Origin of the sequence: Rhodococcus jostii NBRC 16295, from assembly GCF_001894825.1 — a bacterium.
GTDB lineage: Bacteria > Actinomycetota > Actinomycetes > Mycobacteriales > Mycobacteriaceae > Rhodococcus_F > Rhodococcus_F jostii.
Genome location: NZ_BCWY01000005.1, coordinates 111115 through 168785 on the forward strand (window position 1 = coordinate 111115; position 57671 = coordinate 168785).

At 68.2% G+C, this 57671-nt stretch carries 48 protein-coding genes, 1 tRNA gene and 1 other RNA gene (2 of these 50 only partly in view); 25 read left to right on the top strand and 25 right to left on the bottom strand.

Annotation, left to right across the window (positions count from 1 at the left end; translation table 11 throughout):
* Positions 1-145: the 3' end of a COG4315 family predicted lipoprotein gene (locus RJ1_RS05765; RefSeq protein WP_073359005.1), read on the top strand. It extends 371 nt beyond the left edge of the window; the window shows 145 of its 516 coding nt (coding positions 372-516); the start codon falls outside the window, past its left edge; its stop codon occupies positions 143-145.
* Here the strand turns inward: RJ1_RS05765 and RJ1_RS05770 are convergent.
* The 4 genes from RJ1_RS05770 to RJ1_RS05785 form a co-directional block, all read right to left on the bottom strand.
* Positions 120-803 carry a YoaK family protein gene (locus tag RJ1_RS05770; RefSeq protein ID WP_073359006.1) on the bottom strand — a complete coding sequence of 228 codons (684 nt, stop codon included), beginning with the start codon at positions 801-803 and terminating at the stop codon, positions 120-122. The two genes, RJ1_RS05765 and RJ1_RS05770, sit on opposite strands and share 26 nt — an antisense overlap.
* 85 nt (positions 804-888) lie before the next feature.
* A complete protein-coding gene (locus RJ1_RS05775) occupies positions 889-1848 on the bottom strand; it encodes an alpha/beta hydrolase (protein ID WP_073359007.1) in 960 nt (319 codons plus the stop codon).
* A gap of 179 nt (positions 1849-2027) precedes the next feature.
* A tRNA-Ser gene (locus RJ1_RS05780) sits at positions 2028-2115 on the bottom strand.
* 59 nt (positions 2116-2174) lie between these two features.
* Entirely contained in the window at positions 2175-2669 is a 495-nt protein-coding gene (locus tag RJ1_RS05785; protein ID WP_073359008.1) for a hypothetical protein, read from the bottom strand.
* 124 nt (positions 2670-2793) lie between these two features.
* On the opposite strand from RJ1_RS05785, the gene ffs reads away from it, so the two are divergent.
* Positions 2794-2888, top strand: an RNA gene (ffs, locus tag RJ1_RS05790) — signal recognition particle sRNA small type.
* A 43-nt stretch (positions 2889-2931) separates the two neighbouring features.
* A complete protein-coding gene (locus tag RJ1_RS05795) occupies positions 2932-4230 on the top strand; it encodes an aspartate aminotransferase type Ic (RefSeq protein ID WP_073359009.1) in 1299 nt (432 codons plus the stop codon).
* A gap of 50 nt (positions 4231-4280) precedes the next feature.
* On the opposite strand, the gene RJ1_RS05800 is transcribed toward RJ1_RS05795, so the two are convergent.
* Positions 4281-5117 carry a DUF1206 domain-containing protein gene (locus RJ1_RS05800; RefSeq protein ID WP_073359010.1) on the bottom strand — a complete coding sequence of 279 codons (837 nt, stop codon included), beginning with the start codon at positions 5115-5117 and terminating at the stop codon, positions 4281-4283.
* 85 nt (positions 5118-5202) lie between these two features.
* The gene (gene fepB, locus RJ1_RS05805; RefSeq protein WP_083400547.1) at positions 5203-6216 is read right to left on the bottom strand and encodes a Fe2+-enterobactin ABC transporter substrate-binding protein; all 1014 of its coding nucleotides are present in this window, start codon (positions 6214-6216) and stop codon (positions 5203-5205) included.
* A gap of 73 nt (positions 6217-6289) precedes the next feature.
* Here fepB and fes point away from each other — a divergent pair, with 73 nt between their 5' ends.
* Both fes and RJ1_RS05815 read left to right on the top strand, forming a co-directional pair.
* Positions 6290-7501, top strand: coding sequence for an enterochelin esterase (gene fes / locus RJ1_RS05810; RefSeq protein ID WP_073359012.1), 1212 nt, complete (start codon positions 6290-6292; stop codon positions 7499-7501).
* A 99-nt stretch (positions 7502-7600) separates the two neighbouring features.
* The gene (locus RJ1_RS05815) at positions 7601-8194 is read left to right on the top strand and encodes an HhH-GPD-type base excision DNA repair protein (RefSeq protein WP_073359013.1); all 594 of its coding nucleotides are present in this window, start codon (positions 7601-7603) and stop codon (positions 8192-8194) included.
* A gap of 65 nt (positions 8195-8259) precedes the next feature.
* Here RJ1_RS05815 and RJ1_RS05820 read toward each other — a convergent pair whose 3' ends face one another.
* On the bottom strand, positions 8260-9606 hold the full coding sequence (locus RJ1_RS05820; protein ID WP_073359014.1) for an ammonium transporter: 1347 nt from the start codon (positions 9604-9606) through the stop codon (positions 8260-8262).
* A 199-nt stretch (positions 9607-9805) separates the two neighbouring features.
* On the opposite strand from RJ1_RS05820, the gene RJ1_RS05825 reads away from it, so the two are divergent.
* The 4 genes from RJ1_RS05825 (at position 9806) to RJ1_RS05840 (ending at position 17013) form a co-directional block, all read left to right on the top strand.
* Positions 9806-12115 (top strand): DNA polymerase III subunit gamma and tau, encoded by a 2310-nt coding sequence (locus RJ1_RS05825; RefSeq protein WP_073359015.1) that lies wholly within the window; start codon positions 9806-9808, stop codon positions 12113-12115.
* A 311-nt stretch (positions 12116-12426) separates the two neighbouring features.
* Entirely contained in the window at positions 12427-13641 is a 1215-nt protein-coding gene (locus RJ1_RS05830) for an acetyl-CoA C-acetyltransferase (RefSeq protein ID WP_025431690.1), read from the top strand.
* A gap of 29 nt (positions 13642-13670) precedes the next feature.
* Positions 13671-15809, top strand: coding sequence for a 3-hydroxyacyl-CoA dehydrogenase NAD-binding domain-containing protein (locus RJ1_RS05835; RefSeq protein ID WP_073359016.1), 2139 nt, complete (start codon positions 13671-13673; stop codon positions 15807-15809).
* A gap of 157 nt (positions 15810-15966) precedes the next feature.
* The gene (locus RJ1_RS05840; RefSeq protein WP_073359017.1) at positions 15967-17013 is read left to right on the top strand and encodes a type IV toxin-antitoxin system AbiEi family antitoxin domain-containing protein; all 1047 of its coding nucleotides are present in this window, start codon (positions 15967-15969) and stop codon (positions 17011-17013) included.
* Positions 17014-17036: 23 nt separating this feature from the next.
* Here RJ1_RS05840 and RJ1_RS05845 read toward each other — a convergent pair whose 3' ends face one another.
* Both RJ1_RS05845 and RJ1_RS05850 read right to left on the bottom strand, forming a co-directional pair.
* The gene (locus tag RJ1_RS05845) at positions 17037-18338 is read right to left on the bottom strand and encodes a class I SAM-dependent methyltransferase (protein ID WP_073359018.1); all 1302 of its coding nucleotides are present in this window, start codon (positions 18336-18338) and stop codon (positions 17037-17039) included.
* Positions 18335-19786, bottom strand: coding sequence for an FAD-binding oxidoreductase (locus RJ1_RS05850; RefSeq protein WP_073359019.1), 1452 nt, complete (start codon positions 19784-19786; stop codon positions 18335-18337). Before RJ1_RS05850 ends, RJ1_RS05845 begins: the two co-directional genes overlap by 4 nt.
* Positions 19787-20034: 248 nt before the next feature.
* On the opposite strand from RJ1_RS05850, the gene RJ1_RS05855 reads away from it, so the two are divergent.
* From RJ1_RS05855 to RJ1_RS05875, 5 genes are all read left to right on the top strand, one after another.
* Complete coding sequence (locus tag RJ1_RS05855; protein WP_073359020.1) at positions 20035-20469, top strand: SRPBCC family protein; 435 nt, start codon at positions 20035-20037, stop codon at positions 20467-20469.
* Between the two features lie 118 nt (positions 20470-20587).
* The gene (locus RJ1_RS05860) at positions 20588-20929 is read left to right on the top strand and encodes a YbaB/EbfC family nucleoid-associated protein (RefSeq protein WP_073359021.1); all 342 of its coding nucleotides are present in this window, start codon (positions 20588-20590) and stop codon (positions 20927-20929) included.
* A gap of 9 nt (positions 20930-20938) precedes the next feature.
* Complete coding sequence (gene recR, locus RJ1_RS05865) at positions 20939-21547, top strand: recombination mediator RecR (RefSeq protein ID WP_005248644.1); 609 nt, start codon at positions 20939-20941, stop codon at positions 21545-21547.
* A complete protein-coding gene (locus RJ1_RS05870; protein WP_073359022.1) occupies positions 21544-22116 on the top strand; it encodes a TetR/AcrR family transcriptional regulator in 573 nt (190 codons plus the stop codon). Before recR ends, RJ1_RS05870 begins: the two co-directional genes overlap by 4 nt.
* A gap of 81 nt (positions 22117-22197) precedes the next feature.
* A complete protein-coding gene (locus RJ1_RS05875) occupies positions 22198-23655 on the top strand; it encodes an MFS transporter (RefSeq protein WP_073359023.1) in 1458 nt (485 codons plus the stop codon).
* Between the two features lie 125 nt (positions 23656-23780).
* Here RJ1_RS05875 and RJ1_RS05880 read toward each other — a convergent pair whose 3' ends face one another.
* Together RJ1_RS05880 and RJ1_RS05885 are read right to left on the bottom strand one after the other, a co-directional pair.
* The gene (locus RJ1_RS05880; protein WP_073359024.1) at positions 23781-24107 is read right to left on the bottom strand and encodes an ArsR/SmtB family transcription factor; all 327 of its coding nucleotides are present in this window, start codon (positions 24105-24107) and stop codon (positions 23781-23783) included.
* On the bottom strand, positions 24104-24550 hold the full coding sequence (locus tag RJ1_RS05885) for an SRPBCC family protein (protein WP_073359025.1): 447 nt from the start codon (positions 24548-24550) through the stop codon (positions 24104-24106). Before RJ1_RS05885 ends, RJ1_RS05880 begins: the two co-directional genes overlap by 4 nt.
* Positions 24551-24754: 204 nt before the next feature.
* On the opposite strand from RJ1_RS05885, the gene RJ1_RS05890 reads away from it, so the two are divergent.
* Entirely contained in the window at positions 24755-25771 is a 1017-nt protein-coding gene (locus RJ1_RS05890) for a type IV toxin-antitoxin system AbiEi family antitoxin domain-containing protein (protein ID WP_073359026.1), read from the top strand.
* A gap of 84 nt (positions 25772-25855) precedes the next feature.
* Here the strand turns inward: RJ1_RS05890 and RJ1_RS05895 are convergent, their stop codons facing one another.
* From RJ1_RS05895 to RJ1_RS05905, 3 genes are read right to left on the bottom strand one after another with little or no spacing between them, the layout of a single operon-like run.
* A complete protein-coding gene (locus tag RJ1_RS05895; RefSeq protein ID WP_073359027.1) occupies positions 25856-26566 on the bottom strand; it encodes a type 1 glutamine amidotransferase in 711 nt (236 codons plus the stop codon).
* Positions 26559-27812 (bottom strand): Mur ligase family protein, encoded by a 1254-nt coding sequence (locus RJ1_RS05900; protein ID WP_073359028.1) that lies wholly within the window; start codon positions 27810-27812, stop codon positions 26559-26561. Before RJ1_RS05900 ends, RJ1_RS05895 begins: the two co-directional genes overlap by 8 nt.
* A 25-nt stretch (positions 27813-27837) precedes the next feature.
* Positions 27838-28755: an EamA family transporter gene (locus RJ1_RS05905; RefSeq protein ID WP_073359029.1), complete on the bottom strand. Its 918-nt coding sequence runs from the start codon at positions 28753-28755 to the stop codon at positions 27838-27840.
* 72 nt (positions 28756-28827) lie between these two features.
* On the opposite strand from RJ1_RS05905, the gene RJ1_RS05910 reads away from it, so the two are divergent.
* Complete coding sequence (locus RJ1_RS05910; protein WP_073359030.1) at positions 28828-29721, top strand: LysR family transcriptional regulator; 894 nt, start codon at positions 28828-28830, stop codon at positions 29719-29721.
* Between the two features lie 58 nt (positions 29722-29779).
* On the opposite strand, the gene RJ1_RS05915 is transcribed toward RJ1_RS05910, so the two are convergent.
* From RJ1_RS05915 to leuA, 4 genes are all read right to left on the bottom strand, one after another.
* Positions 29780-30160 (bottom strand): SHOCT domain-containing protein, encoded by a 381-nt coding sequence (locus RJ1_RS05915; protein ID WP_073359031.1) that lies wholly within the window; start codon positions 30158-30160, stop codon positions 29780-29782.
* Positions 30161-30391: 231 nt separating this feature from the next.
* Complete coding sequence (locus tag RJ1_RS05920; protein WP_073359032.1) at positions 30392-35878, bottom strand: ATP-binding protein; 5487 nt, start codon at positions 35876-35878, stop codon at positions 30392-30394.
* Positions 35879-36294: 416 nt separating this feature from the next.
* Positions 36295-38034, bottom strand: coding sequence for an aa3-type cytochrome oxidase subunit I (gene ctaD / locus RJ1_RS05930; protein WP_073359034.1), 1740 nt, complete (start codon positions 38032-38034; stop codon positions 36295-36297).
* A 159-nt stretch (positions 38035-38193) separates the two neighbouring features.
* The gene (leuA, locus tag RJ1_RS05935; protein ID WP_073359035.1) at positions 38194-40002 is read right to left on the bottom strand and encodes a 2-isopropylmalate synthase; all 1809 of its coding nucleotides are present in this window, start codon (positions 40000-40002) and stop codon (positions 38194-38196) included.
* Positions 40003-40205: 203 nt separating this feature from the next.
* Between leuA and RJ1_RS05940 the strand changes: the two genes are divergently transcribed.
* Positions 40206-41231: a hypothetical protein gene (locus RJ1_RS05940; RefSeq protein ID WP_073359036.1), complete on the top strand. Its 1026-nt coding sequence runs from the start codon at positions 40206-40208 to the stop codon at positions 41229-41231.
* Between the two features lies 1 nt (position 41232).
* Positions 41233-41583, top strand: coding sequence for a DUF8021 domain-containing protein (locus tag RJ1_RS05945; RefSeq protein WP_073359037.1), 351 nt, complete (start codon positions 41233-41235; stop codon positions 41581-41583).
* A 127-nt stretch (positions 41584-41710) separates the two neighbouring features.
* Here the strand turns inward: RJ1_RS05945 and RJ1_RS05950 are convergent, their stop codons facing one another.
* Positions 41711-42676: a pirin family protein gene (locus RJ1_RS05950; protein ID WP_073359038.1), complete on the bottom strand. Its 966-nt coding sequence runs from the start codon at positions 42674-42676 to the stop codon at positions 41711-41713.
* A 150-nt stretch (positions 42677-42826) separates the two neighbouring features.
* A complete protein-coding gene (locus RJ1_RS05955) occupies positions 42827-43237 on the bottom strand; it encodes a DUF732 domain-containing protein (RefSeq protein WP_073359039.1) in 411 nt (136 codons plus the stop codon).
* Positions 43238-43522: 285 nt separating this feature from the next.
* On the opposite strand from RJ1_RS05955, the gene RJ1_RS05960 reads away from it, so the two are divergent.
* A complete protein-coding gene (locus RJ1_RS05960; RefSeq protein ID WP_073359040.1) occupies positions 43523-44311 on the top strand; it encodes a putative protein N(5)-glutamine methyltransferase in 789 nt (262 codons plus the stop codon).
* A 71-nt stretch (positions 44312-44382) separates the two neighbouring features.
* On the opposite strand, the gene RJ1_RS05965 is transcribed toward RJ1_RS05960, so the two are convergent.
* Complete coding sequence (locus RJ1_RS05965; protein ID WP_073359041.1) at positions 44383-45096, bottom strand: M24 family metallopeptidase; 714 nt, start codon at positions 45094-45096, stop codon at positions 44383-44385.
* Entirely contained in the window at positions 45093-45797 is a 705-nt protein-coding gene (locus tag RJ1_RS05970; protein ID WP_073359042.1) for a helix-turn-helix transcriptional regulator, read from the bottom strand. The genes RJ1_RS05965 and RJ1_RS05970 overlap by 4 nt, the downstream gene beginning before the upstream one ends.
* Before the next feature lie 85 nt (positions 45798-45882).
* Here RJ1_RS05970 and RJ1_RS05975 point away from each other — a divergent pair, with 85 nt between their 5' ends.
* The 3 genes from RJ1_RS05975 to ggt all read left to right on the top strand — a co-directional run bounded on the left by RJ1_RS05975 (position 45883) and on the right by ggt (position 50018).
* Positions 45883-46320 (top strand): DoxX family membrane protein, encoded by a 438-nt coding sequence (locus tag RJ1_RS05975; RefSeq protein WP_073359043.1) that lies wholly within the window; start codon positions 45883-45885, stop codon positions 46318-46320.
* Between the two features lie 169 nt (positions 46321-46489).
* Positions 46490-48010 carry an FUSC family protein gene (locus RJ1_RS05980; RefSeq protein ID WP_378382139.1) on the top strand — a complete coding sequence of 507 codons (1521 nt, stop codon included), beginning with the start codon at positions 46490-46492 and terminating at the stop codon, positions 48008-48010.
* A 37-nt stretch (positions 48011-48047) separates the two neighbouring features.
* Positions 48048-50018 (top strand): gamma-glutamyltransferase, encoded by a 1971-nt coding sequence (gene ggt, locus RJ1_RS05985; RefSeq protein ID WP_073359044.1) that lies wholly within the window; start codon positions 48048-48050, stop codon positions 50016-50018.
* A gap of 19 nt (positions 50019-50037) precedes the next feature.
* Here ggt and RJ1_RS05990 read toward each other — a convergent pair whose 3' ends face one another.
* Positions 50038-51048, bottom strand: a complete 1011-nt coding sequence (locus tag RJ1_RS05990) for an LLM class flavin-dependent oxidoreductase (protein ID WP_073359045.1) — start codon at positions 51046-51048, stop codon at positions 50038-50040.
* Positions 51049-51251: 203 nt separating this feature from the next.
* On the opposite strand from RJ1_RS05990, the gene RJ1_RS05995 reads away from it, so the two are divergent.
* Complete coding sequence (locus tag RJ1_RS05995) at positions 51252-53636, top strand: glutamate--cysteine ligase (protein ID WP_073359046.1); 2385 nt, start codon at positions 51252-51254, stop codon at positions 53634-53636.
* Positions 53637-53644: 8 nt separating this feature from the next.
* On the opposite strand, the gene RJ1_RS06000 is transcribed toward RJ1_RS05995, so the two are convergent.
* Positions 53645-54655 (bottom strand): iron-siderophore ABC transporter substrate-binding protein, encoded by a 1011-nt coding sequence (locus RJ1_RS06000; protein ID WP_073359126.1) that lies wholly within the window; start codon positions 54653-54655, stop codon positions 53645-53647.
* A gap of 464 nt (positions 54656-55119) precedes the next feature.
* Here RJ1_RS06000 and RJ1_RS06005 point away from each other — a divergent pair, with 464 nt between their 5' ends.
* Positions 55120-55419, top strand: a complete 300-nt coding sequence (locus tag RJ1_RS06005; RefSeq protein WP_073359047.1) for a DUF4193 domain-containing protein — start codon at positions 55120-55122, stop codon at positions 55417-55419.
* 9 nt (positions 55420-55428) lie between these two features.
* Positions 55429-55863, top strand: a complete 435-nt coding sequence (locus tag RJ1_RS06010) for an SRPBCC family protein (RefSeq protein ID WP_073359048.1) — start codon at positions 55429-55431, stop codon at positions 55861-55863.
* Positions 55864-56049: 186 nt separating this feature from the next.
* Here the strand turns inward: RJ1_RS06010 and RJ1_RS06015 are convergent, their stop codons facing one another.
* Positions 56050-57671: the 3' portion of a flavin-containing monooxygenase gene (locus RJ1_RS06015; RefSeq protein WP_073359049.1), read on the bottom strand. The gene runs 202 nt beyond the window's last position; 1622 of the gene's 1824 nt are visible here — the last part of the coding sequence; its start codon lies off the right edge, out of view; its stop codon occupies positions 56050-56052.

Consider the following 57671-nt stretch of genomic DNA (forward strand, 5'->3'; position numbering starts at 1 on the left):
TCAGCTCACCGTCAACGGCCGTCCCGTGTACCGCTACAAGGACGACACCGAACCCGGGGACGCGTACGGGCAGGCCGTCGGCAGCGTGTGGTGGACCCTCGACTCCGCAGGCAACCCGGTCACGACAACTGCGGGCGGCGAGTAGACCGCTCGATCCTCAGGTGGACGGTGGCGGTCAGCGCCGCCGACAGCGCGGCACCGAACCAGAGGGCGTCCAGCCCGATCCAGTGGTGCGCGAGTGCGCCCGTCACCGCCCCCACCACGAGGCCCACCCACAGCGCGAAGTGTCGTAGCCACGCCCACCGCGGCCCGCCGAACAGTGCCCCGGCCAGCCGATGTCCCATCTTCACGAGGGCACCCGTCATGTAGGTGAGGCCGATGGTGACCTCGCCGTCCCGCTGGAAGAAGGAGTTCTCGGCGCCCATCGCGAGCAGCATGGCGCCGACGGCCACGGTGCTCGCACCGAACGTCGCGGCGACCGAGCCGATGATCAGCAGTCCCGTCACCACCGCGAGCACCGTCGTCCGGACGGCCAGGTTCCGCCGGTCGGACAGGTGCACGACCACGGCGCCGAGGGCGCAACCGAGGACGAACGTGCCGATCACCGCCGCCGCGGTCAGGGCCGGTGCCCACGCGGCGTCCGCGAAATTGACGCTGAACCGCGTGAGGTTGCCGCTCATGAACGCGACGAAGAACCCGCCGAGCGTGATGAACCCCAGCGCGTCGACGTACCCGGCCAGTGTGGACAGCACCACCGCCACCACGAGCATCTGCCTGCTGTCGTCGATCGGCACACCCCACATCAAACACCGCGACGAACGACAGTGGCCCCCGATCCGGAGATCGGGGGCCACTTGTCGCGCAGGTCAGGCGATCCGAACCGCCTGGCTAGGAGGTGCCGAGGGCAGGCGCGAGGGTGCTGGCCCAGGACTCGTGAAGCCGGTCCTGCCAGTAGTTCCACGTGTGGAGGCCGTCATCGGTGATGTGCGTCTGCACGCTCGCGCCGGCGGCCTTCGCTGCGGGAACGAAGGAGCTGCTGCTCAGGCCCGACGCGGTTTCGAGTGGGACCGTCTGCGAGAACTTGACCGGGTCGAACGAGTCGCTGTCCGGGTCGACGGTGGGATCGCTCGCCGTCGAACCTGCACCGGAAGAGATGTACACGGACTTGCCGCGCAGCGCGCCGACGTTGAGCAGCGGGTCGTTGCGAAGCCACGCAGCCGACGGCCAGAAGCCCCACATGTTCAGCGAGTTGCCGCCCATCTGGGCGACGGAGACCTGAATACCCTGCGCGAAGCCGGGCGAGCTGGCCGTCGGGTACCCGCTGTAGGAGGCGACCGCCTTGTAGAAATCGGGGCGATGCGTGGCGAGGTTCAGCGCGGAGGTGCCGCTCATCGACAGACCTGCGACCGCGTTGTTCACCCCGTCGCTGCCGAACTGCGAAGCCATCACGGGGGGCAGCTCCTTGGTCAGGAACGTCTCCCACTTGACCCGGCCGAGCTTCGGGTCGTCGCGAAGCCAATCCGAGTAGAAGGTGCCGCCGCCGCCGAACGGAATGGCCACGTTGACGTGCTTGCCGGCGAAGAAGTTCTCCACGTCGGTCTCGATCAGCCAGCCGTTGTTGTCGTCCGGTGCGCGCAGGCCGTCGAGCAGGTACAGCGTCGGCGCAGGACCACCGCCCGCCGCCTTGAGCACCTTGACGGGAATGTCCTTGCCCATCGACGGTGAGTACACCGAGATCACGGCCGAGTCGGCATGTGCGATGCCGGTTCCGGCCAAGACGGACACGAGGCCCGATGCCAATACTGCGACGAGGCCCACGATCAGTGCGCGGGTGCGACGAATCGCCATACCAATGTCCTTTTATCTCGAAATCGACACACAGCACAGCGAACGCTGCACCGCAGACGATAACAGGGAGATAACGGATTGCGCCTGCTGTGGCCAGGACTTTCGGGTCCAGGGGGGCTGTACCAGCGACGAAAGAAGCCCCTGCGAACTGCTTGTCGGCAGTTCACAGGGGCTTCCTGTGGCGGAGGATAGGGGATTTGAACCCCTGAGGGCGTTAACCCAACCCGCGTTCCAGGCGAGCGCCATAGGCCACTAGGCGAATCCTCCGTGGAGGAGCATACCCAACGACTGCGGCTCACCGTTAAACGACCAGGTAGTCGCCCGTTCTATCCCCACTTCAGCTGCCCGACGGCGTGCTCGGCGAGGGGGACGGAGCGGTCGCAGGACGTGTCCGGGTTCGCGGTGGCGTCGAGACCGAATTTCGTCTCGATCGACAGGGTGCCGGAGTCGGTGGTGACCTCGAGGATGCACTGGTACTTGCTCTCCGCGAGGGCTCGGCCCTCGAGTCCGCCGACGTCGATCGTGCGCAACGGGTCCACCGGTTCCGGCGCGCTCGTGGTGGTGACGGTCACCGTGTTCAGCGCCTCGGGCTTGCCCCACGTGCAGGCGCGACGTTCGGGACTGTCGGTGGCGGTGCCCTCGCCGGCGCCTGCCGTGAGAAGCGGTGCGAGCGTCGTTTCGTCCGCGAGCGTGCACGGCTCGGCCGCGTCCCAGCTCACCGCGTCCGACGTGGCTGCGTCGTCGCTGCCTCCGCCGCACGCCGACAGTGCTGCCACGACGGCGGCGAGTGTCACCGCGTGTGCTGTCCTTCTGAATTTCATCCCGATCCTTTGCCGAAGGTGGCCGAATGCGGGGGCGACGGTAGCACTGGCCGTGGTCAGACGCGCGGTGTCTGCCCGGACCGGGGTGGGTCCCGACCGCGACTCCGGGCCGTCTACACTCTGTGGTGGATCCCGCGCGGCGCGCATCCTGTGAACTCCCCCAGGGCCGGAAGGCAGCAAGGGTCAACGGGCTCTGCCGGGTGCGCGGGGTCCCCTATCTTTCGCATACCCGACCCACGATGTCGGTGAGAGGCCGCTCCTGATGACCAACCAGACCCAGATCGGGTTGATGAGCCATGAGGAACTACTTTCGGAGCACGAGCGCCAGACTGCGAGTTACGCGCAGCTGAAGACCGAGAAGCTCACGCTCGACCTCACTCGCGGCAAGCCCTCGCCCGAGCAGCTGGATCTGTCGGCGGCGCTGCTGACACTGCCCGGTGACGGCGACTTCCGCGACGGCAACGGCACGGACACCCGCAACTACGGCGGGCTCACCGGTCTGCCCGAGCTGCGCGCCATCTTCGGTGAACTGCTCGGCATTCCGGTCGAGAACCTGCTCGCCGGCAACAACGCCAGCCTCGAGATCATGCACGACAACGTCGTGTTCGCCCTGCTGCACGGCACCCCCGACTCCCCGCGCCCGTGGTCGCAGGAGGAGAAGGTCAAGTTCCTGTGCCCGGCACCCGGTTACGACCGGCACTTCGGGATCACCGAGACCTACGGCATCGAGATGATCCCGGTGCCGATGCGCCCGGACGGGCCCGACGTCGGCGTCATTTCCGAGCTGGTGGCGAACGATCCGCAGATCAAAGGTCTGTGGGCAGTTCCCAACTACTCCAACCCCACCGGCGCGGTGTACTCGGAAGAGGTCACGCGGACGCTGGCGTCGATGCCGACCGCCGCCCCCGACTTCCGGCTGTTCTGGGACAACGCCTACGCCGTGCACCCGCTGGTCGGCGAGACGGCACCGTCGCTGGACATCCTCGGGATGGCCGCGGAGGCGGGTAACCCGAACCGGCCGCTCGTGTTCGCGTCCACGTCGAAGATCACGTTCGCCGGTGCGGGCGTCAGCTTCTTCGGTTCCTCGACCGCGAACCTGGCCTGGTACCAGAAGTACCTCGGTAAGAAGAGCATCGGTCCCGACAAGCTGAACCAGTTGCGTCATCTGCGGTTCTTCGGTGACGCCGAAGGCGTGCGCGCCCACATGGAGAAGCACCGCGAGATCCTGGCGCCGAAGTTCGCGCTCGTCCTGAAGATCCTCGAGGATCGTCTCGGGGCGTCGAAGGTGGCGTCGTGGACGGAGCCGAAGGGCGGGTACTTCATCAGCCTGGACGTCGTCGAGGGCACCGCGAAGCGCGTCATCGCTCTGGCGAAGGACGCGGGGATCGCGCTCACCGCCGCCGGATCGGCGTTCCCGTACGGCGTCGACCCCGACGACAAGAACATCCGGCTCGCGCCGAGCTTCCCCTCGATGGAGGATCTGGACAAGTCGATGAACGGTGTCGCGACGTGCGTGCTGCTCGCGGCCACCGAATCCCGCCTGGACCTGCCGAAGTCGTAGAAGTTGCCGTCCGGCCGCTCACCTCGTCGGGTGAGCGGCCGGACGTGTCTCTACATGCGGGCGTAGCGGGCCATCACGAAGCTGTACAGCCCGTACGCGGCGATGCCCAGTCCGGCGAGGACCAGGAGGAACTGCCCGAACGGCGCCGAGCCCAGGGTCTTCACCGCCCCGTCGATGCCGGTGGCCTTGGACGGGTCGGAGTTCAGGACCGCCACGATCACCAGCACACCGGCGCCCGCGATGACGAGGCCCTTGGCCACGTATCCGACCACTCCGAGCGGTTCGACGAACTTCGACGGGGTGCCCTTCAGGTCGTCCAGGAAGTTCTTTGCCGCCCCCTTGTAGACGTGGTAGATGCCGACGCCGATGGCGACCAGGCCGACGACGATCAGGACGAACTTTCCGCCGCCGGACTGCATCAGCCGGGCGCTGAGTCCGGCGTTCTGCTCGCCGCTGGACTTGCCTCCGCCGCGCGCGAACTGGACCGCCGAGAACGCGAACGCGAAGTAGACGACGGCCAGGCTGAACGCCTTGACGCGGTCCAACAGGGACGTCTTGTCGTCATCGCCGTCGGAATGCTCGGTGGCGTGCGGCCCGAGAACCGTTTCGGCGAGCCGCCACAGCGCCATCGCGACGAACACGATCGCCGCCACCCACAGCGCGAACCGGCCACCGGGTTCGGACGCCAGTGTGCCCAGCGCCCCAGACTGATCGGCGTTGCCGCCGCTGCCGAACGCGAGTTGGATGACGATGTACGCGATCAGCAGGTGGACGAACCCGCTCATCACGTGGCCTGCGCGCGCCACCCGCTCGAAGGTGGTGCTGTCTGTTGCACGATCCACTGCTCCACTGAAGCCGCTGGTTCGGTTGGCTTCGTTCTGGGCCATCGGGTGTCCTTCGGGTCGTGCGACGGACCGGAGTCCCTTGACCGTAGGCGTACCCGGTATCGGCCGCGCCGACACCGGGTGAGCGCTATCGCACTGCGTTCGAGACGCGGTCGATCAGGTTGGAAGCGCTGTAGTAATCGAGGCGGAAGCTGTCCTTCCCGAGCGCGATCACCTGCTTCTTCTCCACGGAAGGGGTCTGCTGCACCGTCGGATCCGCGAGGAACCGGTCGACGTCTTCTGCTTCACCGATGACGATGAAGGTGGTGTTGCCGGGCAGTGCGCGCGGCAGGTTCTCCTGCCCGACGGGCACGACGTCCTTGCGGCCGGCCATGATGCCCTTGTCGGCGGAGTTGATGTCGGCGGGCAGCTCGGCGAGCGAGAATCCGAGGCGTTCCAGCAGGATGCCCTGAGCCGATTCGGCGGTGAAGATCCGCGACTCCTCCGGCGAGTTGTACGCGAGCACATTCACGGGGTTCGCCGCGGCGATCTTGTCGGTGCCCATCGCCGACTTGGCGTCGTCGAGTTGCTGGTCGAATTTCGCGACGAGGGCTTCCGCCTGGTCCTCGGCTCCGATGGCTGCGGCGATCTGCCCGCTGAGGTCCTGCCACGACTTGTCGTCGTACCGGAGCACCACGACGGGCGCGATCTGCTTCAGCATGTCCACCTGATCGAGCGCCGAGTCGCCGCCCGTGGCGGACACGAAGATGAGGTCCGGATCGGCGGCGGTGATCTTCTCGACGTTGGGCTCCCCCTGGTAGAGCGTCTCGACGCCGCGCTCGGCGGCGATGTCGGCCCACTGCGTGAACAGGCCCTTCTCGTCGGTCACGTCGCTCGGTCTCTGCGCGCCGGTGCCGATCAAGGGGGCGTCGAGGGCGAGCAGTGAGCCGGTGAGGGTGACGCTGGTCGACATGATCCGCTCGGGCTTCTGCTCGATCGTCACGCTGCCGGTCTCGTCGGTGACGGTGCGCGGCCAGCTCTGGTCGGACACGGTGGTGGTGCCGGGGGTCGTGGCCTCGGGTTCGGGATCGGACGAGCACGCGGCGACGCCGATCCCGACGGCGAGGACAGCGACGGCTGCGAATGAGCGGCGAAGTTTCACGGTGGGTCTCTCTTTCGCACGAGTAACAAAGCTCATTTAGGCTAGCTTTACCTACATCGAAACGGGGAAGTGGATGCTGCAGCGAGTGCCGGGGCCCGAGCGTCGCGTCGTGCGCACCCGGTCGGTCGACGACCTCACGCGCGAAGACGTCCCCGCCTTCTGGGATCGGCTCGCCGCCGTCGGCAGCCCCCTGATCGAATCGGACGGCGCAGACCCCGGCTGTGTCGTCGCGACGTTCTGCTGGCGGGACCCGGAAGGCGACGAGCGCACGTCCCGCACGCGGCACGTCTACCTCGATGCCAACGGAATCACCGACCGCTCCCGGCCGGAACGAGCGGCGCTGTCGCGGCTACCCGGCACCGACCTGTGGTCGCTGTCGATCGAGGTCCCCGAGAACTGGCGTGGCGCTTACTGTTTCATTCCCCGCGTGGAACCGCTGTCGGGTCCGGGCGACACCCCGGGCTGGCAGTGGTGGCGGAGTGTGCTCGCCGGCGCACACCCCGACCCGTTCAACCCGCTGCCCACACGGGTGGTGCAGGCCGGCGACTGCTCCGAAGCGGTGATGCCCGGGGCGCCGGCGCAGCGCTGGTGGACGGACCGGCCGGGCGGCGGCAGGGCCCACGAGACGGCGTTCACGCTGTCGGGCACGCGACGGTCGGTGTGGGTCTACGAGCCGCCCGGCCTCGCGTCGGAGGATCGTCCGGTCGTGGTGATGCTGGACGGCCGGACGTGGGCGGTCGACCTGCCGATCGCGGGCGCCGTCGACGCGCTCGGACGGGCAGCAGGGCACCGGGTTCCGCTCGTCGTGATGGTCGACAGCGTCGGACCGGAATTGCGCACCGAGGAGCTGGGGTGCAGCGCCGAGTTCGCCGCCGGTCTCGCCGGCGAACTACTGCCGTGGCTGCGGCGGGAGTGGTCTGCCACCGAAGACCCGGCGTCGACGATCGTCGCCGGCTGCAGCCTGGGCGGACTGACGGCCTGCTTTCTCGCACTCACCGCGCCGCACGTGTTCGGGTGCGCCGTCAGCCTGTCCGGATCCTTCTGGTGGCCCGGGTCGGGGACGGGAACCACGTTCCAGGAGCGCGTCCGCACCACGGCACGGTCGGGCAGCCGATTCGGCATGGAGGTCGGAACACTCGAATGGATGCTCGTCGAACCCCACCGCGAAGTGCGCGACCTGCTGCTGGAAACCGGCCACGACGTGCGGTACCGGGAGTTCTGCGGAGGCCACGACGTCCTCCACTGGCGCGACGGACTGATCGGCGGAATCGCGGCGATGCTGTGACCTACCCAGCAGTAATGCAGTGATGTGGATAACTCTGTGGATACCGCTCGTCGAGGAGAAGACACACCCGCCCGATCGTGGGATGGCAGGATCGAACCCATGGCACGCACGCTGAATCTGGTAGGGGACCCGGACGCCGACGCGCTCCTGGCGAGTGATCCGCTGGCGCTGCTCATCGGGATGTTGCTCGATCAGCAGGTTCCGATGGAGACGGCATTCGCGGGTCCGAAGAAGCTGGACGACCGGCTCGGCGGGCTCGAGGTGCACCGCATCGCGGAGATGGATCCGGGCGAGTTCGCGGCGGTCTGCTCGCAGACTCCAGCGGTTCACCGGTTCCCCGGATCGATGGCTACCCGCATCCAGTCGTTGTGTGCGTTCCTCGTCGAGAACTACGACGGCAGCGTCGAGGCGCTGTGGACGAGCGGCGACCCCGACGGCAAAGAGGTGTTGAAGCGTCTGAAGGCGCTGCCCGGGTACGGCGACCAGAAGGCCCGCATCTTCCTGGCGTTGCTCGGCAAGCAGATCGGTGTGGAGCCGGAGGGCTGGCGCGAGGCGGCTGGCGACTACGGCACCGAGGGTTCCCGGCGTTCGATCGCGGACGTCGTGGACGACACGAGCCTCCACGAGGTCCGCGAGTTCAAGAAGGCCGCGAAGGCCGAGGCGAAGAAGGCGGCGGCAGCGAAGAAGAAGTAGCCGCTACTCAGTCAGTGACGAAGGAGCTGCGCGGTTACTCAGTCAGTGACGAAGGAGCTGCGCGGTTACTCGGACTCGGTCGGCTTCTGCTTCCGTTCGGCGTCGAGTTGCCGCCGGCGTTCGGCCTCGTGCATCCACGGGAAGACGCTGTTGCCCTGGCCGCCGCCGTGGGGTCCGTGCCCGAGCACGCCGTGCTCGTAGGCCGATTCCGCGTGCAGTGCGAGGTCGATGCCGGACGACTCGTCCTCCGCGCTCACCCGGAAACCGAAGATCCGGTCGATCAGTTTGCCCAGCGCGTACGTCACACCGAACGCGTACAGGGCGACGACCACGACGGCGAGCACCTGCTTGCCGAGCTGGGCGAACCCGCCGCCGTAGAGAAGGCCTTCCGGCCCGCCGGTCATGACCTCGGTGGCCAGCAGGCCGATCAGGATCGTGCCGACGATGCCGCCCATGAGGTGCACGCCGACGACGTCGAGTGAGTCGTCGTACCCGAGGCGGAACTTCCAGCCGACGGCGAACGAGCAGACCACACCGGCCACGGCGCCGACGACCACCGCACCGACCATGCTCACGGTGCCGCAGGACGGGGTGATCGCGACCAGGCCCGCGACGACGCCGGACGCCGCACCGAACGTGGTGGGGTGACCGTCGCGCTTCTGTTCGACGAGCAGCCAGCCGAGCAGGCCGGTGCACCCGGCGACGAGGGTGTTCAGGAAGATCGCGGCAGCGGTGCCGTCGGCGGCGAGCGCCGAGCCCGCGTTGAAACCGAACCAGCCGAACCAGAGCAGGCCGACACCGAGCAGCACCAGCGGAAGGTTGTGGGGACGCATCGACTCGGACCGGAAACCGAGACGCGGGCCCAGCACCAGTGCCAACGCCAGGCCCGACGCTCCGGACACGATCTCGACGACCAGTCCGCCCGCGTAGTCGAGGGCGCCGAACTGCGCGATCCAGCCCTGCGGGTTCCACACCCAGTGCGCGACGGGTGCGTAGACGACGAGAGCCCAGACGGGCACGAAGATCATCCAGGCGGAGAACTTGGCCCGGTCGGCGATCGCGCCGCTGATCAGCGCGGCGGTGATGATCGCGAACGTCAGCTGGAACGTGGCGAACAGGATCTCGGGGACCTGCCCGTGGACGGTGGTCGGGTCGATCCCCGCCATCCCCAGGTGTTCCAGCCCGCCGATCAGTCCGCCGCCGATGTCGTCGCCGAAGATGAGGGAGTACCCGGCGACGAGCCAGGCGACCGTGACGAGCGCGATCGACACGAAGCTCATCATGATCATGTTCAGTACGCCGGTGGAACGAACCATCCCGCCGTAGAACAGGGCGAGCCCCGGGGTCATCAGCAGGACCAGCGCGGTACTGATCAGAAGCCAGGCGGTAGCCCCGGCGTCGATTGCAGGCACAGCATTCTCCTCACACCCCCGGACGAAACCGGGCGCGGAAAATCACGATGACCGCGAGGGGTTTCGACTGTGATGCCGATGCGTTGCGAACGTGTTACGCAATGCGGTCACGTCCGGACTGTTGCGCGTGAGTACCGCCCCGAGCGGGTGCTTCGACCACCCGGGCCGAACTGTCGGGGCCCGCCGGTAGTCTTTCCGCGTGGCCCTGTACCGGAAGTACCGACCCGCATCCTTCGCCGAGGTGGTGGGGCAGGAGCACGTCACCGAACCACTGAGCACCGCTCTCGATGCCGGACGGATCAACCACGCGTATCTGTTCTCCGGTCCCCGCGGCTGTGGCAAGACGTCGTCTGCTCGCATCCTGGCCCGATCGCTGAACTGTGTGGAGGGCCCCACCTCGACGCCGTGCGGCCAGTGCCCGTCGTGTGTGGCGCTGGGCCCCGGCGGGTCGGGCAACCTCGACGTCACCGAACTCGACGCGGCCAGCCACGGTGGCGTCGACGACACCCGTGAGCTGCGTGATCGCGCGTTCTACGCGCCCGCCGAGTCGCGGTACCGGGTGTTCATCGTCGACGAGGCCCACATGGTCACCACGGCCGGTTTCAACGCCCTCCTCAAGATCGTGGAGGAGCCGCCGGAACACCTCATCTTCATCTTCGCCACCACCGAACCCGAGAAGGTGCTGCCGACCATCCGTTCGCGCACCCATCACTACCCGTTCCGGTTGCTCGCCCCGGCGACCATGCGGGGACTGCTGGAGAAGATCTGCCAGCAGGAGAGCGTGCCCGTCGCGGACCCGGTGTATCCGCTGGTCATCCGCGCGGGTGGCGGTTCTCCGCGTGACTCGTTGAGCATTCTCGACCAGCTCCTGGCCGGCGCCGGCGACGAGGGTGTCACCTATCCCCGTGCGCTCGCGTTGCTCGGCGTCACCGACGTCGCGCTGATCGACGACGCCGTGGACGCGTTGGCCGCCGGCGACGGCGCAGCTCTGTTCGGGACGGTCGACCGCGTGATGGACGCCGGGCACGATCCGCGCCGCTTCGCCGTCGACCTGCTCGAACGTGTGCGCGACCTCATCCTGATGCAGGCCGTGCCCGACGCCGCCGAACGCGGCCTGGTCGACGCCCCCGGTGACGTGCTCGAGCACATGCGGGCCCAGGTCCAGCGGGTCGGTCCCGCCACGCTCACCCGCTACGCCGAGGTGCTCCAGGCCGGTCTGGGCGAGATGCGCGGCGCGACCGCCCCCCGGCTGCTACTCGAGGTGATGTGTGCCCGGATGCTGCTGCCCTCGGCGTCCGACGCGGAGTCCGCCGTGCTGCAGCGACTCGAACGCGTCGAACGCGGACTTCCGCCCGCCGGGGCCGCGCCGTCCGCCGACGGGGAACGCCCCGCGGCGGCGCCGACGCGTGCGCCCGAACGGCCCGCGGAGCCGGAACCGGAGCCGAAATTCCAGCGACCGTCGATGCGCCAGGCCGCGGCTGCCACCGTGCCCCCGCCGCCCGAGCCGGAACCCGAACCGATGCCGCGGCCGGTACCGGAGCCGACGCCGGTTCCGGAACCCGAGCCGACGCCTGTTCCCGAGCCGGCGCCTGTTCCGGAACCCGAGCCGACCCCCGTTCCCGAGCCGGAACCGACGCCGGTTCCGGAACCCGAGCCGACGCCTGTTCCCGAGCCGGCGCCTGTTCCGGAACCCGAGCCGACGCCTGTTCCCGAGCCGGAACCGACGCCGGTTCCGGAACCCGAGCCGACGCCTGTTCCCGAGCCGGCGCCCGTCCCGGCCCCCGACGAGCCGGAGCAGTCGCTCGCCCACGAGGTGGAGGCGGAACCCGCAGCACCTGCCGCATCTGCAGGTCCGGATGCTGCCGCGCTGCGCGAGGCCTGGAATTCGCTGCGCGAGAAGGTGAGCCAGCGCAACAAGATCCTGCCCGCGATGCTGTCGGCCGCGACGGTGCACGATGTTCAAGGCAACCGACTGATCCTGGCGCACCCCGTGCCGAACCTGGGTGCGCGCATCGCGTCGCCGCACAACGCTCAGGTGATCGCCGAGGTCCTGTCCGAGATGTTCGGCGGCACCTGGGAAGTGGAGTATCAGGCCGGGGCTCCGTCGGCGCCGCCCCCGCCGGTCGCGAAGGCCGCTGCCGCGCCGACGAAACCGGCCGGTGCCCCCCGATTCTCCCGGCCCAGCCAGGAGAGGGCGGCGCAGCGTCCGCCGCAGCAGCAGTCCGACACGCGGCGCTCCGATTCGGGTCCGGGTGCGGCCCAGGCTCGTCCGTCGTCCGAACCGGACGACGACATCCCGCCGCCGGAAGCACCCGACTACCCGGACGATCCCGGGCCGGTCGACTACGAGGCCGTGTCGGCGACGCCGCCCGTCTCCACCCCGGAAGACGAGGAAGAGATGTTCGCGGAGGCCGCGGAGCCCGCCGACCCCTCGACGCGCCGCGACCCCGAAGATGTGGCGTTCGAACTGCTCAAGGACATGCTGGGCGCCAAGAAGCTCGAGGGCTGAACGCCCGACAGCTCTCCCGGCTCCTCGCCGCCCGGTCCCGCCGCATCGGGACATCCGCCCCTGTTGCCCGGGTCACACGGTGTTCCTCCGCTCGGGTCGGGGGGCGAGCGACGCGTCGTAACAGCATGAAAGGCCCGGCCCGGCTGGGCGGAGATCGGCCGGTCGTGATCGCCTGGGTCACGATCCAGGATCGCTTCGGTCCTTCCTCTCGTTTTGCAACACGTTCTAAGGTGGACGAGCCGGGGTATGCCCCGTGCAGAGCGCCGTGTGCACGGTCGGCGTCGACGCAGATAAGGAAGGAACACTCCACAGTGACCACAGAGGCATTCATTTATGAAGCCATCCGCACCCCGCGCGGCCGCGGTAAGAAGACCGGTTCGCTGCACTCGGTCAAGCCGATCTCGCTGGTCACCGGCCTGATCGACGAGCTCCGCGCCCGCTTCCCCGACCTTGACGAAGACCGCATCTCGGATCTGATCCTCGGCGTCGTCACCCCCGTCGGCGACCAGGGCATGGACATCGCCCGCGTCGCGGTCAACGACGCAGGACTGCCCGACACCGTCGGCGGCGTCCAGCTCAACCGTTTCTGCGCGTCCGGCCTCGAGGCCGTCAACACCGCAGCGCAGAAGGTGCGCTCCGGCTGGGACGAACTCGTCATCGCCGGCGGCGTCGAGTCGATGTCCCGTGTGCCGATGGGCTCCGACGGCGGACCGTGGGCACTCGACCCGGCCACCAACTACGACAACTACTTCGTTCCCCAGGGTGTCGGCGCCGACCTGATCGCCACCATCGAAGGCTTCTCCCGCGAGGACGTCGACGCGTATGCCGTCCGTTCGCAGGACCTCGCCGCGAAGGCGTGGACCGGCGGCTACTTCGCCAAGTCCGTCGTCCCGGTCAAGGACATCAACGGCCTCACCGTGCTGGACCAGGACGAGCACATGCGTCCCGGCACCACCCTCGCGAACCTCGCGGGCCTCAACCCGTCGTTCGCCGGCGTCGGCGAGATGGGCGGCTTCGACGCCGTGTCGCTGCAGAAGTACCACTGGGTCGAGAAGATCAACCACGTCCACCACGGCGGCAACAGCTCCGGCATCGTCGACGGCGCCGCACTGGTGCTCGTCGGATCGGAGCAGGCGGGCAAGGACATGAGCCTGACCCCCCGCGCCCGCGTCGTCGCGACGGCCACCAGCGGTGCGGACTCCACGATCATGCTCACCGGCCCGACGCCGGCGTCGAAGAAGGTGCTCGCCGCCGCCGGTCTGACCGTCGACGACATCGACCTGTTCGAGATCAACGAGGCGTTCGCGTCCGTGGTGCTCAAGTTCCAGAAGGACCTGAACATCCCCGACGAGAAGCTCAACGTCAACGGCGGTGCCATCGCGATGGGTCACCCGCTCGGAGCCACCGGCGCCATGATCACCGGCACCATGATCGACGAGCTCGAGCGTCGTAACGCCCGGTACGCCCTCATCACCCTGTGCATCGGCGGCGGTATGGGCGTCGCCACCATCATCGAGCGCGTCTGACCGCCCGGACCATCAGGAGACTTGAAGCAGTGAGCGAGCAGAACATCATCAACTGGGAGCAGGACGCCGACGGCATCGTCGTGCTCACCATCGACGATCCCAACCAGGGCGCGAACACCATGAACGACGCCTACATCTCCTCGATGAAGGCGACCGTCGACCGCCTCGTCGACGAGAAGGACTCCATCACCGGCGTCGTCATCACGTCCGGCAAGAAGACGTTCTTCGCCGGCGGCGACCTGAAGAACATGATCAAGGTCGGCCCGGAGAACGCCGACGAGATCTACAGCCACAGCGTCGCGATCAAGTCGGACCTGCGCCGCCTCGAGACGCTCGGCAAGCCCGTCGTCGCCGCCATCAACGGTGCCGCCCTCGGTGGCGGACTCGAGATCGCCCTGGCCACGCATCACCGCGTCGCCGCAGACGTGAAGGGCGTCAAGATCGGCCTGCCCGAGGTCACCCTCGGTCTGCTGCCCGGCGGCGGTGGCGTCGTCCGCACCGTGCGCATGCTCGGACTGCAGAACGCACTCATGCAGGTGCTGCTCCAGGGCCAGCAGCGGGGACCGGTGCAGGCCAAAGAGGTCGGGCTCGTCGACGAGGTCGTGTCCTCGGTCGAGGAACTGGTGCCCGCCGCGAAGGCGTGGATCAAGGCCAACCCCGAGGGCGGCGTCCAGCCGTGGGACAAGAAGGGCTACCGGATCCCCGGCGGCACCCCGTCCACCCCGGCGTTCGCAGCCAATCTGCCCGCGTTCCCCGCGAACCTGCGCAAGCAGCTCAAGGGCGCCCCCATGCCGGCACCGCGCGCCATCATGGCCGCCGCCGTCGAGGGCTCGCAGGTCGACATCGACAACGCGCTCGTCATCGAGGCCCGGTACTTCACGTCGCTGGTCACCGGCCAGGTCGCGAAGAACATGATCCAGGCGTTCTTCTTCGACCTGCAGGCCATCAACTCCGGCGCCTCCCGCCCCGAGGGCATCGAGAAGACCCCGATCACCAAGATCGGTGTGCTCGGTGCCGGAATGATGGGCGCCGGCATCGCCTACGTGTCCGCGAAGGCCGGCTTCGACGTCGTCCTCAAGGACGTCACCATCGACGCCGCGAACAAGGGCAAGGCGTACTCCGAGGGCATCGAGGCCAAGGCGCTCTCGCGTGGCAAGACCACCGAGGAGAAGTCGAAGAGGCTGCTCGACCGCATCACGCCGACCGCCGACCCCGCCGACTTCGCCGGAGTCGACTTCGTCATCGAGGCCGTGTTCGAGTCACAGGACCTGAAGCACAAGGTGTTCCAGGAGATCGAAGACATCGTCGACCCGAAGGCCCTGCTCGGGTCGAACACGTCGACCCTGCCAATCACCGGCCTCGCGACCGGTGTGAAGCGTCAAGAGGACTTCATCGGAATCCACTTCTTCTCACCCGTCGACAAGATGCCGCTCGTCGAGATCATCCGCGGAGAGAAGACGTCGGACGAGGCCCTCGCACGCGTCTTCGACTACGTGCAGGCCATCCGCAAGACGCCGATCGTCGTCAACGACTCGCGCGGCTTCTTCACCTCCCGCGTCATCGGCACGTTCATCAACGAGGCCATCGCCATGCTCGCGGAGGGCATCGAGCCCGCCACCATCGAGCAGGCAGGCCTGCAGGCCGGCTACCCGGCGGCTCCGCTGCAGCTGTCCGACGAGCTGAACCTCACGCTGATGCAGAAGATCCGCAAGGAAACCGCGGAAGCCGCGAAGGCCGAAGGCAAGGAACTGCCCGCCGATCCGGCAGGCGACGTCATCAACACGATGGTCGACAAGTTCGACCGCAAGGGCAAACTCGGCGGCGCCGGCTTCTACGACTACGCCGACGGCAAGCGCACCGGCCTCTGGTCCGGTCTCCGGGAGAACTTCGGTTCCAAGGAACTCGAGGTCCCGTTCCAGGACCTCATCGAACGCATGCTGTTCATCGAGGCCATCGAGACGCAGAAGTGCTTCGACGAGGGCGTGCTCCTCACCACCGCCGACGCCAACATCGGCTCCATCATGGGTATCGGCTTCCCCGCCTGGACCGGCGGTGTGTCGCAGTACATCCAGGGCTACGACGGCGGCCAGGCCGGCTTCGTAGCGCGCGCTGAGGAACTCGCCGCCAAGTACGGCGAGCGCTTCACCCCGCCGGCGTCGCTGAGGTAGTAGGCGGCTCCGCCGCCCGTGCGCCTTTTTGGTAGCTGCAACAACCAAAAAGGCGCACGAGGCGGGTTATCCACAACTTCGCGGTTATCCACAGGCAACGTGGATAACCGCGTTTTTGTCGGCATCGGAGTCGGACGCGCATCGCACGATGCGCCGTATGACCGACATCGATCTCCACGACTTTCAGCGACTCGTCGACACCCAGTTCGGGATCGTCACACAGTCCCAACTCGAGCCATTCGGCTTCTCTCGCGGCAGGGTTCGTCACCTCTTGGACTCGGGACAGTGGCGCCGTGTCCTCCAAGGTGTCTACGCCGTCACCAACGGCCCGTTGACCCGGGACATGATCCTGTCCGCCGCTCTTCTCTACGGGGGCGGGCATGCGATGCTCAGCCACGTCACCGCCGCGGAGGAATGGGGGATGGTCCCTCGCCGCGACGGCGAGCCGATCCACATCACGGTGCCGTACGGGAAATCGTCGCGGTGCCAGAGCGAGACAGGTATGCGTCCGTCGCGAAAGCCCGGCAATCCGATCGCACTGTCCTCACCGCTGCATCCCGGCGTCATCGTGCACCGGTCGAGGGCACACGATTACATCGCCGTCGACACGGACCAACCCCGGACGGCGAGGGCGGACACGGCCTTGGACGTCGCGATCGCCGAGCCGACGGCGCGGGACGCCTACACCCGGCTCATCGCTCTCGTGACCAATGCCCGGATCCCGCTGCGCGACATTCGACGACGCATGGAGGAGCGACGGCCGCGTCGCTACCGCAAGGCGCTCGCCGACGCCGTGCGACTGCTGGCCGAAGGAGTGCAGTCGGTGCTCGAATATCGCTACGCCACCGACGTCGAGGACGCGCACGGGCTACCCCGGGCGCGGCGGCAGTCGCCCGTGGTCGTGGACGGGCGGACCCTGTTCGAGGACTGCGACTATTCCGACCACGGTGTGGCGCTCATCGTGCGACTCGACGGCCGCCGCGCGCACGCCATGGCGGAGGTCGCATTCCGGGACCGTCGACGCGACAACGCGGCCGAACTGCAGGGCCGGCCGCGACTCGTCTACGGGTTCGACGAGGTGACGAACAATCCGTGCGTGGTGGCCCGCGAAGTGGAGACCGTACTGGTGCGGGAGGGGTGGAGGAGGCCCGGCGAGAGGCCGTGCCCGGCGTGTGAGTGGTCAAGGAGTGCAGAGACTCCTTAACCACTCACGGGCGGCGGAGCCGCCTACTTCCACCACGGCCGGAGCGGGACATGTGCCTCGCCCTTGGGCCCGAGCTTGACGGCGAGAACCTGGTGCAGCTGAACGACGTTGCGTTCGAAGCCGAGCCGCGACCCGGCCATGTAGAGGCCCCAGACGCGGGCGGTTCCCTCTCCGACTTCTTCGACGCAGGCGTCCCAGTTGTCGACGAGGTTCTGGCACCACCCGGCGAGGGTGAGTGCGTAGTGCTCGCGCAGGTTCTCCTCGTGCCGGACCTCGAGGCCCACGTTCTGGATCTCGGTGATGATGCGTCCGGAACCGGTGAGTTCGCCGTCGGGGAAGACGTACCTGTCGATGAAGCCGCCGGCGCGTGCCTGACTCTGGTTGTCGGGCCGGGTGATGCAATGGTTGAGCAGCCGGCCGCCTTCGCGGAGCTTGCTCTGCAGCAGGCCGAAGTAGGCGGGGTAGTTGCCGACGCCGATGTGCTCGGTGAGGCCGATCGAGGAGATGGCGTCGAATCCGGTCTCGGGGACGTCACGGTAGTCGGAGAACCGGACCTCGGCGAGGTCGGACAGTCCCTCTTCGGCGATGGCCTTCTGCGCCCATTCGGCCTGTTCGCGTGACAGGGTGGCGCCGATGACCTTGACGCCGCGGCGGGCGGCGTACCGGACCATCGATCCCCAGCCGCAGCCGATGTCGAGCAGTCGGTCGCCGGGTTGGAGTCCGAGCTTCTCGAAGACGAGGCGGTACTTGTTGTCCTGCGCCTCCTCGAGGGTCTGTTCGGCGTTCTCGTAGCAGGCGCAGGTGTACGTCATGGAGGGGCCGAGGACGTACTCGTAGAAGGTGTTCGAGACGTCGTAGTGGTGGTGGATCACCTCGGCGTCGCGGGACTTGGAGTGCCGCAACCCTTCCGCGACCCGGCGCCACCGAGGGAGGTGCTCCTGCGGGGGAGGGGCGATGGGGCGCAGCAGATCCCAGCCGAGGGAGCGGGTGATGGCCGCGAGGGTCAGCGCGGACGGGCGGCGGAAGTGCAGCTCGTCGCCCATGACGCGGAGGATCTCGTACGGGTCGCCGGGGTGGACGCCGCGGGCCTCGAGGTCGCCGGACACGTAGGCGCGGGCCATGCCGAGGTCGCCGGGTGCGGTCGCCAGGTAGGTGGTGCCGCGGGTCGTCTTGAGGTGGAGTCCGTAGGGCGCGTCCTCGGGGCCGGCGGCGCTGCCGTCGTACGCGGAGAACCGCAGGGGGAGCATGCCGTCGGACAGAGTTTCGAGAATCTCTGCGATGGTCAGCTTGTGGTCTTGGGAGCGTGAAGCTTTCAGAGTTGTCATCGACGTTGCACCGCCTTGGAGAAAAGGTCCAGTAATCGTGATTTCGGGTCGTAGCGTTTTTTCAGTTCCGTATATCGATCGCCGCCGTAGTAGAGGCGTTCGAAGTCTTCGCGGGAATAGTACGAATCGGAGTAGAGGGACTTGTGTCCGTCGAAGTCGCTGACCTTGTCCTCGATCAGTCGATTCGCCGCCCCCTCGGGTCGGCCCGGAACGATGGGCACCGATGACCAGAATCCGATGTTCACGTACGTGCGTTTCGGTTCGAGGGGGTACAGGGGCCACGGGCGCTGCGACGACGCACCGGCGGGGGCGGGTTCACGCAACCGCAACGGGCACAGCCACAGCGGCTCGATGGGGATCTCGTCGAGGAACCAGCGGACGAAGTCGGCGGTGCGCTCGATGGGAACTTCGACGTCCTGCACGACGCGTTCCCGCGGCGGGTTGCCCTTGCGCTTCTCGAGCCGGTCGCCGATGTCGTACTTGTGGTCGAGGGCGATGAGCTTCCAGTAGAAGCTGCTGCGGAGGAGCCGCTTCGGCCACAGTCGGCGGATGGTGGGGTTCTGGGCGCCGAACGCGCGCGAGCACCAGAACCAGTCGGTGTCCCAGCGCCACAAGTAGTCTCGTATGGTGAGTTTGTCCGTTTTGGGATGGTTCACCGATGCGTGCTGGATGGACCGGTAGAAGATGTCCGGTCCGGTGTAGTCGCTGACGGGGCCGCCCTCGTCGGTCTGGTGGCCCAACGTGAGGTAGCTCTCGGAGCCGGTGAAGACGACGCCGTCCAGGTAGTCGACGGGGATGCCGTCGTGGACGCGGTCGGTGACGATGCGATCCATCGCCGACTGCAGGTCGTCGAGGGAGTCGAACCGCAGGTGACGCAGTGCCACATACCGTTTGACGGGCTCGAGCTGGATGCGCAGACGCGTCGAGTAGCCGAGGGTTCCGTACGAGTTGGGGAATCCCCAGAACAGGTCGGAGTTCTCGCCTTCCGGTGTCGCGGTGACGATGTCGCCGCTGCCCGTCAGGACGTCGATCTCGAGCACCGATTCGTGGGGGAGGCCGTTGCGGAACGAGGTCGACTCGATGCCGAGGCCGGTGACCGCGCCGCCCAGTGTGATCGTCTTGAGCTGCGGAACCACCAGCGGCGCCAGCCCGTACGGCAGGACGGCGTCCACCAGGTCCTCGAACGTGCACATGCCGGCGACGTCCGCGGTCCGCGCCTGCGGGTCGACGGAGATGACACCGCCGAGTCCGGAGACGTCGAGGCCGGGTGCGGTGGTCTGTGCCCGCGCCCGGAACAGGTTGGACGTCTTCTTCGCGAGCCGCACGGTGGCGTCCGCGGGAATTGCCCGGTAGGACGCGAGGAGCCGTTCGACGCCGGCGCGGTGAGCGTCGATCCCCGTGACGGGCAGAGTGCGATGCGCACGGAAGGGGCGTCCACCCTCCCGCATGCTTTTCAGTAGTTCAACCGAAGAGGCAGCCACACCCTGACGCTATCCCTCTCCACGGGTTGAAGCCACGCATATCGGCGCGCTCGACCGAAGATTCACACAAATGTCTCATCAATCCGCGGGTCGCGACCACGACGAGGTGACCTACCTCACAATAGATTGCCACGTCATCGCCGGGACTCGTGCACGGCAGGCAGGATGGGAGGTGGAAGCAGTTTCGTACAAATCGTACAAGAGGAGTCAGCACAGTGGGCCAGGTCAGCGCGAGCAGTTCGATCACCGTCGCAGCCACACCGGAGAAGACACTCGCGGCGTTGGCGGACTACGAGACGGTGCGCCCGCGCATCCTCTCGGAGCAGTACCTGGACTACCGCGTCCTCGAGGGCGGACAGGGCGGCGGCACCGTCGCGCAGTGGACTCTGAAGGCCACCGAGAAGCGGTCCCGCGACATCAAGGCCACGGTCACCGTGGCGGGAAACACCATCACGGAGACGGATGCGAACTCGTCCCTCGTCACCACCTGGGTCGTCGCCCCGAGCGGCAGCGGCTCGACGGTCACCACGACCACCGAGTGGAAGGGCGCCGGCGGCATCGGCGGCTTCTTCGAGAAGACGTTCGCCCCGCTGGGTCTCAAGAAGATTCAGGGGCAGGTGCTGGCGAACCTCGAGCGCGAACTCGCCTGACACGACCACGGTCCGCTCCGGCGCTGTCCGCGTGACTTCGCGCGACGGCGTCGGTGCCGGACCGCACCGACGGTCACGGTCTACGCTGGCAGGGGAAACAGCAGAAAGGACCACGTCAGTGCAACCAGGTGGACAACCCGACATGTCGGCGCTCCTCGCGCAGGCACAGCAGATGCAGCAGCAGCTGATGGCCGCCCAGGAGGAGATGGCCGAGGCCGAGGTCACCGGGCAGGCCGGTGGCGGACTCGTGACCGCGACGGTCAAGGGGACAGGTGAAGTCGTCGGTCTGAAGATCGATCCCAAGGTCGTCGATCCGGACGACGTCGAGACTCTGCAGGACCTCGTGATCGGTGCGATCGAGGACGCGTCGGCCAAGGCACAGGAGATCGCGGCGCAGAAGCTGGGTCCGCTCGCGGGTGGATTCGGTGGGGGAGGCCTGCCCGGTCTCCCCGGTTTCTAGAGGCGCGGCGTGTACGAAGGTCCGGTTCAGGATCTGATCGACGAACTCGGCAAGCTGCCCGGCGTCGGGCCGAAGAGCGCTCAGCGCATCGCGTTCCACCTGCTCAGCGTCGAGCCGCCCGAGATCGACCGGCTCAAGAATGCGCTGCAGCGGGTGCGTGACGGCGTCCAGTTCTGCGTGGTCTGCGGCACGGTGTCCGACAAGGAGCACTGTCGTATCTGCGCCGATCCGCGCCGCGACCGCACGGTGATCTGTGTGGTCGAGGAGCCGAAGGACGTCCAGGCCGTGGAACGCACACGCGAGTTCAAGGGCCGCTATCACGTCCTCGGCGGCGCGCTGGATCCGCTGTCCGGGGTGGGGCCCGATCAGCTCCGTATCCGGGAGTTGCTCGCGCGCATCGGCAATCAGGAGGACGGCGTCGACGTCTCCGAGGTGATCATCGCGACCGACCCCAACACGGAGGGTGAGGCCACCGCGACGTATCTGGTGCGGATGCTCCGGGACTTTCCCGGGTTGACGGTCAGCCGGCTCGCGTCGGGTCTGCCGATGGGCGGCGACCTCGAGTTCGCCGACGAACTCACCCTGGGCCGGGCGTTGTCGGGGAGACGCACGCTGTGACGTCCGATCCGGGGGTCGCTGCGCCCGCCAAACGCACGGCCGAGCAGTCGCGGTCGCTGATCGTCGACGCGGCGGGGCGGGCGTTCGCGACGCGCCCGTACCGGGAGATCACGCTCAAGGACATCGCCGAGGACGCCGGGGTCAGCGCCCCGCTGATCATCAAGTACTTCGGGTCCAAGGAGCAGTTGTTCGACGCCCTCGTCGACTTCCGTGCCGCCGCGGAGATGCTGTTCAGCGGCCCGCTGGATGGTCTCGGTGAGCGGATGGTGTCGATGTTCGCGCGGCCGCTCGAGCCGTACAAGCCGCTGTCGCTGAACATTCTGTTCATGAGCGGGCCGAGCGCGGAGAGTAGCCGCAAGCTGCGGGCCAACTATTCGGCGCAGATGATCGACGCGCTGGCCGAACGGCTGCCGGGGCCGGATGCCCGGCTGCGCGCGGAACTGGTGATGTCGATGTTGACGGGCCTCGCCGTGATGCGTCGCAGGATGATGCAGGAGCACGCGACGGGCACTCCGGACGAGGTGGTGGCGCATTACGCCCCGCTGGTGCAGGAGTTGCTCGACAGCTGAGCGGAATGTCCGGCTTGCGGGGTAAATGGTTGTTCACCTAATGTGGTGAACAACCATTTACCAGCTGCGCGGGGGTGACGCTTGACGATCTCGTTGCCGCGCCCGCTCTCGGCGCTCGCGGATCAGCCGGTCGCGTCGCCCGAATCGGCCAACGGATCGCGTTACCTCTTCCCGATTCTCGCGTTCGCGGGTGTCTTCCAGGCGGTCTTGCAGACCGTCATGGTTCCCCTGCTGCCCAGCATGCCGACGTTCACCGGCGCGAGTCAGACCGCGGTGTCTTGGCTCATCACTACGACCCTCCTGGTCGGCGCGGTGGTCACCCCGATTTTCGGCAGGCTCGCCGACATGTTCGGCAAGAAGCGGATGCTTCTCGTCGCGTTCGTGTTCATGACGGTCGGCGCGCTGATCTGCGCCGTGACGTCCGACATCGCATTCCTGATCTTCGCGCGCGGACTGCAGGGCGCCGGCGCCGCCGTCATCCCGGTCGGAATCTCGATCCTCCGTGACGAATTGCCGCGCGAGAAGGTCAACGGCGCCATCGCCATGATGAGCTCGACCCTCGGGATCGGCACGGCGCTCGGGCTTCCGTTCGCGGCGTCCGTCGCCGAGTACTCCAACTGGCACGTCCTGTTCTGGGTGATCGCGGGAATCGGGCTCGCCGTCACCACGGCCGCGGTGCTGTTCATCCGTGAGTCCGAGGTGCGGTCCGGCGGACGGTTCGACGGCGTCGGCGCCGTCGGTCTCACCGCGGCCCTCGTCTGCCTGCTCGTGCCGATCACGCAGGGCAGCTCGTGGGGCTGGGGTAGTCCCGCGGTGCTGGGCATGTTCGCGTCCGCGGCGTTCCTGTTCGCGCTGTGGGGGTATCAGCAACTGCGCAACCGGAACCCGCTCGTGGACCTGCGGGTGTCGGCGCGCCGGTCGGTGCTGCTGCCGCACGTGACGGCGCTGCTCGTGGGGTTCGCGTTCTACGGAAACGCCCTCATCACCACCCAGCTTCTCCAGGCGCCCCGTGGGGACGCCGGCTACGGCCTCACGATCCTGCAGGCCGCGGTGTGCCAGCTGCCGACGAGTCTGTCGATGATCGTCTTCGCACAGGTCGGCGCCCGGGTGTCCGAACGCTTCGGGTCCAAGGTCACGATCCTCTCGGGCGCGATCTGTCTCGTCCTCGGCTACGCGCTGCACACCGTGCCGCACAAGGAATTGTGGATGGTGATCGCGGCCCTCGGCGTCGCGGCGATCGGTACCGCGCTGGTGTACAGCACCCTGCCGATGCTGATCGTCCGGGCCGTGCCGTCGACGCAGATGGCCGCCGCCAACGGCGTCAACGTGCTGCTGCGGACGATGGGCACCACGATGTGCAGCGCGGTGGTCGCGACCGTCCTCGCGGCGAGCATGGTCGGTGGCGTCGCCTCGGCTGCCGGGTTCTCGCTGGCCTACGGGGTGTGCGCGGTGCTGGCGGTCCTGGTGTTCGCGGTCTCCCTCGCGCTGCCGGGACATGATCGGGCGAAGGAAACTCCGATGGAACCTCTTGTGACGTAGGTCACTCGCGTGTATCGTCAGTGATGCGGATCGAGGAAATGTACCTGTGAGCAGAGAAAACTCGAGAAGCAGAGATCCGGCCGAGAATGCAGAAGCATTCCCGGCCGAACCCCTGTCTGGGGTGTTTACTCCTCCATCGATTCCGCGATCTCCTTGATGGCGGACAGCCGGCGATCCCACTCGGCGCCGATCCGCTCCAGCGTCCGTGCCGTCTTGTTGAGTTCGGCGCCCAGCGCGCGGTAGCGAACCTCGCGGCCCACCTTCACCGACTCCACCAGACCGCAGGCCTGCAGCGCGCTCAAATGCTTGGCGATGGCCTGCCGCGACACCGGAAGCCGGGTGGCCAGCGACGATGCCGACTGGTCGGCCCGGCCGAGTTCGGTCAGGATCTCCCAGCGGGTCTCGTCGGACAGCGCCGCGAACACCGACGCCAGTTCGGAGTGGGTGCTCATGCCTTCACGCCGTGCAGGTATGCGACCAGTTCGTCGAGTTCGGCGTGCCAGCCCTGGACGTTGCCCTCGCGGGCCCGCTTCTGGTCGGCGACATCGCGGTCGAGGGTGTCGAACCCGGTCTCGACGACGGTCAGTTCGGTGCCGGCCGCGTGCTCGGACAGCGTGAACCGCACCAGGGTCGAGTTGCCGACCACCGGGTCGGCGCCCATGTCGGCGGCCCAGCGGAAACCGAATGCGTTCGGTTCGTCGACCTCCGTGACGACGGCGCGGGCGGTGCCGTGCTCGTCCCAGGTGAAGGCGGCCTTGCCGCCGACTGCGAGGTCGAGCGACGTGCGCTGCCCGAACCACTGGCTGATCTTGTCTGGGTCCGTGATCGCCGCCCACACCGCCGACCTCGGGGCATTGACGACAACGGTCCGGGTGATGCTGCTCGACGCGTCCATGGGGGTCACCTTTTTCGACGAGGTTGATATGCAACTCCATGGTTGCACTCTTTTCGGCATCCTGCAACTGTCCGGTTGCACCCCCACGTGAGTGCCAATGTGTGCCCGGGGGCGCATTCCCACTCACATGGGTTATCCACAGGCTGTGGAAATAGTGGGTGATGGGGGCGATTCCTGTCGGGGCGGGCCGACACCGTTCCCGGCATGGAACACGACTCATGGCAGGCCCTTCTCGACGCCCAGGACGGCGTCGTCACCTCCGCGCAGCTCCGAGCGCACGGCGTCAGTGCCACCGCGCTCCGGCACCGTGTGGTCGCCGGCCAATGGTTGCGGGTGCTTCCCCGTGTCATCGCCGTCACCAACGGCCCGCTCACCCGGCCGATGGCCCTCTCCGCGGCACTCCTGTACGGCGGTAGCCGGGCGATCCTGAGCCACCGGACCGCGGCAGAGGAGTGGGGAATGCTTCGCGTCGACGACCCGTCGGCGCCGGTCCACATCACCGTGCCCTACAAGTGCTCGGCCGTGCATCAGGGCCCGACGGTGCGGACGCCGGGCGGTCCGCGCCCGACCTCGGTGGGCAACGCTCTCGTTCACGGCGGCGTCGTGGTCCATCGGTCCCGCGCGTTCGAGCACATCTCGGTCCCGTTTCGACGGCCGCGGACATCGTTGGCCGACACCGTGATCGACCTCGCGGTGTCCGAGGACTCCCCGCGGGAGGCGGCCCTGCGATTCGTCGAGGCGGCCACCAGCGGCAAGGTCCACGTCGAGGTGCTCCGCCGGAAACTCGAGGTCCGGCGTCCGCACCGCTATGCGACCGACATCGCCGACGCCGTGATGATGCTCGGGGACGGCGTCCAATCGGCTCTCGAACATCGGTATGCACTCGACGTCGAACGGTCGCACGGGCTGCCGAACGGGAAACGTCAGATGCCGCACGTCGTGGACGGCCGGATTCTGTACGAGGACGTCGACTACAGCCCGTCGGGAGTGCCACTGATCGTCCGGCTCGACGGACAGCAGTATCACAACGCGCACCAGTCCCGCTTCCGCGACCGTCGTCGCGACAACGCAGCGGAACTCGCCGATCGTCCACGGCTGGTCTACGGGTGGGACGAGACGACTCGTGATCCCTGCGGGGTGTTCGAGGAAGTGCGCCGGGTGTTGGTCCGCGAAGGCTGGACCGATACGTCGCGCCGCTGCCCCGCCTGCCCACGTGAGTGACGAAGTGTGCCCGGACACTCTTTCTCGCTCACGTGCGCAGGTGAGTGAGAAAGCGTGGGGGAAGACACATTGCCGCTCACGTGCCTAGACGCGCAGGCGCTCCCGGCGCAGCTGCTCGACCTCCGGAAGGTCGAGGGGCGCGAGTTCGTCGACGCCCAGTGCCCGCTTCAGCAGCAGGTCGGCGAGTTCGGGGTTGCGGGCGAGGACGGGTCCGTGCATGTAGGTGCCGATCACGGAACCCTGGACGACACCTTCGAGCCCGTCTCCGACGCCGTTGCCGACACCGTGCGTGACCCGGGCGAGACCCCGGGCGCCGGCGCCGAGTGTGGTGCCGCCGCGGTGGTTTTCGAACCCCGACAGCGGTTGGGTCAGACCGTCCGTGAGCGGTGTCGTGATCACCTCGCCGATCGACCGCGTCGCCTGCGGGGACGTGGTGACGTCGAGCATGGACACGCCGTCGACGCGTTCGCCGCTGGACGTCTCGTACCAGTTGCCGAGCACCTGGATGGCGGCGCAGATCGCGAGGACGGGGGCGCCGCGTTCGGCGGCCTTCTGCAGTCCGGGGTACTGGGTGAGGTGGCGGGTGGCGAGCCGCTGCGCCGAGTCCTCCGCGCCGCCGAGCGTGTACACGTCGAGGGAGTCGGGAACCGGGTCGTTCAGGGTGATCTCGACGATCTCCGCGTCGTAGCCACGCATGCGCAGCCGCTGCCGGAGGATCAGGGCGTTGCCGCCGTCGCCGTAGGTGCCCATCACGTCGGGCAGGACCAGGCCGATGCGGACAGTCGAGTCAGGCATTGCGCGCCTCCTTCGCGATGGCGGTGTTCAGGTCGCGGAAGGCGGTGTAGTTGGCGAGCACCTCGACGCGTCCGGGCGGGCAGGACGCGATGGCCCGCAACGGGTTCGGGTCGAGTGTGTGCTCGACGCCGGCGTAAGTGAGGCGGACGGCCAGGTCGGTGCCGCGTTCACCGGCGGCCACCACCTTGACGCCCTCGAAATGCTCGAACCGGACATCCCACAGCCACGACAGGTCCTCGCCGTCGGGGACCTGCCCGTTGACGGCGATCACGAGGCCGTCGACGGTGGGGTCGATCATCGACAATGCTTCCTGCCAGCCGGCGGGGTTCTTGGCGAGCAGCATGTGCACGGAATGCGACCCGACCTCGACGGTGCTGTAGCGGCCCGCGACCTCCTGCACGGTGGCCGCGGCGGCGACCGCGTCCTCCGCCGTCGCGCCCATCGCGACCGCCGCGGCGACGGCCTGCGCGGCGTTGCCGCGGTTCGCGCGTCCGGGCAGGGCGAGGGTCATCGGGATCTTCAGGCCGTCGGGCCCGTACAGATTTTCGTCGTCGAGCCACCAGTCGGGGGTGGGACGCGCGAAGTCGGAACCCGTGCTGCGCCAGTGCGAGCCCTCCCAGACGATGGGTTCGCCGGTGCGCGGACAGCTGGCGGCATCGCTGGCCCACCCGCCGCCGGCGGCCACCCAGACGACGTTCTTCGCGTCGTAGGCCACGGAGGCGACGAGGACGTCGTCGCAGTTGGCGATCACGACGGCCTCGGGGTGCGCGGCGACGCAGGCGCGGAGCTTGCGTTCGATCATGTTGATCTCGCCGACGCGGTCGAGTTGGTCGCGGCTGAGGTTGAGCAGGACCAGGGCCTCGGGGTTGACGGCGTCGCTGACGTGCGGGACGTGGAGTTCGTCGACCTCGAGGGCGGCGAGGGGCGCGTGGACGCGGTTGCTCAGTGCCGCGACGATGCCGGCGTCCATGTTGGCGCCATCGGCCTGGGTCGCGACCTCACCGAGCGTGGAGAGCGCCGCCGCGGTCATCCGGGTGGTAGTGGACTTGCCGTTGGTGCCGGTGATCACCGCGGTGCGCCGGCGCGCGCCGAGCTGTTCCATCAGCGTCGAGTCGATCTTCAGGGCGATCAGGCCGCCGATCATCGAGCCCTTGCCGCGTCCGGCCTTCTGCGACGCCCAGGAGGCGGCCGCCGCTGCGCGCAGGGCGAGCTTGCCGCGCGTGGTGATCCCAGTTCCAGTACTCACTCCGCGAGTTTTGCACAGGGTCCGGTCAGACGCCGACTCGCGCAGGGGCAGGTGAGTGCGGATGTGTGCTCGGGCGCACTTTGCCACTCACCTGGGTGGCGGCGGCACCGGCGATGACGACGGCCCCGCCGATCAGCGACAGGGCGCTCGGCTCCTCGTGCAGCACCAGCCACGACGCCCCGATTCCGACGATGGGAACCAGCAGGGAGAACGGCGCGACCATGCCGGCGGGGTAGCGGCTGAGCAGCGCCGTCCACAGTCCCGAGCCGGCGATCGTGCCGAGGATCACGATGTAGGCGAGCCCCCCGAGGGCGAGCGGGCCGTTGCCGTGCAGCGACGACGTCAGGGAGTCCCAGCCCGCCGACGGACCCTCCACGACGAACGACAGCGCCAGCATCGGCAGCGGCGGGATGACGCACATCCACAGCATCAGGCGCATCGGCTGATCCGACGCGGCCTTGCGGTTGCCGATGTTGCCCACCGCCCACGACAGTCCCGCGAGCAACGTCAGGGCCACCGGCAGCAGTGCGGCGTGCTGGGCGCGGTCCCAGCCGATGAGCGCCATCCCGGCCATCGCCACGAGGAGTCCGCACACCTGCGTCGGCCGCAGCCGCTCCCGCAGCAGGACCGCACCGAGGACCACGGTGAACGGCGCCGAGGACTGCAGCACCAGCGACGCCAGCCCGGTCGGCATCCCCACGTGCATGCCCCAGAACAGGAACGCGAAGTGGCCGACGCCGAACCCGAGGCCGTACACCAGGAGCCACTTCAGCGGGACCTGCGGGCGGGGAACGAACAGGATCACGGGGATCGCGATGACGAAGAACCGCAGCGCCGCGAAGAAGAACGGCGGGAAGTGGTCGAGGCCCGCGCGAATCGCGAGAAAGTTGAGCCCCCACAGGACGACGACGGTGAGTCCGAGCAGCCGGTCGCGGGAGGTCATGCATTCCATCGTGAGGGCCGGAAACAATCAGGACAAGCGCATTAAAGTGCATCATCGATGTAGTTTTGCTACATGGATGCGACCCGGTTGCGCGTGCTGCGCGAGCTGGCGGACCGCGGGACGGTGGCCGCGACCGCGCGGGCATTGTCGATGACGCCGTCGGCGGTGTCGCAGCAACTCAAGATCCTCGCGAAGGAAGCCGGGGTCACCCTGCTCGAACCGGCCGGCAGGCGGTTGCGCCTCACCGATGCCGGGCAGGCCCTCGTCGTCCGCGCCGACGACGTCGTGGCCGCCCTGGACCGCGCGGCCGCGGAGATGACGGCCTACCGGGGTTCACCGCGCGGCCGGGTGCGGGTGGCGTTGTTCCCGTCCGGCGCCGCCCTGCTGCTGCCGGGACTGCTGGACGCGCTCGCGGGCAGTGGGGTGGACGTGCAGGCCCGCGACGAGGACCTCCCGGCCGCCGCGGTGCCCTCGCTCCTGGCCGATTACGACGTGGTCCTGACCCATCGCGACGAGCGGGCACCCGACACGTCGTCGCCGCGGGTGACGGCGGAACCGCTGATGCGGGAACCCATCGACCTGATCCTGCCGCCGGGTCATCCGCTTGCCGGACAGGACTCGGTGCGCCCCGACCAGTTGGCGGACGAGCGGTGGATCAGTGTGCGCGGCGGGTTCCCCGTCGACGACGTGCTGCTGTCGGTGGCCGCCGCGACCGGGGTGCAGCCGCGGGTGGCGATGCGCATCAACGACTTCCGCGTCATCGAGGAACTGGTCGCCGGTGGTCACGGCGTGGCTTTGCTGGCCCGGCACGCGGTGACCAACCGCGCGGTGGTGCAGTTGCCGCTCGCCGGGGTCCGCGCGGCCCGCATCTATGAACTGGCTCGGCGACCCGCCGCCGACGACGTCCCCGCCGTGGCGACCGTGCTGCAGGCGTTCCGGGACGTCGCGGCCCGCATCGCGGACTGAACGGGCCGGAAACGGAAGAAGGCCCGCCGGGTAGGCGGGCCTTCTACGGGGCGGGTGCTCAGCTGCTCAGCGCCTTCGCCTTCAACGTCTCGTACTCCTCCTGCGTGATGGTGCCGGCATCGAGCAGTCCCTTCGCGTCGGCGATCTGCTCGGCCGAGGACTTGCCCGCGACGGACCGGATGTAGCTGTCCTGCGCCTGCTTGACCTCCTGGGCGGCTGCCATCGACCGCTGGGCCATTCCGTCGCTCCTGACGATGAGGTACACGAGCGCGGTCAGCAGCGGGATGAAGAACAGGAAGACGATCCAGATGGCCTTCACCCAGCCTGACGTCTTATGGTCGCGGAACAGGTCGGTGATGATGGAGAACAACAGGATCAGGTAGGCCACGAAGCCGAAGGTGACGATGATCACCCAGAGAAAGTCCCAGAAAGAGTCCATTGCAGCGCTCCATTCACAGTCGAATTCACTCTGCGCTGACTATCGCACCGGCCCGGCGCGGCCCGCGTCATCCGAAACAGGTGAAATGCACTCCCCGGGCCACCCGATGTGACATCGGTGCAGTGTGAGCAACCCGCGGTGACATCGGGCCGACACCCACTGCGACGCGACACCCCCTGAAACGCCGAACGGCCGCGACACCGGTGGGTGCCGCGGCCGTTCGGGTGGGGACTACTTGCCGGCTTCGACCGCCCGGCGCATGCCGCGCTCGACCGCACCGATGATGTACGGACGGAGCTCCACGGCGGGGATGACGGCGTCGACGGAGCCGACCCGCTGTGCCCGCTGGATGTTGTGCACGGCCTCGAACTCGGCCGCGACCTCACCGAGCTTCTCGTTGCGCACCGCGGCCTGCTGGGCTGCCAGCTCGACCCGCAGGTGAGCCTGCTGGGCGTCGTTCTGGGCGCCCGCCAGGTTGGCTTCGAGCTCCCGGATCGACGGGTCGGCTGCCACTCGCGAGTTGACCTCGCGGGTGAACACGACGGCCGCGGCGGGGGCACCACCGAGGACGGACGCGAACGAACCCTCGACCGCGAGGACCTCCATGTTGTCGTTCAGTGCTCCGGAGAACACCACGAACGCGCCACCGTGGTAGCGGGAGACGACGCAGAACACGATCGGGCCGTCGAAATTGACGATGGCGCGGCCGATTTCGGCGCCGTACTCGAGCTGGATGTGCCGCAGCGAGTCGGGAGAACCGTCGAAGCCGGACAGGTTGGCCAGCACCACGAGCGGACGACTTCCGCTGGCGGCGTTGATCGCCCGGGCCGTCTTCTTCGACGACTGCGGGAACAGCGTGCCGGCGGTCCACTGGTCGGGACCGTTGGCCGGCGACCATCCCTTGCGGGCGATGGCCCGCGACTCGATGCCGATGACGCTCACCGGGTAGCCGCCGAGGTGCGCGTCGAACACGACGGACGTGTCGGCGTCCGCCATGTCGGCCCACCGCTCCAGCACCGTGTGGTCCTGGTCGACGAGCGAACGCATCACCGTGCGAATGTCGAACGGCTTCTTGCGTTCCGGGTTCGTCTCCGAGGAGAAGATGTCGCCGACCGTGGTGAAGTCGCTGGACGGGTGGACGTGCGGGAAGGTCCGCACGTCGCGCCCGATCGGGTCGCTGGTCTGCGCCCGGCGCGGGAAGCGTTCCCCGCCAACGACGTACGCGTGGTCGTAGTGCGCGAACAGGATCTCGCACGCCGCGGGCAGGTTCGGCGCCCAGTACTGCGCCTCACCGTTCGGGCCCATCACGCGGTCGTAACCGCCGATGCCGAAGTTGTCCTCCGCCGAGACGCCACCCGAGTAGTCGAGCGAGTTCTTTCCGGTGAGCACCATGGCGCTGTCCGGCGTCATGACGAGAATGCCCTTGGTGTGCATCAGCATCGTGGCTTCGGCGTTCCAGTAGGGCTGCGCACCGACGTTGATGCCGGCCACGATCACGTTGACCTCGCCACCGTTCTGCGTGAACGTGATGAGGCGACGCAGGCCGCGGGACACCCAGTCCATGTTCTCGGTGCCGCTGTCCATGGAGATCGTCGCGCCGGACGACAGCGCGAACCACTCGACCGGGACACCCAGCTTCTCGGCGAGGTTCACACCGGCGACGAGGCGGGCGCACTCGGCTTCCGCGACGGTGCCCAGTGCCTTCGTCGGGTCACCGAAGAGCGCGACACGGGTCATGCCCTCGGGGTGCCGGTCGGTGCGGGCGGTGACCAGGCCGACGACGAGGCCGGCCTTGTTCTGGCCGTACGGACGCTCGACGGGAACCAGCTCGCCCGACTCGTCCAGGTCGTGCTCGACGAAGCTGCCGTCGCGGCCGGTGAGCAGCGGGATCAGCTCGTACGGGTAGACGGTGCCGCGAGCACGGGAGCTGCGGACCTTCTGGGTGTACGCGTCGAGCGGCTGCAGCGGCTCGGTCGGCGGTTCGGTGACCTTGGTGACCACGCCGGCGCCGGTGCGGTAGGAGAAGCGCAGAGCCTTCTCCCGCGACTCCGTGCCGGGCTCGCCCTGGAGCCGGGCGATCACGGTGATCTCCTCGAGACCTGCGCCCGCGGTGAGCGGTGCCGCGACCCGGGCGAACGCCTCGAGGTCCTCGACCGGGACGTCGATCTTCGGCCACACGTACAGCACGACGCGGTTGGCGTCGAGCTTGCGCTTGCTGCCGCGGGTGGCCTGCGCCCGGCGGATGCCGTCGAGGCACGACTGCAGGACGCGTTCCGCGGCGGGGACACCGATGACCTGGCCGTCCTCGTTGCGGACCGGCGTGATGTCGCGGACCTCGGCGAGCGCGATGAGGCGTTCGTCGGTGGGGTTGTCCCGCGAGACCAGGTTGAACAGGAACGTGTCGGCGACCGCGGGGAGGCGGGTGCCGTCGAAGTTCTTCAGGCGCCACAGGTCGAGTCGCTGGCCGGTCAGCGGGTGCATGTCCCGGATCAGCGTCTCTTCCGCCAGGACACCCGCGTCCGGGCGGAACGTGAACTTGCGGACGTCGACGTCGGTTCCGCCGAAGACGGACACCGTGACGCGGCGGCAGGTGGCGGCCAGCGGCAGCGACGCCAGTGCCTTCCGCAGGTCGTCGGACATGGTGTCCGGGTCGGCGGGCGGAGCCGTCCACGACAGGTACAGGTCGAGGACGAGGTTCTCCGGGTTCACCGCGGCGACGGCGCTGATCTCGTCGAGTGCACCGGGCAGCTCGGCGTGGTCGGCGACGGCCGAGACGAGGTTCAGGCGCTCTCCGAGCAGGTCGAAGTTGCCGGTGACGAACCGTCGTCCGTCGCGGTCGAAGGACGTGACGTCCTCGAGCGTGCGGATGTCGTAGTAGCGGCGGGTGACGACCTCGAGCAGCGGCCCGACGGTGTTGCTCTTGCGCGCGATCCGCTGCCCGAGGAGTTCGGTCAGCGACTGCGGGGTGGCGACCAGGGCCTCGAGACGTTCCTGGTAGTCGACGGCGTCGGGACGCTCGGCGAGGTATTCGAGGCTGCCGCGCACGCCGTCGTAGACCTGCTCGCGGGCCTTGCGGATCTGCGGCTCGTCGAAGAACCGGAATCGCACGTTGCGGGCGACGTTGCCGATCACCGGGTACCGGACCTGGGTGGCGATGATCAGCCGGTCCAGGACCTCGCCGAGTCCGCTGGGTGCGCGGCCGGGCGCGTTGCCGTCGTTCAGCCACCGATCGAGCAGGGCGGCGATGACGGGAACCTGGTTGTCCATGCGCTGCTGCGCGAGGAACAGGCGGTAGACCGCCTCCTCCAGTTCGGCGGTGCGCTCGAGGTCGGTGACGTCGTAGTGACGCAGCGCCCGCGACAGCCGGGTCGTGAACGACTCGGGCAGGCCTTCGAGTTCGACGTCGAGGGTGTGGAGGTAGGTGTGGAAGTGCTCGCGCGGGCTGTGGACGCGCTCGTCACCGTCCTCCTCGGCGGCGGTGGGACGGTTACGTCCGATCTCGCAGATGTCCGCGAACGTGTTCAGCAGGGCGAGTTCCGCCTGCACGAGGTCCGGGTCGCCCGCGATCTCGGCGCGCAGCTTCTCGTACTCGGCGAGGAGCACTCCGGCCCGCTTCGCGCTGACGTCGTAACCGGTGAGCAGCGCGCCGAGCGAGTCGATCTGCTCGAGGGCGTCGGCCCGGGTGTTCCCGTGCGAAGCGGGGGCACCGAGATCGAACTGGACGCGAGGCGCCTTCGGAGCGGTGGACTCCTCGGAGCTCTCCTCGACGCGCAGCAGCGCCGTTCCGGCGTCGACCTGGGAGTTGACCATGGCGAGAACTTCCCGCACCCGGCCTGCGACGGGGGCGCGGACCGCGGTCTCCATCTTCATGGACTCGAGGACGACCAGCGTGGCACCGACCTCGACCTCGTCGCCGACGGACACGGGCACCGCGACCACGACCGCGGGAGCGGGTGCGCGGACGACGCCGGCCTCGTCCTGGCTGATCTGGTGGCTGATGCCGTCGACCTCGACGAGGTACTGGGCGCGGCCTGCGACCGAAACGACGTGGTGGCGGCGGTCGCCGATCACCAGGCGGCTCTCGAACTCGCTGAGCCGGTCGACCTCGACCTCGGTCTCGGGGGCGTCCCCGTCGACGCGGTACGTGTGGGCTCCGACCTGCGTGACGGTGAGCCCGTAGGGCTGGCCCTGGTAGCTGAGCTCCACCTTGCGGCCGATGGCGTGGCCGGCGCGGGGGCGTCCACCGCGAGCGGACGACAGGAACGCCTCACGCTCGAGCTTCTCCTCGGCGTCGTAGACGTCGATGGCGGCGGCGATCAGTGCGACGTCCGCGGTCCGGGACGGGACGTTGGACGTGCCGGCGTCGGTGCGGTCCAGCCAGCCGGTGTCCGCGGACGCCGTGATGACCTCTTCGCGGTCGAGCAGGTCCAGCAGGAACGACTTGGTGGTGGTGCCGCCCTGCAGCACGACCGTGGTCTCGCGGAGCGCGGTGCGCAGCCGGGCGAGCGCCTCGGAACGGTCGCGACCCCAGGCGATGACCTTGGCGACCATCGAGTCGTAGTCGGGCGGGATGACGTCGCCCTGGGCGATGCCGGTGTCGACGCGGAGACCGCTGCCGAGGGGGAACTTGAGCAACTGCACGGCGCCGGGTGCGGGAGCGAAGCCGTTGGCGGCGTCCTCCGCGTTGAGGCGGGCCTCGACTGCGTGACCGAACTCGGGCGGGCAGTCGCCGACGAGCGGCTCACCGCTGGCGACGAGGATCTGCAGCTTCACCAGGTCGATGCCCGTGGTGGCCTCGGTGATGGGGTGCTCCACCTGGAGGCGGGTGTTGACCTCGAGGAACGTGAACGTCTTCTGCTCGGGCTGGTACAGGTATTCGACCGTGCCCGCGCCGCGGTAGCCGGCGGCGCGCACGAGCTCGGCGGAGACGGTGCGCAGGTGGTTCGACTGTTCGGTGGTGAGGAGCGGCGAGCTGGACTCCTCGATGACCTTCTGGTTCTTGCGCTGAATGGAGCAGTCGCGCACACCGGGAGCCCAGACGTTGCCGAAGTTGTCGGCGATCACCTGTACCTCGACGTGGCGTGCGTCGGTGACCAGTCGTTCGATGAACACGACGGGGTCGCCGAAGGACCGCTGGGCCTCACCCTGGGTGCGTTCGAGCGCGAGTTCGAGTTCGTCCTCCGACCACACCTTTCGGATACCGCGGCCACCACCACCGGAGCGGGCCTTGATGATGAGCGGGTAGCCGATGGCCTGGGCGTGACGGCGGGCGTCGGCGCGGGTGGCGACGGGGCCGCCGCTCCACGGCGCGACCGGGACCTCCACCTTCTCGGCGAGGAGCTTGGCCTCCACCTTGTCGCCCAGCAGGCGCATGGCCTCGGCGGGCGGGCCGATGAACGTGATGCCCAGCTGCTCGCACACCTCGACGAACGCGGGGTCCTCGGCGACGAAGCCCCAGCCCACCCACACGGCGTCGGCCTTGCTCTCGCGCAGCGCGCGGGCCAGCTCGGCGTGATCGAGGTAGGCGGTGCCGGTCTTGACTGTGCGCAAGCACACACCTTCGTCGGCCTGCCGGACGAACATTGCGCGGCGTTCCGCCTCGGTGTGGAGTGCGATCGTGCGGATGCCGTAGTTGTGCTCGGCGTTCAGTTCGCGTACTGCCCGAATCAGGCGGACCGCCGCCTCGCCGCGGTTGACTATCGCTATTCGCTTGAACATCTGTTATCGCTCCGTTTCCGTAAAACTCATTGATCCGCAGAGTGTTTCGATGGCCAAGGCCATGTCCGCCGAGGACTGGGTGCCGCCTTCGCGGACACGTGCACCCCTGCACAACCCACTTGACTACCTCCAGGGGCGCCCCGAACGCGATCGTCGGACCTGCGCCATTGCGGGTCCGCTGCTCGGGGAATGCGAGCATAACGTCGAAAATATGTACCCGCGCGTAACTTCAGCGAGGCCCCGATCAGCTTGTCAAGCGTTCAAGGACTTGCGTGTCGACCCTACGAGAGAGTAATAAGGCCGGAATTCCGGCGAGCTGGGCGTCCTCCGGCGAGGTATCTGCAACCCGTTGTCACGGAGTCGCTTTCGTCCGGTTCGTCGAGAAGTTCTCGGGGAGCGGAACTTTCACTCGGAGGTTACTGACGGTTCACCTTCGGGTCGGCGGACGCCGGTTCGGTCGCGTGCGCCACCGCGCCCCGCACACCCACATGTGCCTCGCGGTGCATTCGGTCGACCATGTGCGGATAGTGCAGCTCGAACGCCGGACGCTCGGAGCGGATGCGCGGCAGCTCGGTGAAGTTGTGCCGCGGCGGCGGGCAGCTCGTCGCCCACTCGAGGGAGTTGCCGAAACCCCACGGGTCGTCCACCGTGACCACCTCGCCATAGCGGTAGCTCTTGAAGACGTTCCAGACGAACGGCACCGTCGACGCACCCAAAACGAACGCGAACACGGTGGAGACCGAGTTGAGAACCGTGAACCCGTCCGAGGGCAGGTAGTCGGCGTAGCGGCGCGGCATCCCCTCGGCGCCGAGCCAGTGCTGGACCAGGAACGTGCCGTGGAAACCGGTGAACGTGGTCCAGAAGTGCCATTTGCCGAGGCGTTCGTCCAGCATGCGCCCCGTCATCTTCGGGAACCAGAAGTAGATGCCGGCGTAGGTGGCGAAGACGATCGTCCCGAACAGGACGTAGTGGAAGTGGGCGATCACGAAGTAGCTGTCCGTGACGTGGAAGTCCAGCGGGGGGCTCGCGAGGATGACGCCGGTGAGGCCGCCGAAGATGAACGTGATCAGGAAGCCGAGCGAGAACAACATGGGGGTCTCGAACGTCAGTTGCCCCTTCCACATGGTGCCGATCCAGTTGAAGATCTTCACCCCCGTCGGCACTGCGATCAGGAACGTCATGAACGAGAAGAACGGCAACAGGACCGCGCCGGTGGCGTACATGTGATGTGCCCACACCGCGATCGACAGGGCCGCGATCGCGATCGTCGCGTAGACCAGGCCGCTGTACCCGAAGAGCGGCTTGCGGCTGAACACCGGGAAGATCTCCGACACGATGCCGAAGAACGGCAGCGCGACGATATACACCTCCGGGTGGCCGAAGAACCAGAACAGGTGCTGCCAGAGCAGCACACCCCCCGTCGCCGGGTCGTACAGGTTGCCGCCGAGATGCCGGTCGACGAACAGACCCATCAGCGCGGCGGTGAGGATCGGGAACGCCACCAGGATCAGGATGCTGGTGATGAAGATGTTCCACGTGAAGATCGGCATCCGGAACATGATCATGCCGGGCGCGCGCAGGCAGATCACCGTGGTGATCATGTTGACGCCGCCGAGGATGGTGCCGAGACCGGACAGTGCCAGCCCCATGATCCACAGATCGGCGCCGACACCCGGCGAATGCAGGGTGCTCGTCAGCGGCGAGTACGCCGTCCAGCCGAAGTCCGCGGCGCCGCCGGGGGTGATGAACCCGGCGATCGCGATGGTGCCGCCGAACAGGAACGCCCAGTAGCTGAACGCGTTGAGGCGGGGGAACGCCACGTCGGGGGCACCGATCTGCAGCGGAAGGATGTAGTTGGCGAACCCGAACACGATCGGCGTCGCGTACAGCAGCAGCATGATCGTGCCGTGCATCGTGAACAGCTGGTTGTACTGCTCGTTGGACAGGAACTGCAGACCCGGGACCGCGAGTTCGCCGCGGATCAGCAGGGCCATCAGGCCACCGGCCATGAAGAACGCAAACGACGTGATCAGGTACAGAATGCCCAGGTCCTTGGGATCCGTCGTCGTGATCATCTTGTAGAAGAAGCTGCCCTTGGGGCGGCGCCGGGCCGGATACGGACGGACCGGACGATGCTGTGGAATTGCCAGATTCACGACGCCCCCCGAAGGGTCCGAGGCGGTTCGGGTCCGGTGTGGACTCCGTTACCAGGGTAGTCACCCCGAGCTCCGGAGGTGGGCTTTTATTGCGGCCGGAAACGACGCTGCCGCAGGTGCGCGTGGTGCGCGCCTGCGGCAGCGAGGGGGAGTGAGCGGTCAGTGCGCCCGGTTGACCGCCGAGACGACGGCGCGCAGCGACGCGGTGGTGATCGACGTCGCGATGCCGACACCCCAGACCACGGTGTTCCGTCCGTCGGGAGCGGTCACGGCGCACTCGACGTAGGCGGCCGCCTGGGCGTCGTCACCGGCCGACATGGCGTGCTCGGAGTAGTCGAGCACCCGCACGTCGAAGTCGATGGTGGCGAGCGCGTCGACGAACGCGGCGAGCGGGCCGTTGCCCGAACCCGAGATCTCGTGCTCCTTGCCGTTCACCTTCACGGTCGCGGTGATGGAGTCGGTTCCGCCGTCCTCCTCGGACGCCGTGACCTTCTGCTTCATCCGCTCGAGCGGCGTGATCGGAGCCAGGTACTCCTCGTGGAAGACGTCCCACATCTCCTTGGGCGACACCTCGCCGCCCTCGCCGTCCGTGATCCGCTGGACGGCCTGCGAGAACTCGATCTGCAGGCGGCGCGGCAGCACCAGCCCGTGATCGGCCTTCATGATGTACGCGACGCCGCCCTTGCCGGACTGCGAGTTGACGCGGATCACCGCCTCGTACGTGCGGCCCACGTCCTTCGGGTCGATCGGCAGGTACGGAACCGCCCACAGGATGTCGTCGACGTCGGCGTCCTGCGAGTCGGCGTCGAACTTCATCGCGTCGAGGCCCTTGTTGATCGCGTCCTGGTGGCTGCCGGAGAACGCGGTGTACACGAGGTCGCCGCCGTACGGGTGACGCTCGTGGACGGGGAGCTGATTGCAGTACTCGACGGTGCGGCGGATCTCGTCGATGTTGGAGAAGTCGATCTGCGGGTCGACGCCGCGGGTGAACATGTTGAGACCGAGGGTGACCAGGCAGACGTTGCCGGTGCGCTCACCGTTGCCGAACAGGCAGCCCTCGATGCGGTCGGCGCCGGCCTGGTAGCCCAGCTCAGCGGCGGCCACGCCCGTGCCGCGGTCGTTGTGGGGGTGCAGCGACAGGATGACCGAGTCGCGACGGGCCAGGTTGCGGTGCATCCACTCGATGGAGTCGGCGTACACGTTCGGCGTCGCCATCTCGACGGTGGCCGGCAGGTTCAGGATCACCGGGTTCTGCGGCGTCGGCTGCAGCACCTCCGTGACCGCGTCGCACACCTCCTTGGCGTACTGCAGTTCGGTGCCGGTGTACGACTCGGGGGAGTACTCCCAGCGCCACTGCGTGTCCGGGTAGTTCTTCGCCTCGTCGAGGGCCAGGGTCGCCGCGTCCGTCGCGATCTTCTTGATCACGTCGCGCTCGGCCTTGAACACCACCCGGCGCTGCAGGATGGACGTCGAGTTGTAGAAGTGGACGATCACCTTGTTCGCGCCCTCACAGGCCTCGAACGTGCGCTTGATCAGTTCCGGCCGGGACTGCGTGAGCACCTGGATGGTGACGTCGTCCGGAATCGCTCCGTCTTCGATGATCTCGCGGACGAAGTCGAAGTCCGTCTGGCTCGCCGACGGGAAGCCGACCTCGATCTCTTTGTAGCCCATCCGCACCAGCAGTTCGAACATGCGGCGCTTGCGGGCGGGGCTCATCGGGTCGATCAGCGCCTGGTTGCCGTCACGGAGATCGACGGCGCACCACTGCGGGGCGCGGTCGATGACCTTGTCGGGCCACGAGCGATCCGGCAGCGACACCGGCTCCACTTCCTCGGAGAAGGAGCGGTAGCGGAACGTCGGCATCGACGAATTCTTCTGCGTGTTCCATTCCGGCTGATCGGAGGGAGCACGCTTGGAAGGCGGCGTGATGGTGCGCGTTCCGGAGGTAAAGGCGTCAGCGGGGGACATGGGATTGATCTCCAGGTTCGATGTGGACTTTGTGAGTCCAACGGCTGTGTCGACCGGCGCACGAGAAACCCCGCGACGGGAAGCCAGTCTGGATCAGACCCCGTCGCGGCAACCAAGGAGGAGTGCGCGCTGCATACTCAGCACTGTACTCCGGGCATCGTCGTTCGCGTGCCGGGGTTCGAAGTCCGAGTGAGGAGAGACCGGTGAGCCGCAGCGCGACGGTGGTATCACCGCTGGTGGCCGCCCTTTTTACGGTACTCCTGGTGTCGTGTTCCGGCACGGTCGTGGGGGCGCCGAGCGTCCCCGGGGCCGGCGAGCCCGTCTACGGTCAGCCGGTCAGCGAACACACCCGGGCGGAACTGGCCGTCGCCGCCGCGGCCCGCGACCTCGCGCCGTGCGGGCTGCTCGACGAGGATCTGGTGGCGTCGCTCGGACAGGTCACCGCCTTCGGGCCCGTCGGCGACCTGTCGACCTGCCACGCCGAGCTGGTGCCTCCCCGCGGCACACCCGCCAACCCCGTCTGGGTCGAGGTGGCGGTCGGTGAACGCGAACCCACGGAGCGAACCGGTGCCGGCGAGGCGACGGCCGGACTCGAGGTGCGGCCCGCAGCCGGCGCGCTCCCGGGCACGTGCACCCTCTACTTCTCGCTGCCGCCGGTCCCGGGGGTGCAGGACGACGTGGCGGCGGGCCGCTGGGGGCACGTGTCGTATCTCGACGGGGCAGGCGGAACGGGTGACTCCGCCGCCGGCGACGACTGTGCGGAGGCGCGCACGGTGCTCGGATCGGTGACGGACAGGCTGCGCTCGCCGGTTCGTATTCGTTCGGATATCCCTCTCGCGCAACAGGATCCGTGCCGAGTGGTCGAGAACATGTCCGAACGGGGCATCGAGACGTTCGCTCCGGGCAGCCGCCCCTACGAATGCCTCCTGACACTCCGCGGCGGCGTGGAGGCGTCCGTGCAACTCGCGCTGTCGCCGGAACCGCCACGGGCCGGCGGCCCCGACGCCGTCGAACTCGACGGCAGGCCGTTCACGTACTTCCGGGACGCCGTCTCGTGTCACTACTACTTCTATCCGGGTGCCGTGTTCGACACCAACCTGCCGTCGAGCCCGGTGAGTGAACGGGACAAACGGAGCAATCGGCTCACGGCGTCCGTGGCGGCGTCGGCGCCGAACTGCGACGACGCGGAAACACTGGTGCTCGCGTCGGCCGAGATGTTCGACTACTGACATGAACACACAGGTCGATGTCGCCCGGGCCTACCTGGACGCGTTGCTCAGCCACGACGGCAACTCGGTGCCCATCGAACCCCGGGCGGTCCGGTACGAGGTGGGCCTGAAGACGGCATTCTCCGGAAATCACCTGCGCCGAAGCCTGTCCGGCGGCCCCCAGTACCGGGTGATCCGGGCGATCCGCGACTGCGTGTGGTCGGTCGACGGCGACACCGTCACCGTCGACTACCTCCTGGACGCCGGACTGTTCGGCCGCACCCTCGTCACGGTCCGGGTGGTCGAGACGTTCCGGATCCCGCCGGACGACCTGCGAATCCACCGCATCGACGCGAAGATCAAGCGCCCCTGACCCTGCGTCTGGCCCCGCGCTTCCTGGCCCTGCGCCTCCTGGCCCTGCGCCGAACCGTCTGTCAGGCAGGGTCTTCCGCACGTGAGTGGCAATGTGTGCCCCGCCACGCTTTGCCACTCACATGGGGTCAGTCGAGCGTTTCGTGCGCTGCGGGAATCGAACCCAGGCGACCGGCCTGGAAGTCCTCGAACGCCTGCATCACCTCGGCCCGGGTGTTCATGACGAACGGTCCGGCCATTGCGACGGGCTCCCGGATCGGCTTGCCGCCGAGGACGAACACCTCGAAGGACTTGGTCCGCGAATCCTGGGTGTCGGCCGCGGTGATCGTCAGGGTGTCACCGCGTCCGTAGACGGCGGTCTGGCCCATCCGGATCGGCCGGCGCTCGGAACCGACGAGTCCCTCGCCCGCGAGGACGTAGGCGACTGCGTTGAATTCGGGGTTCCACGGCAGCGTCAGGCTCGCGCCCGGCGCGACCGTCGCGTGGACGAGGCTGATCGGCGTGTACGTGGACCCGGGACCGTGGTGGCCGTCGACATCACCGGCGATCACGCGGACGAGGGCGCCGCCGTCGGCCGAGGACAGCAGGGCCACCTTCTGTCCGGTGATGTCCTGGTAGCGGGGCGCGGCCATCTTGTTGTCGCGGGGCAGGTTGACCCACAACTGGACGCCGTGGAACAGGCCACCGCTCATCACCAGATGCTCGGGCGGGGTCTCGATGTGCAGGATGCCGCCACCCGCCGTCATCCACTGCGTGTCGCCGCCGCCGATGGTCCCGCCGCCGCCGTTGGAATCCTGGTGCTCCATGATGCCGTCGATCATGTAGGTGACGGTCTCGAAGCCGCGGTGCGGATGCCACGGTGTGCCCTTGGGTTCACCGGGTGCGTAGTCGACCTCACCCATCTGGTCCATGTGAATGAACGGGTCGAGGGCGGACAGGTCGATGCCGGCGAACGCGCGGCGAACCGGGAAGCCTTCACCCTCGTACCCGACAGGTGCGGTGGTGAGGGAGAGGACCGGGCGGTCGACGGCGCCGGGAGCGGGTGCGTCGATACGCGGCAGGGCAAGGATGTTGTCGACCGTCACGGCAGGCATGGGGTGTCTCCTCGTACTCATGTAATTGATTGTTCAACTACTTCATGGTGTGTAACACCCGCTGCGTCCAGGTATTCCCAGGGCGGCTCCGCCGCCCGTGCGCGGCTGACGAGTGCAGAGACTCGCTCACCACGCACGGGCGCGAAGCGCCTAGTTGAGGACGTTCTCGTGATCGGGGCAGTACCGGGTGATCGCGCCGATGATGTACGGGTAGACGCCGTCGTTGGTGAGCATCGGCGTCCACTCCTCACGCACCTGGTCGAGGGGCTTACCCGCGTCGAGTGCGGTGCAGATCTCGCCGGCCTGATGGACCGCGAGGTCGTCGTCGGTGACGGTCTGGTTGTTCGCGCGCAGGTAGGCCAGGTAGTCGGCGGCCGTTCCCGGGTTGTCGGCGACCGAGAAGACGCGGCTTCCGGGGGCCGTCGCAGCGGTGGTCCGCGCCGCCACGGAGGCGGAAGCGGACGTGGTCTCGGATGCTGCGGTGTCGGTGTCGCCACCGCACGCGGTGAGGAATGCCGCGGAGCAGACGGTGAGGGCGGTCAGAGCAAGGGTGCGGCGCATGGGGCGTGTGATTCCTTTCGAGGCCTGTGACGGCGACGATCGTATCGTCCGCGCGACCGTTGGTCCCGACGGCGAGTGGCCAACCGCAAACCGGCGGCGGCCGGTAAATCCGCTGCCCGGCGACGGTGGGTGGAGGTAGTGTTGCCAGTCCGAGCAGGATCCGAATCGAGGAGGTGAGACCCATGTCCGTTCGAACAGGTCGGGTGCTCTCACTCCGCGACCGCGCGGTCTTACCGACATAAGGTGACCGGGAGAGCGCCCATCGGCATTCCGAAAGGCTCTCCCATGTCAGTGTCTCTGTCACCGTCCCTCGAATTCGTCCTCGTCACGAGGCTGCGCGCCGCCGGCTGTGTGTTCGCCGAGGACGAAGCGCAGTTGATCGTCTCCGCGGCCCGGACGTCGGACGAACTCGCGTCGATGCTGGACCGTCGCGTCGCCGGCGTACCCCTCGAGCATGTTCTCGGCTGGGCCGAGTTCTGCGGGCTGCGGATCGAGGTGGATCCGCAGGTGTTCGTGCCCCGGCGCCGCACCGCGTTCCTGGTCGAGCAGGCAGCCGCCCTCGCGCCGACGAACGCTGTCGTGGTCGACCTGTGCTGCGGATCGGGGGCGGTGGGGGCCGCGCTGGCTGCCACGCTCGATCGGATCGAGTTGTATGCGGTGGACATCGACCCCGCCGCCGTCCGGTGCGCCCGGCGCAACGTTCCGGACCCCGGCCGGGTGTTCGAGGGCGACCTGTACGCACCGCTGCCCACGTCGTTGACGGGACGCGTCGACATCCTGGTGGCCAACGCCCCGTACGTCCCCACCGGGGCGATCAGGTTGATGCCGCCGGAGGCCCGGCTCCACGAACCGAGGGTCTCACTCGACGGCGGCGCCGACGGCCTCGACATCCAGCGTCGCGTGACCACGGCCGCGCGGAGCTGGCTCGCGCCCGGCGGGCACCTCCTGATCGAGACCAGCGGGAGGCAGGCGCCGCACACCGCCGAGGCGTTCGCGGACGCCGGGTTGGCGACGCGGGTCGAGAGTTCCGACGAGGTGGGTGCCACCGTCGTCGTCGGCACCGCCCCCAGGTGAGTGGCAATGCGTCCTAGAGCACTCTTTGCCACTCACGTGTCGATATACGTGTAACCGCGACTGTCGGGTCGTCAGGACGCTGACCTGCCGAGGTCGAGCAGTTCCTCGTGGAACCCTCCGATTCCGCGTTCGCGATCGACGAGATGGATCTCGAGGATCCAATGGCACTGCACGCCGGAGGAGTCGAGTCGGCGCATCGGCTGGTCGCTGCCCGGCGCGATGTACGACCGGACCTCGTCGCCGCGGATCTTCTCGTGCGGGAACTGTCCCACGAGGTGGCCGGCGATCGCGCCGCCGAATTCCCAGCGGGTTCGTTCGACGAACTCGGTGACGTGCGCGAACAGTTGCTCGCCGGTGATGTCGGGTTCGGCGTCGAAGTAGGCGCGCCCGGCGTCGAAGACCGCGGGCAGGGCGTCTTTCAGTTCGTGCTTGACCGGGTCGTCGCCGAGTACGAAGGTCCGCCCGAAGTCGGCTTCCCACTCTTCGAAGATGGGGCCGAAATCGCAGAACACGATGTCGTCGTCGCCGATGAGACGGTCCGGTGGATTCTCCCGGTACGGCTCGAGCGTGTTGACACCCGCTCGCACGATCCGCTTGTGCCAGTACCGGCTGATGCCGAACAGGTCTGCGGCGAGATCGCGGATGGTGTTGCTCGCCTCCGACTCCAGAGTTCCCGGCCGGATCACCCGTTCGGAGGTGACGGCCTCGAACAACTCGGCGGCTTTCGCCTGCGCGTCGAGCAGTTTCGCCGCCCGCACGCCCTCGTCCTGGATCGTGTTGCTCACCCGTCGACGGTAACAGCGGGGTCCGGACCGGCCGTGACGTCCTCGATCCGCACGCAGCAGAACCCGTCCCTGGGTGCCAGTGTGGCGCGGCGATTTTCGCGCCCGGCACCGTCGAGAAGTCCGGCGAGGAGCGCGAGGTTCATGCTGCACACCATGTCGGTGTGTCTGCGTGCGAGGGTGTGGAACGGACAGTTGACCAGGTCGATGGTGCCGCCGCCGCTGCGCGGTTCGTAACCGCATTTCTCGAGCGCGGCGATCAGGTCGTCGTCCGTGCTGCCCGCGTCGGCGCCGAGTCCGCGCCCGAAGTCGTGTGCCCGTGCGCCGAGGGCCGCGCGCGGCGATGTGCCGGTGGTCTCGGCGTCTTCGATCGCCCGGGCGAACAACTCTCCCGCCAGCACGTACGCGCGTTCGGGGAGATGCACCGAGAATTCGCGGTCGGAACGACGGTAGAGCTTGGCGGGACGTCCCGCCCCGGGCCCCGATCGCCCGCTCCGCCGCGCGAACTCCACCGCCAGGAGTCCCTCGTCGGCCAACTTCTCGAGATGGAACGCGGACGTCGAGCGGGCGAGGTCCAGCGCCTCGGCGACGTCGTCGCGACTGACCGGCGACGTCTGTGCGCGCACGTAGTCGTAAAGCCGTCGCCGGACCGGCTCGTCGAGGGAGGAGACGGCCGAGACGTCCGAGTGCGGCGTGGCATCCATGACGCCATTGTAAAACCAAAAAGCGTTGACTAAATTCTGCTTCGAATTCTATAGTCAGTGGACATAGATTTTAGAAGGAGTCGTCATGACTACCAACACTCCACCCCAGGTCAGCCACCATTCGCACACCCTGTCCGACCCCGGGTACCAGGCCTTCCTCGTGCTTCGCACGGTCTTCACGGTCGCGCCGATCCTGTTCGGACTGGACAAGTTCACGAACTGGCTCACCGACTGGCCGCAATACCTGGCGCCGTGGATCGACGGCATCCTGCCGGGAACAGCGCAGCAGGGCATGTACGTCGTCGGCGTGATCGAAGTGCTCGCAGGAATCCTCGTCGCCGTCGCGCCGCGAATCGGTGCCTGGGTCGTCGCCGCCTGGCTGGCCGGGATCATCGTCAACCTGCTCACGCTGTCCGGGTACTACGACGTCGCGCTGCGCGACTTCGGACTGCTCGCCGGCGCCGTCGCTCTCGGCCTGCTCGCCGCGGAATACGGGCGTCCGCTCCATCGTCCGCACACCTGATCGGACCGCCCGCGGCACGTGAGATGCACCTCATCGCCTGTTTGGAGTGACGCGACCGCTCGTATCGTGTGTGGTCGTGTCGGTAGGTGCGCAGGATCAGGGAACCGGGTCGCGGGATCACGGTGTGCCGATCCCTGCGCCGGCCCCGGCACGGTCGTTGCTTCTCGGGGTGCCCAAGCAGGGGCGCCGGTGGCCGGGTGTGGTGCGCGCCGGGGTGGCCGTCGCGTTGCCCGCGCTGGCCGGCGTCGCGCTCGGACATTCGGCGGTCGCTGCGATCGCGACTCTGGGAGCGTTCGCCGTCGTGTACGGCGAGGGCCGGGCGTACCGGGTGCGGTGGCGGGTGGTGTCGATCGCCGCCGCGGTGATGGTGCTGCTGGCCGGTGTCGGCGCCGCGGTCGGTGCATTCGTCCACGACGCGACAGCGGCGGGCGGTTCCGCGCTGTGGGGGATGACGCTGGTTCTGGTGATGACCGCCGTTGTCGCCGTCTGCGCTTTCGTCGTCGACGGACTGCGACTCGGGGCGCCGGGTGCTTTCCTGCCCCTGCTCACCGTGGAGATCGCGTCGGCGCTGCCCGCGCTCGGTGTCGCTGTGACGGAGGTGCTGGCCTGGTCGACGGTGGGGGCGGCGTCGGCGTTGATCGTGTCGATGTCGGGTGCGGTGGCGCGGCCACGCACCCCCGAGCGCGCCGCTGTCGGGACTGCGGCCGCCGCCGTCGACGCCGCGCTTTCGGACACGGCCTCGCCGACTTCCCGCCGGGACGCGGTGCGGTCGCTGCACGCCGCATGGCAGTGCCTTCACGACGCCGCCCTCGTCGGCCGCGATCACCCGCTGACCCGCACGTTGCGGTCGGCGCACCTGCGATGCGCGTCGGCCGTGGACGGCCTCGACTCGGACCACGCGTCGGATATCGACGACCTTCGACCGCAGGTCCCGCTGCCCAGGCCGTCGATCCGCTACCGGCTCGCACGGGCGGCTCATCTGCGGGGCAGGTCCTGGACGATCGTCGCGCGACTGCTGGTCGCGGGCCCGGCCGCAGGTCTCCTGGCGCTGGCGTTCGGTGTCGGACGGCCCGACTGGGCGGTGATCACCGCGGCGATGATCCTGCATCAGGGCCCGGACCGTGTGCTCGGGACGTATCGCGGACTGCACCGGTTTTTCGGGACGGTGCTCGGTCTCGTTCTGCTCGCCGCGCTGTCGACGCTCGACCTGACGGCGGCCGCGCTGGTACTCGTCCTGGCGGTCCTGATGGCGGGAATCGAGGCCTTCCTCGTCCGTAACTACGGTCTGGCGATGGTGTTCATCACCCCGCTCGCCCTGGTTCTCGGCGGTCTCGGAACGCACGTCGACCTCGTCGTGGTCTCCCGGGACCGGCTCCTCGAAACCGCTCTCGGTGTGGCGGTGGCGCTGGCGGTGTTGTGGACCGTGCTTCCGGGTTCGTACCGCCGGATACTGCGGGACGCGGACGAACAGGTTGCCGGCACGATCGGGCGGATCGGCGATGCCCGCGACCCTGGTGCCGTCGCCGAACTCGGCCGCGACCTCGAATTCGATCTGCACAGTTCCACGACCGCCGCGATCACCGCCGCCCACACGGACCCGGCGTGGACCCGCACCCGGTGGCCCGAGCACCACCACCTCCACGAGCTGGGCTACCGAATTCTCACCCGGCACTTCGGACCTCGCCTTTAGCCGGATTTCGCCGGATCTCCGCTGTTAGGGTTCGTTGATGGGTCCTGTGACGGGAATCGGAACAGCAATTCGGGCCTCGTTGGCCGCCGCTCTGTGCGTCGGCATGCTGGCCGCGTGCGCGTCGGACGAGGAGCCGCAGAGCGACCCCGCGGCCACGTGTGCGGACGTCCCCAACGGCACCCCGATCACCGCGGCGCCGCCGCCCCCCGGTCCGGCGCCGACCACCCAGAATCTCGCGACGAACCCGGAGATCGCGACCGGCTACCGCTCCGGGATGACGCCCGTGGACACCGCGTCGTACGCGGTGTCCACCGCCAACCCGGTGTCGACGCAGGCCGCGTGCGAGGTGTTGCGGGACGGGGGAACGGCCGCCGACGCGCTGATCGTGGCCCAGACGGTGCTGGGTCTCGTCGAACCGCAGTCCTCCGGAATCGGGGGCGGGGCGTTCCTGCTCTACTACGACGCGGGGCAGAACAGTGTCGAGGCATACGACGGGCGTGAGGTCGCGCCGATGGCCGCGACGGAGAACTACCTCCGCTGGATCAGCGACACGGACCGCACCGTGCCCCAGCCCGACGCCCGCGCGAGTGGCAGGTCCATCGGTGTTCCCGGCGTCGTGCGGATGCTCGAGACGGCGCACCGGGACCACGGACGGGACGAATGGCGGGAACTGTTCGACCCGGCCATCTCACTCGCCGACCAGGGTCTCGAGATCAGCCCCCGGATGGCCGGGCAGATCGCCGAGTCCGCGCCCCACCTGGCCGTCGACGAGGCGTCGAAGGCGTACTTCCTGAATCCCGACGGCACTCCGAAGCCTGCCGGGACGAAGCTGACGAACCCGGCCATGGCCAAGACGCTGGGGGCGATCGCCGCGGGCGGCGCCGACGCATTCTACACCGGGGTCATCGCACAGGGCATCGTCGATGCGACGGCAACGGCGACGGGCGGTCGCACGCCCGGCCAGATCACTCTCGACGACCTCGCCCACTACCAGGCGAAGAAGCGGACCCCGCTGTGCACGCCGTACCGGGACCACGAGATCTGCGGCATGCCGAACCCGTCGTCCGGTGGCACGGCGGTCGCGGCGACGCTGGGCATCCTGGAGAACTTCGACCTGTCGCAGTACGGGCCGACGAACCTCGACGACAACGGGGGAAAGCCGACAGCGGAGGCCGTGCACCTCATCTCCGAGGCGGAGCGCCTCGCGTACGCCGACCGGGACAAGTACGTCGCGGACTCGGATTTCGTTCCGCTGCCCGGCAATTCCATCGACACGCTGCTGAACGAGGACTACCTGAAGCAGCGGGCCGAGCTCATCGACCCCGGCAAGAGCATGGGCACTGCGCAACCCGGCAACTTCGGGCCCGTTCCGCTGGGGGTGCAACCGCAGGACAAGGAACACGGCACCAGTCAGATCTCGATCGCCGACACGTACGGCAACGTGGCGTCGATGACGACCACGGTGGAATCGGCGTTCGGGTCGTTCCATATGACGGACGGCTTCGTGCTCAACAATCAGCTCACCGACTTCTCGGCCCAGCCGGTCGGACCCGACGGGGCGCCGCTCGCCAACCGCGTCGAACCGGGTAAGCGTCCGCGTAGTTCGATGGCGCCGACCCTCGTCTTCGACCGCGGCAGCGACGGTTCGCGGGGCGACGTCCAGTACGCGACCGGTTCCCCGGGCGGTTCGGTGATCATCCAATTCGTCGTGAAAACACTGGTGAGCATGCTGGATTGGGGTCTGAACCCGCAGCAGGCCGTGTCGGCGGTCGACTTCGGGGCGGCGAACACCCCGGTCACCGGCGTCGGCGGGGAGCATCCGAACATCAATGCGGCCAACGACGGCGCCGACGACCCGCTGATCGTGCAACTCCGGGCGATGGGCCACCAGGTGTCGGTCGCCCCGCAGTCCAGTGGGCTCAGTGCGCTGCAACGCCAGGGTTCGGGGTGGGTCGGCGGCGCGGACCCGAGACGTGAGGGCGCGGTGATGGGTGACGGCACGGGTTGACACACCGCCACCCTTCCGATCACGCCTGTTCGAGGAGCGGGGCCACCTTGGTTCCGAGCAGTTCGATCGCGCGCATCACCTTGTCGTGGGGCAGCGGTCCGACGCTCGGGTGCAGCATGAACCGCTCGATGCCCAGAGTGTCGCGCATGCCGACGATCTTCTCGGCCACCTGCTCGGGGTTGCCGAGCACCAGTGAGCCGCCGGGTCCGCGCAGACCGTCGAAGGCCTGCCGGTTCATCGGCGCCCACCCACGTTCGCGTCCGAGCCCGGTCATGGCCGCGGCGTACGACGGGTAGAACTCCGAGGCCGCCCGGTCCTCGCTGTCCGCGACGTAGCCGTGCGCGTGGACGGCGATGGGCTGCGGTGCGTGCCCGCCCTCCGACACCGCGCGCCGGTGCAGGTCGGCCAGCGGGGCGAAGCGCGCGGGTTCGCCACCGATGATCGCCAGCGCCATCGGCAGGCCGAGCAGTCCGGTGCGTGCCACGGATTCCGGGTTGCCGCCGACGCCCACCCAGACGGGAAGGGGGCGCTCGGGCCGCGGGTAGACGGACTGGTCGGTGAGAGCCGGCCGGTGACGCCCCGACCAGTTCACGGTCTCCGAGTCGCGGAGTGCGAGCAGCAGGCCGAGTTTCTCGACGAACAACTCGTCGTAGTCGGCGAGGTCGTAACCGAAGAGCGGGAACGATTCGGTGAACGATCCGCGGCCGGCCATCACCTCGGCGCGCCCGTCGGAGATGAGGTCGAGGGTCGCGAACTCCTCGAACACCCGCACCGGGTCGTCCGAGCTCAGGACGGTGACCGCGCTGGTCAACGTGATGCGGGACGTGCGGGCGGCGGCGGCCGAGAGCACGACCGCGGGTGCCGACGCAGCGAAATCCGCGCGGTGGTGTTCGCCGACGCCGTACACGTCGAGCCCCACCTGCTCGGCGAGCACGACCTCCTCGAGCAGGTCCTTCAGACGCTGCCGCGGCGATACCGCCGCGGTTCCGCCGGAACCGACCTCGGCGAACGTCGTCAATCCGAGTTCCATGCCGGACTCCTCACCTATATAGTTGAAACATCAATTAGATCGTGTAACGGGGCGAGGGTTAGGGATATTCCACCCGATGATTCAGACCCCGACGGGCGGGGAACCCATCGACCATGGCGAAAAATGGAGTGAACGATCCCCCGGGAGGCGACTGGGTGTTCTTCGACCACACCGAGGGCGCCACCGAGAGATAGAGACACATCGTGCTCGCCAGCGGCCCGCGAAAAGTGGGCGTCGAGGAGGAGTTCCACCTCATCGATCTGAAGACCCGGCGCCTGACCACCCGCGCGCCGGAATTGCTGGCACGACTTCCCGACGACGCGTACGTCGACGAACTGCAGCAATGCGTCGTCGAGGTCAACAGTGGTGTGTACTCCGACCTCGGCGGTCTGCGGACCGATCTGGAGCGGCACCGCAGACTGCTCATCGACGAGGCCGCGGCACTCGGCATCGGCGTGGCGGCCGCCGGTTCGATGCCGCTGGCCCTGCCCGCGGAGATGCACGTGACCGGGTCGCAGCGGTACCGGCGGATGCTCGCGGACTATCAGGTGCTCGCCCGCGAGCAGTTGATCTGCGGCACACAGTTTCACGTCGACCTGCCCGACCGCGACGACGCCGTCCGGGTCGCCCACCGGGTCGCTCCCCACATGCCCGTGCTGTTGGCGCTCAGCGCGAGTTCCCCGTTCCGGTCCGACGGCTCGGACACCGGTTACGCCAGCGCGAGGACGCTGCTCTGGTTGCGCTGGCCCAGCACGGGACCGGCCGCGCCCGTCTCCACGGCCGCCGAGTACGACGGTCTTATCGACGACCTCGTCGCGAGTGGAGTGATCAGCGATCCCGGCATGGCCTATTTCGACGTCCGGCCGTCGGTGAAACTGCCGACCCTGGAGCTGCGGGTGTGCGACAGCTGTCCGCGCCTCGACACGGTCGTGCTCATCGCCGCACTGTTCCGTGCTCTCGTGGAACGCGAGGTGGCGGGGCTGCACGCCGGGAGGAATGGTGTCGAGGTCGTGCCGACGCTGACTCGTGCGGCGCTGTGGCGCGCCGCCCGGTCGGGTCTGGAGACGGACCTCGTCGACATGACGGTTCCACGGGCTCGGCCGGCGTCGGAGCTCGTCGACGACTTCGTGAATTCGCTGCGCCCACAACTCGAGGAGGCGGGCGACTGGAACACTGTGGCGGAGCTGGCCGCGGAGGCGGCCGCCCACGGCAGCTCCGCGGCACGGCAACGCCACGCACTCGGTCGCCGGGGACGGCTCACCGACGTGGTCGACCTGCTGCTCGCGGAGACCGCCGGCCGCACCGAACACCTCCCGGAGGTGGAGGTGCCGCCGGCGCCGCGGGAGTCGGGTCCGACATCGACCGGCGCCGGCCGGACGCGAAGGTATTGGAGCGCCAGGTTCTGGGACCGCAGCGACACAGCCGACATGACGTGGACGGACTCGACCGAGCTCGACGAGAAGAAGCTGATCGAGTGGCGCCGGGACCTGCACGCGCATCCGGAACTGTCGTTCGAGGAACGCCGGACTACCGGGATCGTGCGCGATCACCTGGTCGGTCTCGGCCTCGAACCCGTCCTGCTGCCCGGCGGCACCGGCCTGTGGTGCGACCTCGGGCCGGAGACGGGCGACCGCGTCGCATTGCGGGCCGACCTCGACGCGCTACCGGTCGCCGAGACGACGGGTCTGCCGTTCGAGTCGACGGTCCCCGGGGTGTCGCACGCGTGCGGTCACGACGCCCACACCACGATGCTGATGGGGGCGGCATCCGTCCTCGTGAAGTACCCGCCGCCGTCCCAGGTCCGGCTCATCTTCCAGCCCGCCGAGGAGACCACACCCGGCGGCTCCGTCGACACGATCGCCGCCGGCGCACTCGACGGGGTGTCGAAAATCTTTGCACTGCACTGCGACCCGCACCTCGAGGTCGGCAAACTCTCGACGAGGACGGGGCCCATCACCTCGTCCAACGACTCCGTCACCGTGCGGTTGTGGTCCGCAGGCGGGCACACCGCCCGACCCCACCTGACCGGCGATCTGATTCACGCCGCCGCGGTCCTGGTGACGGGACTGGCGTCCGTCCTCGACCGGCGGATCGATGCCCGCACCGCGACCGTCCTGACCTGGGGAAAGGTGGCCGCCGGGCAGGTCGCGAACTCCGTACCCGAATCGGGTGAGCTGGTCGGCACCCTGCGCAGCGCCTCCCGCGAGACGTGGGCCTCGCTCGAACCACTGGTCACGGAGACGATCTGTCACCTCCTCGCGCCGTACGACGTGCGGTACGAGCTCTCCTACCGGCAGGGCGTCCCACCCGTCGTCAACGATCCCGACTGCACCGCGGACCTGCGGGAAGCGATCGAATCGGTGGTGGGATTCGATCATCTGGCCGAGGCCCAGCAGTCCAGCGGAGGCGAGGATTTCGCGTGGTACCTCGAGCGGGTTCCGGGGGCGATGGCGCGACTCGGCGTGTGGGACGGCACCGGACCCCATCAGGAACTGCACCAGCCGGCTTTCAACCTCGACGAACGCGCCATGATTCACGGGGTCCGGACCCTCGTCGCGCTCACCCGGCTCGAAGACCAGTCGGGCTGAGCCCGGCGTCAGGCCGGCTTGGCGGCGGCCTCCGCCAGTTGCGGCACGAGCGCGTCGACCGCGTAGGGGAGGCTGAGGACGGTGCCCCAGGTGAGGGCTCCGGAGACGGTGGGGTCTTCGACGAACACGGCGCGACCGGCCCGGGCGACCGGCAGCGACTGATAGACCGGGTCGGCCGTGATCTTCGCTGCGGCATCGGGGCTGCTGCCGACATTCCAGACGAGGACGTCCACGTCGAGGATGTCGAGTTGCTCGGTGCTGATGGTGAACGCATCCAGGTCGCCCGCGAGTTGCGCGATCTGCTCGGGGACGACGAATCCGAGCGACGTCATCAGGCGTGAGCGCGGGTCGTTGGGGGACCGCACGTAGAACGAGCCGGCGTCCCCCAACTCCGCGACCGCGACCGTCTTGCCCTCGAACTCGGGGTGGGCGGCACGCTGCTCCGCCACCAGGGCGTCGACGTCCGCGACGAGTTGGTTCGCCTTCTCGTCCTCGCCGAGGGTGGTGCCGACGATGCGGACGGCGTCCTGCCACGGCATCCCGAAATCGGGGTAGTCGGGCGAGGTGGTGACCGTGGGCGCGATCGCCGAGAGCCGCTGATAGGCGTCGTCGTCGACGTCGATGTACAGCGCGAGGATCAGGTCGGGATCGAGTTTCGCGATGGCCTCGTACGCGAAGTTGGCCTCACCGGTGAACTGGCCGCGGTTGAAGACTTCGGGGTGCGTCCCGTCCAGCGCGTCCTGGGCCCACGGCCAGGTGGCGTCCGGATAGTCGCCGTACCAGTCGGTGACACCGACCGGCTGACGACCGAACGAGAGGAGCGTGTCCTGGTCGGAATAGCCGACGGTCACGATGCGCTGCGGGGCGTTCGGGACTTCCGTGGTCCCCTTCTTGTGCGTCACCGTCCGGGTGTCGCCGGCGGAGTCCGCGTCGGTGCCCGAGGAACACGCTGCGGCGAAAACGGCCAGGCCGACCCCGGCACTCACGGTCAGGAACTTGCGGCGGTCGAGCGTTCGCATCCACATACCTCCCTGTAGGTGAGGCTAACCTACAGGGAGTGATCCGGGCTGTGCATCTGTGGTGGAAACGGGGGAGTCGGCTCGGGAATCGGAGGCCCAGGCGGCGGCGTCGGTCCCGGCGGCCCCGGTTGCGGTCCGGGCTCGGGAGGTGCAGGTTCGGGGCCGGGCTCGGGCGGAAACGGGTGCGGCGGAGTCGGCGTCGGCGGCACAGGTGGAGGCCCCGGGTCCGGGGGCGTCGGCTCCGGATCCGGCACGGGGTTGCCGAGCGCGTCGTGGGCACTCGTCATCAACTGACCACCTTCCGATCGGCTGATTGAGTGGTACCCGGAACGGGCATCCCGCAATCACAGGGCGAGCTGTGAGCGCCCGGGAACAAAATGCGGGATCGGTGCGTTGTCTAGCAACCGTGCCCCGCAAGTGTGGAATTTCACGACACGGGGAACATGAGCCAAAGGGAGGAAGTCATGGCAACCGACTACGACGCACCACGGGTTACCGTCGACGACGAACTCGCCGCGGACTCGCTCGAAGAACTGAAGACACGGAGGAACGACTCGCAGTCGTCCGTCGTCGACGTCGAGGAGACCGACACGGCGGAGTCCTTCGAACTGCCCGGCGCCGACCTGTCCGGTGAGGAACTCACGGTCCGGGTCATTCCGAAGCGAGCCGACGAATTCACTTGCAGCAGTTGTTTCCTCGTCCATCATCGGTCGCGCCTCGCGTCCGAAGAAGGTGGACAGCTGATCTGCCGCGACTGCGCATAGGAGGTCCGTGTGGCCGAGGTCCGTAGAACGTTCACCGTCGCCGCACCGCTCGAGAAAGTCGTCGCATACCTGCGGGACTTCGCGAACACCACGGCCTGGGACCCCGGGACCGTGAAGTGCGAGCAGACCACCCCCGGTCCGGTGGCAGTGGGGACGCAATGGCGCAACGTGTCATCGTTCTTCAGGCGGACCACCGAACTGACCTACCGGATGACCCGCGACGACCCCGATCACGTCGTCTTCGAGGGTCGCAACAAGAGCGCCGCCACGTCGGACGACCTGGCCTTCGAGCGGGTGGGCGACCACTCGACGTCGATCACCTACCGTGCACATCTCCAATTCACCGGCCTGGCGCGATTCGCCGACCCCGTCGCGCGCCTGGCGTTCGAGGTGCTGGCCGCCAAGACCGTCAAGCAGATGACCGGGGTCCTCGAAGCGCGGTAGGCGCACCCAGCTTCCACGAGCGCCCTCACTCTCGACGAATGAGGGCGCTTTGTCATGTGCGAGTCAGGGGATGATCCGGTCATCACGGTCCGAGAAGACCTGTTGCACACTGTATTTACGACCTTGGTGCTGGTGCCCGGCTGGGCGCCCCGCACGATGCGGGGCGCCGCTGCGCGCCGGGGCCCATCAGCTGATGTGATGCACCTCCTGCAACCCGTAGACCGGCGTCGGGATCTCCTCGTGCCGGGCCTTGAGCTGCAGGGCGAGGTACAGCGAGTAGTGCCGCGACTGGTGGAGGTTGCCGCCGTGGAACCACAACGCTTCCTGCTGGGTGGGCTTCCACATGTTCCGCTGCTCGCCCTCCCAGGGGCCGGGGTCCTTGGTGGTGTCGGAGCCGAGGCCCCAGCACTTGCCGACCTTGTCGGCCACCTCCTGTCCCATGAGGTCCGCGGCCCAGCCGTTCATGGAGCCGTAACCGGTGGCGTAGACGACGAGGTCGGCCGGCAGTTCCGTTCCGTCGGTGAGAACGACGGCGTCCTCGGTCAGTCGATCGACCTGCCCGGACACGAGGTGGATGCTGCCGTCGGCGACGAGCTCGGACGCACCCACGTCGATGTAGTAGCCGGACCCGCGGCGCAGGTACTTCATGAACAGGCCGGACCCGTCGTCACCGAAATCGAGCTTGAATCCGGCCTTTTCGAGCCGATCGTAGAAGTCCTTGTCCCGTTCGGCGATCTTCTGATAGATCGGGATCTGGAACTCGTGCATGATCTTGTACGGCAGCGACGCGAACGTCAGGTCCGCCTTCTCCGTCGTCATCCCCGCCGCGAGGGCGCGCTCCGAGTAGAGGTCGCCGAGGCCGAGGTCCATGAGCGAATCGGACTTCACGATGTGCGTCGACGACCGCTGCAGCATCGTCACGTCGGCGCCGGTCTCGTAGAGCGCCTTGCAGATGTCGTGGGCCGAGTTGTTGGCCCCGACGACGACGACGCGCTTGCCCGCATAGGCGTCCGGGCCGGGATGCCGACTCGAATGGTGCTGCTCGCCCTTGAACACGTCCTGACCCGGGAACGTGGGAACACTCGGCTTGCCCGACATGCCGGTGGCCAGCACCAACTGCTTCGGATGCAGCACCACTTCCTCGCCGTCGCGATCGAGGACGACGGTCCACTCCTTCGTGTCCTCGTCGAACGTCGCGGACGTGCAGGTGGTGGACGACCAGTACGGAATCTCCATCACCTTCGTGTACATCTCGAGCCAGTCGCCGATCTTGTCCTTCGGCGCGAACACCGGCCAGTTGTCGGGGAACGGCATGTACGGCAGGTGGTCGTACCAGACCGGGTCGTGCAGGCACAGCGACTTGTACCGATTGCGCCACTGGTCGCCGGGGCGTTCGTTCTTGTCGACGACGATGGCCGGGACCCCGAGTTGACGCAGGCGCGCACCGAGAGCGATGCCGCCCTGGCCGCCGCCGATCACGAGCACGTACGGCTGGCGGGCGTAGCCGAGTTCCTTTTCCTCGATCTCCCGCTTCTCCGCCCAGCTGAGGGTGTCGCCGCCGGAACCGTGGACCGCGCCCTTGACGCGATTCCGTCCCCGACGTTCCTCGTGACCCTTCAGCTCCTGCATGGTGGTGAGGAAGGTCCAGGCCTCGTCGTCCTTCAGGCGCAGGTGCCCCTTGCCCCGGCCCGTCGCCGTCTCGAATTCGATCCACGCGGACGTGAGGCCGTCGGTCTCGTCCGGAGTCTCGCTGGTACGGAAGTTCGTGGGGTCGGTGTCCTCCAGCCGCGCGTGCAGCATCGAGGCGA

What these genes read in the sequence shown, in the direction of transcription:
- RJ1_RS05770 (WP_073359006.1), bottom strand. Translation starts at nt 803, where the DNA reads ATGTGGGGTGTGCCGATCGACGACAGCAGGCAGATGCTCGTGGTGGCG.
- RJ1_RS05775 (WP_073359007.1), bottom strand. Translation starts at nt 1,848, where the DNA reads ATGGCGATTCGTCGCACCCGCGCACTGATCGTGGGCCTCGTCGCAGTA.
- RJ1_RS05785 (WP_073359008.1), bottom strand. Translation starts at nt 2,669, where the DNA reads ATGAAATTCAGAAGGACAGCACACGCGGTGACACTCGCCGCCGTCGTG.
- RJ1_RS05795 (WP_073359009.1), top strand. Translation starts at nt 2,932, where the DNA reads ATGACCAACCAGACCCAGATCGGGTTGATGAGCCATGAGGAACTACTT.
- RJ1_RS05800 (WP_073359010.1), bottom strand. Translation starts at nt 5,117, where the DNA reads ATGGCCCAGAACGAAGCCAACCGAACCAGCGGCTTCAGTGGAGCAGTG.
- fes (WP_073359012.1), top strand. Translation starts at nt 6,290, where the DNA reads ATGCTGCAGCGAGTGCCGGGGCCCGAGCGTCGCGTCGTGCGCACCCGG.
- RJ1_RS05815 (WP_073359013.1), top strand. Translation starts at nt 7,601, where the DNA reads ATGGCACGCACGCTGAATCTGGTAGGGGACCCGGACGCCGACGCGCTC.
- RJ1_RS05840 (WP_073359017.1), top strand. Translation starts at nt 15,967, where the DNA reads ATGACCGACATCGATCTCCACGACTTTCAGCGACTCGTCGACACCCAG.
- RJ1_RS05845 (WP_073359018.1), bottom strand. Translation starts at nt 18,338, where the DNA reads ATGACAACTCTGAAAGCTTCACGCTCCCAAGACCACAAGCTGACCATC.
- RJ1_RS05850 (WP_073359019.1), bottom strand. Translation starts at nt 19,786, where the DNA reads ATGCGGGAGGGTGGACGCCCCTTCCGTGCGCATCGCACTCTGCCCGTC.
- RJ1_RS05880 (WP_073359024.1), bottom strand. Translation starts at nt 24,107, where the DNA reads ATGAGCACCCACTCCGAACTGGCGTCGGTGTTCGCGGCGCTGTCCGAC.
- RJ1_RS05885 (WP_073359025.1), bottom strand. Translation starts at nt 24,550, where the DNA reads ATGGACGCGTCGAGCAGCATCACCCGGACCGTTGTCGTCAATGCCCCG.
- RJ1_RS05890 (WP_073359026.1), top strand. Translation starts at nt 24,755, where the DNA reads ATGGAACACGACTCATGGCAGGCCCTTCTCGACGCCCAGGACGGCGTC.
- RJ1_RS05895 (WP_073359027.1), bottom strand. Translation starts at nt 26,566, where the DNA reads ATGCCTGACTCGACTGTCCGCATCGGCCTGGTCCTGCCCGACGTGATG.
- RJ1_RS05905 (WP_073359029.1), bottom strand. Translation starts at nt 28,755, where the DNA reads ATGACCTCCCGCGACCGGCTGCTCGGACTCACCGTCGTCGTCCTGTGG.
- RJ1_RS05910 (WP_073359030.1), top strand. Translation starts at nt 28,828, where the DNA reads ATGGATGCGACCCGGTTGCGCGTGCTGCGCGAGCTGGCGGACCGCGGG.
- RJ1_RS05915 (WP_073359031.1), bottom strand. Translation starts at nt 30,160, where the DNA reads ATGGACTCTTTCTGGGACTTTCTCTGGGTGATCATCGTCACCTTCGGC.
- RJ1_RS05920 (WP_073359032.1), bottom strand. Translation starts at nt 35,878, where the DNA reads ATGTTCAAGCGAATAGCGATAGTCAACCGCGGCGAGGCGGCGGTCCGC.
- leuA (WP_073359035.1), bottom strand. Translation starts at nt 40,002, where the DNA reads ATGTCCCCCGCTGACGCCTTTACCTCCGGAACGCGCACCATCACGCCG.
- RJ1_RS05945 (WP_073359037.1), top strand. Translation starts at nt 41,233, where the DNA reads ATGAACACACAGGTCGATGTCGCCCGGGCCTACCTGGACGCGTTGCTC.
- RJ1_RS05950 (WP_073359038.1), bottom strand. Translation starts at nt 42,676, where the DNA reads ATGCCTGCCGTGACGGTCGACAACATCCTTGCCCTGCCGCGTATCGAC.
- RJ1_RS05955 (WP_073359039.1), bottom strand. Translation starts at nt 43,237, where the DNA reads ATGCGCCGCACCCTTGCTCTGACCGCCCTCACCGTCTGCTCCGCGGCA.
- RJ1_RS05960 (WP_073359040.1), top strand. Translation starts at nt 43,523, where the DNA reads ATGTCAGTGTCTCTGTCACCGTCCCTCGAATTCGTCCTCGTCACGAGG.
- RJ1_RS05970 (WP_073359042.1), bottom strand. Translation starts at nt 45,797, where the DNA reads ATGGATGCCACGCCGCACTCGGACGTCTCGGCCGTCTCCTCCCTCGAC.
- RJ1_RS05975 (WP_073359043.1), top strand. Translation starts at nt 45,883, where the DNA reads ATGACTACCAACACTCCACCCCAGGTCAGCCACCATTCGCACACCCTG.
- ggt (WP_073359044.1), top strand. Translation starts at nt 48,048, where the DNA reads ATGGGTCCTGTGACGGGAATCGGAACAGCAATTCGGGCCTCGTTGGCC.
- RJ1_RS05990 (WP_073359045.1), bottom strand. Translation starts at nt 51,048, where the DNA reads ATGGAACTCGGATTGACGACGTTCGCCGAGGTCGGTTCCGGCGGAACC.
- RJ1_RS06000 (WP_073359126.1), bottom strand. Translation starts at nt 54,655, where the DNA reads ATGCGAACGCTCGACCGCCGCAAGTTCCTGACCGTGAGTGCCGGGGTC.
- RJ1_RS06005 (WP_073359047.1), top strand. Translation starts at nt 55,120, where the DNA reads ATGGCAACCGACTACGACGCACCACGGGTTACCGTCGACGACGAACTC.